This is a genomic window from Streptomyces beigongshangae (genome assembly GCF_019710745.1).
Classification (GTDB): Bacteria; Actinomycetota; Actinomycetes; order Streptomycetales; family Streptomycetaceae; genus Streptomyces; species Streptomyces beigongshangae.
In genome coordinates this window covers 1-56,987 of record NZ_JAHKJW010000043.1, presented here as the reverse complement: position 1 = coordinate 56,987, position 56,987 = coordinate 1, and the positions used below count along the sequence as shown (strand labels likewise).

Annotated in this window: 51 protein-coding genes (1 of these 51 running past the window's edge); 29 read left to right on the top strand and 22 right to left on the bottom strand. The window is 71.8% G+C overall.

What is annotated here, in order from left to right:
- The 4 genes from KM933_RS28165 to KM933_RS28145 form a co-directional block, all read left to right on the top strand.
- On the top strand, positions 1-1,803 hold the 3' portion of the coding sequence (locus KM933_RS28165) for a molybdopterin oxidoreductase family protein (RefSeq protein WP_221357303.1). The gene continues 342 nt to the left of window position 1, outside the view; the window shows 1,803 of its 2,145 coding nt (coding positions 343-2,145); the start codon falls outside the window, past its left edge; the stop codon is at positions 1,801-1,803.
- 1,129 nt (positions 1,804-2,932) lie between these two features.
- A complete protein-coding gene (locus tag KM933_RS28160) occupies positions 2,933-3,094 on the top strand; it encodes a hypothetical protein (protein WP_221357301.1) in 162 nt (53 codons plus the stop codon).
- Between the two features lie 300 nt (positions 3,095-3,394).
- The gene (locus KM933_RS28155; RefSeq protein WP_221357299.1) at positions 3,395-4,294 is read left to right on the top strand and encodes a GNAT family N-acetyltransferase; all 900 of its coding nucleotides are present in this window, start codon (positions 3,395-3,397) and stop codon (positions 4,292-4,294) included.
- A gap of 530 nt (positions 4,295-4,824) precedes the next feature.
- Positions 4,825-5,976: an aminoglycoside phosphotransferase family protein gene (locus KM933_RS28145; RefSeq protein ID WP_430727378.1), complete on the top strand. Its 1,152-nt coding sequence runs from the start codon at positions 4,825-4,827 to the stop codon at positions 5,974-5,976.
- A gap of 11 nt (positions 5,977-5,987) precedes the next feature.
- Here the strand turns inward: KM933_RS28145 and KM933_RS28140 are convergent, their stop codons facing one another.
- Positions 5,988-6,608 carry an NADPH-dependent FMN reductase gene (locus tag KM933_RS28140; RefSeq protein ID WP_221357297.1) on the bottom strand — a complete coding sequence of 207 codons (621 nt, stop codon included), beginning with the start codon at positions 6,606-6,608 and terminating at the stop codon, positions 5,988-5,990.
- Positions 6,609-6,830: 222 nt separating this feature from the next.
- On the opposite strand from KM933_RS28140, the gene KM933_RS28135 reads away from it, so the two are divergent.
- The 3 genes from KM933_RS28135 to KM933_RS28125 all read left to right on the top strand — a co-directional run bounded on the left by KM933_RS28135 (position 6,831) and on the right by KM933_RS28125 (position 9,223).
- Positions 6,831-7,481: a CatB-related O-acetyltransferase gene (locus KM933_RS28135; RefSeq protein WP_221357295.1), complete on the top strand. Its 651-nt coding sequence runs from the start codon at positions 6,831-6,833 to the stop codon at positions 7,479-7,481.
- A 405-nt stretch (positions 7,482-7,886) separates the two neighbouring features.
- Complete coding sequence (locus KM933_RS28130) at positions 7,887-8,423, top strand: GVDTG sorting domain-containing protein (protein WP_221357293.1); 537 nt, start codon at positions 7,887-7,889, stop codon at positions 8,421-8,423.
- A 137-nt stretch (positions 8,424-8,560) separates the two neighbouring features.
- Positions 8,561-9,223, top strand: a complete 663-nt coding sequence (locus tag KM933_RS28125) for a class F sortase (protein WP_308013568.1) — start codon at positions 8,561-8,563, stop codon at positions 9,221-9,223.
- Positions 9,224-9,231: 8 nt separating this feature from the next.
- Here KM933_RS28125 and KM933_RS28120 read toward each other — a convergent pair whose 3' ends face one another.
- From KM933_RS28120 to KM933_RS28105, 4 genes are all read right to left on the bottom strand, one after another.
- Positions 9,232-10,014 carry a sulfite exporter TauE/SafE family protein gene (locus KM933_RS28120; protein ID WP_221357292.1) on the bottom strand — a complete coding sequence of 261 codons (783 nt, stop codon included), beginning with the start codon at positions 10,012-10,014 and terminating at the stop codon, positions 9,232-9,234.
- Positions 10,015-10,154: 140 nt separating this feature from the next.
- Entirely contained in the window at positions 10,155-10,805 is a 651-nt protein-coding gene (locus KM933_RS28115; RefSeq protein WP_221357289.1) for a response regulator transcription factor, read from the bottom strand.
- A gap of 94 nt (positions 10,806-10,899) precedes the next feature.
- Positions 10,900-12,201, bottom strand: coding sequence for a sensor histidine kinase (locus tag KM933_RS28110; protein ID WP_221357287.1), 1,302 nt, complete (start codon positions 12,199-12,201; stop codon positions 10,900-10,902).
- Entirely contained in the window at positions 12,198-12,365 is a 168-nt protein-coding gene (locus tag KM933_RS28105) for a hypothetical protein (protein WP_221357284.1), read from the bottom strand. The genes KM933_RS28110 and KM933_RS28105 overlap by 4 nt, the downstream gene beginning before the upstream one ends.
- A 236-nt stretch (positions 12,366-12,601) precedes the next feature.
- Here KM933_RS28105 and KM933_RS28100 point away from each other — a divergent pair, with 236 nt between their 5' ends.
- The 6 genes from KM933_RS28100 (at position 12,602) to KM933_RS28075 (ending at position 21,189) form a co-directional block, all read left to right on the top strand.
- Positions 12,602-13,948 carry an NAD(P)/FAD-dependent oxidoreductase gene (locus KM933_RS28100; protein WP_221357282.1) on the top strand — a complete coding sequence of 449 codons (1,347 nt, stop codon included), beginning with the start codon at positions 12,602-12,604 and terminating at the stop codon, positions 13,946-13,948.
- Entirely contained in the window at positions 13,948-16,647 is a 2,700-nt protein-coding gene (gene nirB, locus KM933_RS28095; protein WP_221357280.1) for a nitrite reductase large subunit NirB, read from the top strand. Before KM933_RS28100 ends, nirB begins: the two co-directional genes overlap by 1 nt.
- The gene (nirD, locus tag KM933_RS28090) at positions 16,644-17,084 is read left to right on the top strand and encodes a nitrite reductase small subunit NirD (protein WP_260334258.1); all 441 of its coding nucleotides are present in this window, start codon (positions 16,644-16,646) and stop codon (positions 17,082-17,084) included. Before nirB ends, nirD begins: the two co-directional genes overlap by 4 nt.
- Positions 17,085-17,210: 126 nt before the next feature.
- Positions 17,211-18,143, top strand: coding sequence for an oxidoreductase (locus tag KM933_RS28085; protein ID WP_221357277.1), 933 nt, complete (start codon positions 17,211-17,213; stop codon positions 18,141-18,143).
- Positions 18,144-18,366: 223 nt separating this feature from the next.
- A complete protein-coding gene (locus KM933_RS28080; RefSeq protein WP_221357275.1) occupies positions 18,367-19,527 on the top strand; it encodes an alkaline phosphatase PhoX in 1,161 nt (386 codons plus the stop codon).
- Positions 19,528-19,935: 408 nt separating this feature from the next.
- Complete coding sequence (locus KM933_RS28075; RefSeq protein WP_221357274.1) at positions 19,936-21,189, top strand: YncE family protein; 1,254 nt, start codon at positions 19,936-19,938, stop codon at positions 21,187-21,189.
- A gap of 286 nt (positions 21,190-21,475) precedes the next feature.
- Here the strand turns inward: KM933_RS28075 and ppdK are convergent, their stop codons facing one another.
- Together ppdK and dusB are read right to left on the bottom strand one after the other, a co-directional pair.
- Entirely contained in the window at positions 21,476-24,169 is a 2,694-nt protein-coding gene (gene ppdK / locus KM933_RS28070; RefSeq protein ID WP_221357320.1) for a pyruvate, phosphate dikinase, read from the bottom strand.
- Positions 24,170-24,682: 513 nt separating this feature from the next.
- Positions 24,683-25,873, bottom strand: a complete 1,191-nt coding sequence (gene dusB, locus KM933_RS28065; protein ID WP_221357273.1) for a tRNA dihydrouridine synthase DusB — start codon at positions 25,871-25,873, stop codon at positions 24,683-24,685.
- A 78-nt stretch (positions 25,874-25,951) separates the two neighbouring features.
- On the opposite strand from dusB, the gene KM933_RS28060 reads away from it, so the two are divergent.
- Together KM933_RS28060 and KM933_RS28055 are read left to right on the top strand one after the other, a co-directional pair.
- Complete coding sequence (locus KM933_RS28060; RefSeq protein WP_221357263.1) at positions 25,952-27,394, top strand: MFS transporter; 1,443 nt, start codon at positions 25,952-25,954, stop codon at positions 27,392-27,394.
- Between the two features lie 435 nt (positions 27,395-27,829).
- Positions 27,830-28,804 carry a bacteriocin fulvocin C-related protein gene (locus tag KM933_RS28055; RefSeq protein ID WP_221357262.1) on the top strand — a complete coding sequence of 325 codons (975 nt, stop codon included), beginning with the start codon at positions 27,830-27,832 and terminating at the stop codon, positions 28,802-28,804.
- 59 nt (positions 28,805-28,863) lie between these two features.
- Here KM933_RS28055 and KM933_RS28050 read toward each other — a convergent pair whose 3' ends face one another.
- The 3 genes from KM933_RS28050 to KM933_RS28040 all read right to left on the bottom strand — a co-directional run bounded on the left by KM933_RS28050 (position 28,864) and on the right by KM933_RS28040 (position 32,090).
- Positions 28,864-29,451, bottom strand: a complete 588-nt coding sequence (locus KM933_RS28050) for a TetR/AcrR family transcriptional regulator (RefSeq protein ID WP_221357261.1) — start codon at positions 29,449-29,451, stop codon at positions 28,864-28,866.
- Positions 29,452-29,476: 25 nt separating this feature from the next.
- Entirely contained in the window at positions 29,477-30,481 is a 1,005-nt protein-coding gene (locus KM933_RS28045; protein WP_221357259.1) for an aldo/keto reductase, read from the bottom strand.
- Positions 30,482-30,707: 226 nt separating this feature from the next.
- Positions 30,708-32,090, bottom strand: coding sequence for a glycine--tRNA ligase (locus KM933_RS28040; protein WP_221357257.1), 1,383 nt, complete (start codon positions 32,088-32,090; stop codon positions 30,708-30,710).
- A 271-nt stretch (positions 32,091-32,361) separates the two neighbouring features.
- On the opposite strand from KM933_RS28040, the gene KM933_RS28035 reads away from it, so the two are divergent.
- The 4 genes from KM933_RS28035 to KM933_RS28020 all read left to right on the top strand — a co-directional run bounded on the left by KM933_RS28035 (position 32,362) and on the right by KM933_RS28020 (position 35,597).
- Positions 32,362-33,354, top strand: a complete 993-nt coding sequence (locus KM933_RS28035; protein WP_221357255.1) for a zinc ABC transporter substrate-binding protein — start codon at positions 32,362-32,364, stop codon at positions 33,352-33,354.
- 49 nt (positions 33,355-33,403) lie between these two features.
- Positions 33,404-34,186, top strand: coding sequence for a metal ABC transporter ATP-binding protein (locus tag KM933_RS28030; protein ID WP_221357254.1), 783 nt, complete (start codon positions 33,404-33,406; stop codon positions 34,184-34,186).
- A 5-nt stretch (positions 34,187-34,191) separates the two neighbouring features.
- Complete coding sequence (locus KM933_RS28025) at positions 34,192-35,106, top strand: metal ABC transporter permease (RefSeq protein ID WP_221357252.1); 915 nt, start codon at positions 34,192-34,194, stop codon at positions 35,104-35,106.
- Between the two features lie 71 nt (positions 35,107-35,177).
- Positions 35,178-35,597, top strand: coding sequence for a Fur family transcriptional regulator (locus KM933_RS28020; protein WP_221357251.1), 420 nt, complete (start codon positions 35,178-35,180; stop codon positions 35,595-35,597).
- Positions 35,598-35,691: 94 nt separating this feature from the next.
- Here the strand turns inward: KM933_RS28020 and KM933_RS28015 are convergent, their stop codons facing one another.
- From KM933_RS28015 to KM933_RS27995, 5 genes are all read right to left on the bottom strand, one after another.
- Positions 35,692-36,534, bottom strand: coding sequence for an isoprenyl transferase (locus tag KM933_RS28015; RefSeq protein WP_221357248.1), 843 nt, complete (start codon positions 36,532-36,534; stop codon positions 35,692-35,694).
- Positions 36,535-36,630: 96 nt separating this feature from the next.
- Entirely contained in the window at positions 36,631-37,383 is a 753-nt protein-coding gene (gene recO / locus KM933_RS28010; RefSeq protein ID WP_221357246.1) for a DNA repair protein RecO, read from the bottom strand.
- A gap of 299 nt (positions 37,384-37,682) precedes the next feature.
- On the bottom strand, positions 37,683-38,609 hold the full coding sequence (locus tag KM933_RS28005) for a DUF2637 domain-containing protein (protein WP_221357244.1): 927 nt from the start codon (positions 38,607-38,609) through the stop codon (positions 37,683-37,685).
- A 16-nt stretch (positions 38,610-38,625) separates the two neighbouring features.
- Complete coding sequence (locus KM933_RS28000; RefSeq protein ID WP_308013567.1) at positions 38,626-38,868, bottom strand: hypothetical protein; 243 nt, start codon at positions 38,866-38,868, stop codon at positions 38,626-38,628.
- 408 nt (positions 38,869-39,276) lie between these two features.
- On the bottom strand, positions 39,277-39,717 hold the full coding sequence (locus KM933_RS27995) for a protein-tyrosine phosphatase family protein (protein ID WP_221357243.1): 441 nt from the start codon (positions 39,715-39,717) through the stop codon (positions 39,277-39,279).
- 159 nt (positions 39,718-39,876) lie between these two features.
- Here KM933_RS27995 and KM933_RS27990 point away from each other — a divergent pair, with 159 nt between their 5' ends.
- Genes KM933_RS27990 through KM933_RS27970 form a run of 5 tightly spaced genes read left to right on the top strand, consistent with a single transcriptional unit; the run spans position 39,877 to position 46,520 of the window.
- Positions 39,877-41,505: an ABC transporter substrate-binding protein gene (locus tag KM933_RS27990; protein WP_221357241.1), complete on the top strand. Its 1,629-nt coding sequence runs from the start codon at positions 39,877-39,879 to the stop codon at positions 41,503-41,505.
- Between the two features lie 24 nt (positions 41,506-41,529).
- Entirely contained in the window at positions 41,530-42,492 is a 963-nt protein-coding gene (locus KM933_RS27985; protein WP_221357239.1) for an ABC transporter permease, read from the top strand.
- Entirely contained in the window at positions 42,489-44,519 is a 2,031-nt protein-coding gene (locus KM933_RS27980) for a dipeptide/oligopeptide/nickel ABC transporter permease/ATP-binding protein (RefSeq protein ID WP_221357237.1), read from the top strand. The genes KM933_RS27985 and KM933_RS27980 overlap by 4 nt, the downstream gene beginning before the upstream one ends.
- Position 44,520: 1 nt before the next feature.
- Entirely contained in the window at positions 44,521-45,588 is a 1,068-nt protein-coding gene (locus KM933_RS27975; RefSeq protein WP_221357235.1) for an oligopeptide/dipeptide ABC transporter ATP-binding protein, read from the top strand.
- Positions 45,585-46,520, top strand: coding sequence for a dihydrodipicolinate synthase family protein (locus KM933_RS27970; protein WP_221357233.1), 936 nt, complete (start codon positions 45,585-45,587; stop codon positions 46,518-46,520). Before KM933_RS27975 ends, KM933_RS27970 begins: the two co-directional genes overlap by 4 nt.
- Positions 46,521-46,668: 148 nt before the next feature.
- Here KM933_RS27970 and KM933_RS27965 read toward each other — a convergent pair whose 3' ends face one another.
- From KM933_RS27965 to leuA, 4 genes are all read right to left on the bottom strand, one after another.
- On the bottom strand, positions 46,669-47,085 hold the full coding sequence (locus tag KM933_RS27965; RefSeq protein WP_221357231.1) for a nuclear transport factor 2 family protein: 417 nt from the start codon (positions 47,083-47,085) through the stop codon (positions 46,669-46,671).
- A 187-nt stretch (positions 47,086-47,272) separates the two neighbouring features.
- Positions 47,273-47,704 (bottom strand): Rrf2 family transcriptional regulator, encoded by a 432-nt coding sequence (locus KM933_RS27960; RefSeq protein ID WP_221357220.1) that lies wholly within the window; start codon positions 47,702-47,704, stop codon positions 47,273-47,275.
- A 244-nt stretch (positions 47,705-47,948) separates the two neighbouring features.
- The gene (locus KM933_RS27955; RefSeq protein ID WP_221357218.1) at positions 47,949-48,659 is read right to left on the bottom strand and encodes a TerB family tellurite resistance protein; all 711 of its coding nucleotides are present in this window, start codon (positions 48,657-48,659) and stop codon (positions 47,949-47,951) included.
- A 172-nt stretch (positions 48,660-48,831) separates the two neighbouring features.
- Entirely contained in the window at positions 48,832-50,553 is a 1,722-nt protein-coding gene (gene leuA, locus KM933_RS27950; protein ID WP_221357216.1) for a 2-isopropylmalate synthase, read from the bottom strand.
- Positions 50,554-50,929: 376 nt separating this feature from the next.
- Here leuA and KM933_RS27945 point away from each other — a divergent pair, with 376 nt between their 5' ends.
- The 3 genes from KM933_RS27945 to KM933_RS27935 are packed head-to-tail and all read left to right on the top strand — an operon-like array spanning position 50,930 to position 53,745.
- On the top strand, positions 50,930-52,000 hold the full coding sequence (locus tag KM933_RS27945) for a M4 family metallopeptidase (RefSeq protein WP_221357215.1): 1,071 nt from the start codon (positions 50,930-50,932) through the stop codon (positions 51,998-52,000).
- 47 nt (positions 52,001-52,047) lie between these two features.
- Complete coding sequence (locus KM933_RS27940; RefSeq protein WP_221357214.1) at positions 52,048-52,314, top strand: protealysin inhibitor emfourin; 267 nt, start codon at positions 52,048-52,050, stop codon at positions 52,312-52,314.
- Positions 52,315-52,374: 60 nt separating this feature from the next.
- Positions 52,375-53,745 carry a GH1 family beta-glucosidase gene (locus tag KM933_RS27935; protein ID WP_260334256.1) on the top strand — a complete coding sequence of 457 codons (1,371 nt, stop codon included), beginning with the start codon at positions 52,375-52,377 and terminating at the stop codon, positions 53,743-53,745.
- A 66-nt stretch (positions 53,746-53,811) separates the two neighbouring features.
- Here the strand turns inward: KM933_RS27935 and era are convergent, their stop codons facing one another.
- The 3 genes from era to KM933_RS27920 form a co-directional block, all read right to left on the bottom strand.
- Positions 53,812-54,789, bottom strand: coding sequence for a GTPase Era (gene era / locus KM933_RS27930; protein WP_221357212.1), 978 nt, complete (start codon positions 54,787-54,789; stop codon positions 53,812-53,814).
- A 218-nt stretch (positions 54,790-55,007) separates the two neighbouring features.
- Positions 55,008-55,478, bottom strand: coding sequence for a hypothetical protein (locus KM933_RS27925; protein ID WP_221357211.1), 471 nt, complete (start codon positions 55,476-55,478; stop codon positions 55,008-55,010).
- A gap of 190 nt (positions 55,479-55,668) precedes the next feature.
- Positions 55,669-56,022 carry a cytidine deaminase gene (locus tag KM933_RS27920; protein WP_221357209.1) on the bottom strand — a complete coding sequence of 118 codons (354 nt, stop codon included), beginning with the start codon at positions 56,020-56,022 and terminating at the stop codon, positions 55,669-55,671.
- Positions 56,023-56,221: 199 nt separating this feature from the next.
- Between KM933_RS27920 and KM933_RS27915 the strand changes: the two genes are divergently transcribed.
- Together KM933_RS27915 and KM933_RS27910 are read left to right on the top strand one after the other, a co-directional pair.
- Positions 56,222-56,404 carry a hypothetical protein gene (locus KM933_RS27915; protein ID WP_221357208.1) on the top strand — a complete coding sequence of 61 codons (183 nt, stop codon included), beginning with the start codon at positions 56,222-56,224 and terminating at the stop codon, positions 56,402-56,404.
- A gap of 276 nt (positions 56,405-56,680) precedes the next feature.
- The coding region (locus KM933_RS27910) for a cbb3-type cytochrome c oxidase subunit I (RefSeq protein ID WP_221357207.1) at positions 56,681-56,987 on the top strand (307 nt) is incomplete at its 3' end.

Sequence of the window (56,987 nt, the reverse complement as noted above, 5' to 3'; positions counted from 1 at the left end):
AACGAGAAGGCGTACACGCTCGGCAAGTTCGCCCGGGTCGTGCTCGGCACCTCGCAGATCGACTACAACGGCCGCTTCTGCATGTCGTCCGCGGCGGCCGGCGGGATCAGGGCCTTCGGCCTGGACCGGGGGCTGCCCTTCCCGCTGGAGGACATCCCGCGGACGGGGTGCGTGATCCTGGTCGGCTCCAACCTCGCCGAGACCATGCCGCCGGCCCTGCGCTACCTCACGGAGCTGAGGGAGAACGGCGGCACGCTGATCGTCGTCGATCCGCGCCGCACCCGCACCGCCGAACAGGCCGACCTGCATCTGGCGCCCCGCCCGGGTACGGACCTCGCCCTGGCGCTCGGCCTGCTGCACCTGGTGGTGGCGCAGGGGCGTACGGACGAGGCGTACATCCGGGAGCGCACGAGCGGCTGGGCGGAGGCGCGGGCCGCCGCGATGGCGCACTGGCCGGAGTACGTGGAGCGGATCACGGGAGTGTCCGTCCCCCGACTCCGGGAGGCGGTACGGCTGTTCTGCGAACCGGAGTCCGCGATGGTGCTCACCGCGCGGGGGCCCGAGCAGCACTCCAAGGGGACGGACACCGTCGGCGCGTGGATCAACCTCTGTCTGGCGACCGGGCGGCCCGGGCGGCCCTTCTCCGGGTACGGCTGCCTCACCGGGCAGGGCAACGGGCAGGGCGGGCGGGAGCACGGACAGAAGGCCGACCAGCTGCCCGGTTACCGCAAGCTCGACGACCCGGCGGCACGGCGGCACGTGGCCGAGGTGTGGGACGTCGACCCCGACTCGCTGCCGGGGCCGGGCCGCAGCGCGTACGAGCTGCTCGACGCCCTGAGTACGGACATCCGCGCGCTGCTGCTGATGGGCTCGAACCCGGTGGTGTCCGCGCCCCGGGCCGCCCACGTCGAGGAGCGGCTGCGCTCCCTCGACTTCCTGGCCGTAGCCGACGTGGTGCTGTCCGAGACCGCGGAACTCGCGGACGTCGTCCTGCCCGTCGCCCAGTGGGCCGAGGAGACGGGCACGACGACGAACCTGGAGGGCCGCGTCCTGCTGCGCCGGCAGGCGATCACGCCTCCGGACGGGGTGCGCAGCGATCTGCACGTGATGCATGAGCTGGCCGCCCGGCTCGGCGTGGAGAAGGGCTTCCCCACGGACCCGGAGGAGGTCTTCGAGGAGCTGCGCCGGGCCAGCGAGGGCGGGCCGGCCGACTACTCGGGCCTCACGTACCGCCGCTTGGCGGAGGAGAACGGGGTGTTCTGGCCGTGCCCGGGGCCGGTCGACTCCGGGTCCGGGTCCGGGTCCGGGTCCGGTCCCGCCGACCCGCACCCCGCCGACCCGCACCCCGGTACGCCGCGGCTCTTCCTCGACCGGTTCGCCACGCCCGACGGGCGGGCCCGCTTCGTCGCCGTGGGGCATCGGCCGTCGGCCGAGGAGCCCGACGCCGAGTACCCCGTGCTGCTGACCACGGGCCGGGTGGTCTCCCAGTACCAGTCGGGCGCCCAGACCCGCCGCGTCGACGAGCTGAACGCCGCCGCGCCCGGGGCCTTCGTGGAGCTGCACCCCCGGCTCGCCGAGCGGCTGGGGGCGGTGGACGGGGAACCCCTCGCGGTGGTGTCCCGGCGCGGCCGGGCCGTGGCGCCCGCCCGGATCACCACCGCGATCCGGCCCGACACGGTGTTCATGCCGTTCCACTGGCCGGGCGAGGGCCGGGCCAACACGCTGACCAATCCGGCCCTCGACCCGATCTCACGCATGCCGGAGTTCAAGACCTGCGCGGTCCGGGTGGAACGGGTGAGCTGAGCGGGGCCGTCCCCTGGTGCACGACGTCCAGCTCGCACCGGACGGACTTGCCGCCGGTCAGCCGGTCCACGCCCCACCGGTCGGCCACCTGTCCGACGATCAGCAGCCCTCGCCCGGACATGTCGTCCGCGGTCGCCTCGCGGAGGTTCGGCCGTAACTCCCCTCCGTCGTCCTCGGTGAGCGTCAGGCTGGGCCAGGGCCCGGCGAGGGCTGCGTCGTCCAGGACGATGCCGAGGCGGGCGAGCCATCGGCGGACTGCTGCTCACGCACAGACCGGAGAAGAGGTCCGCCTCGTCCTGTACGAATCCCGCCACACTCAGCCGACGCTTCCTGGGGCTCGTTCCCCGGCGCGTCACCTGCATCAGTACTGCGTCAACGCCCGTTCCCCATGCCCTTCCCGGCATCAGGGACGCTCACCAGGGGCTCCGGATCAGGCGCCAGGGTTCTGTCCATGATCGGGACGGGGCCCACCCCGTCACACCAGGATCGTCTCACTCGCGGTCGGCGGTTACGGGAAAATTCCCGGGCAGCCCTCAGCAGTGGTATCCGTCCGGGCATTCCGTGTACAGCACTCCGAAGACCAGGAAGAAGAGAATCGGCACACCGGACACCGTGGCCATGATCAGAAATCGTGCACGGTCTCCTCGCCTGTCTCTGACCTGGGCCACCACGAATCCCGCCGCCGGAGCGCATACGGCAGCGCCCAGCGCCATCAGGACGAAAGCCCGGCCGGTCTCTTGTTCCGTGTCCGGTAACCCCATCCAATGAGCGATCGCCGGGGCGAACAGGAGAAGGGGTGCGGATGCCCACCAGCACGACAGTGCTCTGACGATCCGATCCGTTCGTGCGGACACCGGATCGGCCGGCCCCGTCCCCCCACGGCGGTTTTCCGGAGCGATCCCTGATGACGGCATGCCCCGCATCGTAGGCGGCCGGGAAGAACCTGAGGCCGTCCGAGGTCTTGGCTCCACCGGATACGGAGGCCACCCAGGCCGTCCGGTCCGGCTGAGGAAGGCCGTGACGAGCGTCACCGCCTGGGCGACACCTGCTTCCGCCCCGGCCCCTGCCGGTGGGCAGAATCTGAGCTGTGGCCTGCGGCCACCGACTGATCTTCTGTCTTCACACACCGATGATCACCGGTGGCCTCATTGTCACCGGCCCGCACCGGGGCTCGACGTGGTTCGACGCCCGGGCCACCTGCGACCAGGTCCCGCCACCGAACCTGGACGGCCGAGCTATGTCGTTCGCGGGCCGGCTCGGCCGGAGGTCCGTGAATCTGCTGGGCTGGTGAACGCCGGCGAAGTCCCGCTGGGCCGTGCGTGGTCAGGGGAATCCGGTGCATGGCACGGCGCCCGAACCCAACTGCCACGGGAAACGCTAGACCACATCAATCGCGGGTCAGGGCGTAGGAAATCCGTGGACGGGCCCGCGGTAGATCACTTAATGTGTGGCTCCACGCCCTGAGATGGACGGAAGGAGGCGAGTGCCGTGCGGTTCACACCTTTCCAGCGCTCCCTCTTTCCGCTGTCCCGGCGTGGTTCGTGAGTTCTGACCGGGAGCGCTCCAAGCAGCCTGTATTCCGGAGGAATCCATGACCGATCCGGTCATCCGCGCGCTCTCCGCGAGCGACGCTCATCTCTTCGACGCACTCCCCGACCCCCTGGGCGCCCGTGAAGGCCATCGGCGTACCCGGTTCCGCCCCGACTGGAAGCGCGTCGCCCTGCGCGACGGCGAGGTCGTCGCACGCGGCGCGTGGTGGGGCGGCCCCGACGACTCGGAGCCCGTCAACATCAACTGGTTCGACGTGGCCGAGGGCGAGGAGGAGGCCGGGGCCCAACTCCTGCGCTCCGCTCCCTGGCAGGTCGAACTCGAGATCAACCTGCCCGGCGGCTGGCGGAAAAAGACCGACCTGCGTGCCGCCGGCGAGGCGCGCTTCGCCGCCGCACGAGCCGCCGGGTACGAACTCCTGGTGGAACGCTTCCTGTACCGCTGGACCCCGGAGCGAGGTCTGCCCGAGCGGCCCGGACGCCTGCGCTTCAGCGCCGAACCCGACGACACGGTGCTCTTCGACGCGTTGCGCCGCATCCACTCCGTCACCCTGGACGCCCACGCGCTCAGGGCCATCGAAGAGGGCGGCCTCGACCAGGCCGCCCAGGAGGAACTCGACTTCTTCCACTGGTGCCCCTCCCCGCGGGAGTGGTGGCAGACCGCGCACACGCCGGAGGGCGACCTGGCCGGCATCCACATCCCCGCCCACAACCCCTCCGGCCCGACCATCGGCTTCATCGGAGTCGTCCCGGAACAGCGCGGTCGCGGCTACGCCTACGACCTCCTCGCGGAGTGCACCCACCTCCTCGTCGAGCAGGGCGCGGAGTTCGTCAGCGGAGCGACGGATCAGGGCAACTTCCCCATGGCCGCGAACTTTGCCAAGGCCGGCTTCCCCGTCATCAGCGAACGCATCAACTTCCACCCGGCGGGCCAGGCGGCCTAGCGAGGAGCAGCACACGCTGAGGGGTCCGGTCCGAGCGCAGATCCGGACCCCTTGTCGGCGACATTCGGAATCTGCGCTCGGACCAGCCCCACCAGCAAGATCACGATCTACAGCTGGAGCATCAGCCTCCCCGAGGAATCAAATTGCAGAACAGCGACCCGATTCAGAACACGGAATGATCGTGGTGGCGCTCGGGTCATGGCCTGTGTTCGAGGAGGAGGCCAGGTTCGCGATGACGCCGCCCACCACCCTCACCTGGTCTCGACGGGGCCCCACCCCAGTCATCCGGGCCTGGGGCCGCTCCCGGCGCCGGCCGTCCGTCGCCGCGCCGGCTCCCCCGGAGGGACTACCGTGACTTGAGCCAGGTTTCCCACCAGCGGCTCGGCGGGTCGATCGTGCCGCTCCGGGACGATCTCGACACCCACCTGACAGCCGGGCTACGCCGCTACATCGCTGGCCGCGACTGACTCACCGTGGTGCAATCGCCCTCCTGCGCACCCGATCTCAACCCGGTCGGGAGCATCTGGCCCGTGCTGCGGCGCACCACGCCGGTCAGCCGGGCCTTCGCCGACCCCAACCAGCTGATCACCGCGGTCCGGCGTGCTCTACGCCCGCTCCCGTACCACCCGGACGTCCTCGACGACTGCCTCACCAGCGGCCTCCAGCACGAACCACCATGGAGACACCGTGCTTTGAAGCCAGTAGATTCTTCAGCCCGGCCGTGGGCCGAGCGCTGTCACCCCGCCCTCCGTCCCCACCCCTTACGGAGTCCCGTGCCGCCCGCCCCCAAGATGCGCCCCGGCGAACTCGACATCGACGTGGCGCTGGTGGAGCGGTTGGTGCGTGAGCAGTTCCCCCGGTGGGCCGGACTGCCGGTGAAGCAGGTGGTGTCCGCCGGGACCGACAACGCCATGTACCGGCTCGGCGACGACATGGTCGTACGGCTGCCGCGGCTGCCCGGCGGGGCGGGGCAGGTGGCGAAGGAGCAGCGGTGGCTGCCCCGGCTCGCGCCGCACCTCCCGCTGGCCGTGCCCGAGCCGCTCGCCGAGGGGGCGCCCGGCCGGGGGTACGCGCTGCCGTGGGGCGTGTTCCGCTGGCTGGACGGCGACGACCTCCACACCGCGCCCCTCGACCCGGCCGGTCTCGCGCACGCGGCAGTGGAGCTGGGCCGTTTCGTCGCGGCCCTGCGGAAGGCGGACGCCACCGGCGGGCCGCCGTCCTGGCGGGGCGGTCCCCTCGCCGACGACGAACACGTCCGCGCGGCGATCCGCGACCTGGACGCGGACGCGGACGGCGCACTGGACGGGGACGGCGCGACCACCGCCTGGGAGGACGCCCTGCGGGTCCCCCGGTGGGACGGCGTCCCCGTCTGGCTGCACGGCGACCTGCTGCCGGGCAACCTGCTGGCCCGGGGAGGCCGGCTCGGCGCGGTCATCGACTTCGGCGGCCTCGGCACCGGGGACCCGGCGGCCGACGTGCTCGCCGCCTGGGCCGTGTTCGACGCCGGTACCCGCCCGCTGTTCCGTGAGGCCGCCCGCGTCGACGACGCGACCTGGGCGCGCGGGCGGGGCTGGGCCCTGTACTTCGGGCTGACGGCGTGGCACCACTACCGGGTCACCAACCCCGTGCTCGCGTCGGTGGGCCGCCGGGCGGTGACCGAGGCGCTCGCCGACCGCGGGTAACGAGTCCGGCGTCAGCTTCCGTACGGGCGCACCGCCTTGGCGTCCCGCAGCGCCGCCGCCCACCACGCCAGCTGGTCCAGCATCGCCTTCGCGGCGGCGTCCGGGGCCGCGGAGTCCTTGTGGCGGCCCGCGTCGTCGAAGGACGCGCCCGCGTTGTGGAAGGACACCGTGTCGCGGACGGTGACGGCGTGCAGTTCGGCGAAGACCTGGCGGAGCTGTTCGACGGCGCGCAGGCCGCCCGAGACGCCGCCGTACGAGACGAAGCCGACGGGCTTGGCGCGCCACTCCTCGTAGTGCCAGTCGATGAGGGCCTTGAGCGAGGCGGGGAAGGAGTGGTTGTACTCGGGGGTCAGGACGACGAAGGCGTCCGCGCCGGCGAGCTTGGGCGTGACCTTCGCCAGTTCGGCGGCCACCTCGGCGGACGGGGAGTACGACAGGGCCGTGGGCAGCCCCGCGTCGGCCGTGTCGACGACCTCGGCCGTGAGGTCGGTACGCCCTTGGAACCGGTCGAGCAGCCAGTCGGCGACGACAGGACCGAAGCGGCCCTCCCGGTTGCTGCCGACGATGACGGCGACCTTGAGGGGTGCGGTGGACGAGGGGCGGGTGACGGGAACGTCCGTGACGGGATTCATGTGACCGAGCCTCACACCTCGACCAAACTTGAGGTCAAGCAGCGCCAGGGAAAGAGCGGGAAGCGGGAAGGGAGTGGGCATGCGTTCGCGCGGGCGGTAAATGGGTGTCCTGGAGCGGGAAGGTGCAGCGATCATGGGCCGGGCGCCGAACCGCGACCACGACCACCGGCCACCGGCCACCGGCCACCGGCCACCGGCCACGATTGACGAGGAACCGCTTCCATGCCTGTACCCGCCGACCCGACGGTCCTCCACCCGATGCCCGAGCAGCCGAGGGTGGTGCTGCTCAGACCGCTGGTGAAGTCCCCGCTGATCGAGGTCGGGGAGTACTCCTATTACGACGACCCGGACGACCCGACCGGGTTCGAGACGCGCAACGTGCTCCACCACTACGGGCCGGAGAAGCTGGTCATCGGCAAGTTCTGCGCGCTGGGTACGGGGGTGCGGTTCATCATGAACGGTGCCAACCACCGGATGGACGGTCCTTCGACCTTCCCCTTCCCCACCATGGGCGGCTCGTGGTCGGAACACTTCGACCTGCTCACCGGCCTGCCCCAGCGGGGGGACACCGTCGTCGGCAACGACGTCTGGTTCGGCCACGGCACGACGGTGATGCCCGGTGTGCGGATCGGGCACGGCGCGATCATCGGCTCCGGCGCCGTGGTCACCGCGGACGTACCCGACTACGGGATCGTCGGCGGCAACCCCGCACGGCTCATCCGTACCAGGTACAGCGAGGAGGACGTCGCCCGGCTGCTCGCGGTGGCCTGGTGGGACTGGCCCGCGGAGCACATCACCGACCACGTGCGGACCATCATGTCCGGCGGCATCGCCGATCTGGAGGCCGCCGCCCCGGGCACCCCGCACGCGTGACGCCTCCGCGGCAAGCCTCCACGGGAGCGGGTCGGGGCAGGAACGCGGGCACGTTCCTCTTCTTCCTTCCCCGGCCCCGGCCCGCTCCCGGCCCGGTGGAGACCCCCTGACCGGGCGGAGTCATCCTGAAACAGGCCGAGTAGGTCACCCGTTCATCCGTGTCGCCCACCGCCTTCGGGTTCTCGCCGGTCGCGCGTCGCCGACACGCCTGTGACCTGGCACAACGGTGCCGGGAACCGGACCGGCGTCCCCCGCCCGACACCCCTTCACCGCCTTTCCCGCGTTCTGCCGGGAGGCGTGCGTTCCCGACTGCCACTTACCTCGGTAGGGCAGGGGCACGACCGACGCAGCGGCACACGGGAGTCGCGGGCCGTGCCCTCTGGAACCCTCGGAGGAGCAAGCACGATGCGTACAGCCCGTCTGCTGACCGGTACCGCGCTCGCCGTCGCCGCGGCGGGCCTCTGCGGGGCGCCCGCGTACGGGGCCGGGGCGGAGCCCGTCGAGCTGTACCCGGCCACCGTCGCGCCCGGCGCCGAGGTCACGGTGAACACGGCGGCGTGCGGGGCGGACGACGCGGTGTCCGGTGACGCCGGTGCCGTCGGCGCGGGCCGGTTCACCCTGGTCCCCAGCGCGCACGAGGGGGACGCGGTCGGCCGGTTCGAGGTGCCGCCGTCCGCGCAGCCGGGCACGTACGAGATCGTCGCGCGCTGTTCCAGCGGTCGGCGGATGACCAGCGACCTGGTGGTCACCCTCACCTCCACCCAGGAGGCCGGGCCACGGGTCGGGCCACGGGTCGAGCCCCGGGGAAGCGTGAAGACGGGGGTCGGCGGCGCACTCGGCCCCGACCCCGTGCAGACCGCGGCGGGAGTGGCGGCGCTCGCCGTCGCCGCCGCGGGCGGTACCTGGCTCCTGCATCGCCGGGCGAGAGGCGACGGGATCTGACGGACACCCTCCGCTGTCCGCCGGTACCGCGGTCCCCTCCCCCTCCCGGCCCGACACCCCTCGTGGCCCGGAGGGGGCACGGGATCCGGCAACCGCACGGAACCGCACCGCCGCGACAGAACCGAGAGGAGGCTCATGTGCGCCCGTTCAGCCGCCCGTTCAGCAATGTCTCCATAGCCGCCGCCACCCTCGTCGCCCTCCTCTGCGGGGCCTGGCTGCTGCACCGGGGCACGGAGACGCACGCGCCGCCCCAGCCGTCGGCCGCGCAGGCCCGTACGGACCGGCCCGCCACCGGCCGGCCCGCCACCGACCGGTCCGCCGCCGCGCTGCCGTACGTGCCGCCCGACCGCGTCCGCATCCCCTCGATCCGGGTGGACGCCCCCCTCATGGGCCTCGGCCTCACCCCGCGGGGCGGCCTCGACGTGCCGCCCGCGGCCAGGAAGAACCTCGCCGGCTGGTACGAGGCCGGTACCGCGCCCGGTGGGACGGGCACGGCGATCGTCGCCGGACACGTCGACAACGCCGAAGGACCCGCCGTCTTCTACCGCCTCGGCGCCCTGAAGAAGGGCAGCACGGTCGAGATCGGCCGCCGGGACGGCAGCACCGCGCTCTTCTCCGTCGACGCGGTCGAGGTGTACGACTCCCGCGGCTTCCCGGACGAGAAGGTGTACGGGGCCGCCGGGCGCCCGGAGCTGCGTGTGATCACCTGCGGGGGCGGCTGGTCGGCGGTCACCGGCTACCGGGGCAACGTGGTCGTCTTCGCCCACCTCACGGGCAGCCGCCCGGGGACGCGGCGGTAGCGCGCCCCTCAGAGCCAGAAGTCGTACGCCATCTTCGCCACCAGCGTGAACACCACCGTCAGCAGCACGATCCGGACGAAACCGCTGCCCCTCTTGAGCGCGGTGTGCGCCCCTACCATCCCGCCGACGAGGTTGAACACCGCCATCAGCGCGGCCAGCTGCCAGAACACCGTGCCCTTCCAGGCGAACGTCGCGAGCGCGCCGGCGTTGGTGCAGCAGTTCACGATCTTCGCGGTGGCGGAGGCCCGTACGAGGTCGAGGTGGAGCAGCGCGGTCAGGGCGAGCACGAGGAACGTCCCCGTGCCGGGGCCGACGAGGCCGTCGTAGAAGCCGACGCCCAGACCCGCGAGCCCGATCGCGGCGAGGACGCGGCGCGGTGCGACGGGCTCGGTCGACGGTGCGTTGCCGAAGGCGGGCTTCATGATCACGAAGGCGCCCACCCCCAGCAGGACGACCATGACCACCGGCTTCAGCACCTCGGTGCTCATTCCGGTGGCGACGAACGCCCCGGCGGTGGACCCGGCGAGCGCCGCGAGACCGATCCGTACCGCCGTGCGGACGTCGACGGGCGCCTTGCGCGCGTACGTCACCGCCGCGCCCGTCGTCCCGACGATCGCCACGGCCTTGTTGGTGCCGAGCGCGTACTGGGCCGCCGAGCCGGAGTTCGGCAGCCCGAGGAGCAGCGCGGGCAGGAGCAGCAGTCCGCCGCCGCCCACGACCGCGTCGACCCATCCGGCCGCGAGCGCGGCGAGACACAGGACGATGATCACGGTCAGCGAGATGTCTGGCATGGTCACGACCCTATGGACGGGTAGATGTGCGGTCCATGGAACTTGTGAAGCTTGAGGGACTTCTGAGCTTCGCGGGTCGTCCGGGGTTGGAGGGTTGGAAGGGTCGTCCGGGGTTCGCGGGTCGTCGTGGTGCGGAAGGGTCAGCCCGTCGTCTCCAGGTAGCGCAGGACCGCCAGCACCCGCCGGTTCTCCGTGTCCGAGGGCGGCAGGCCCAGCTTGGTGAAGATGTTGGCGATGTGCTTCTCCACGGCCCGTTCCGAGACGGTGAAGGACACGGCGATCGCGTGGTTCGTCCGGCCCTCCGCCATCAGCGCGAGCACCTCGCGCTCGCGGGGCGTGAGCGCGTCGAGCACTCCGGCGCGGCGGCTCGCGCCGAAGAGCTGGGCGACCACCTCCGGGTCCAGGGCGGTCCCGCCGGCGGCGATCCGCTCCAGCGCGTCCACGAACTCGCCGATGTCGACGACCCGCTCCTTGAGGAGGTAGCCGACGCCGCCCGGACGGGTGCCGAGCAGTTGGGCGGCGTACTTCGTCTCGACGTACTGGGAGAAGATCAGCACCCCCGTGCCGGGGTGGTCGGCGCGCAGCCGTACGGCGGCCCGGAGCCCCTCGTCCGTCTGCGTGGGCGGCAGCCGGATGTCGACGACGGCGGCGTCCGGGCGGTGCTCGGCCACGGCGGTCAGCAGGGTCTCGGCGTCCCCGACGGCCGCGGCGACCTCCACGCCCCGCAGGCCCAGGAGCTGGACCAGGCCGTCGCGCAGGAGGGCGGAGTCCTCGGCGATGACAACGCGCATGTGCCCCTCGTGATGATCGATGCAACGGTCCGGTACCACGGTCCGGTGCGGTGGCCCGGTACCGCGGTCCGGTGCGGCATACCGGTACCGCGGTTCAGTACGGCAGTTCGACGGTGACCACCGTAGGCCCTCCCGGCGGGCTGTCGCAGGTGAGCGTGCCGTCGACGGTCCGTACCCGGGTCAGCAGGCCGGTGAGGCCCGAGCCCGCTCCGATCGCCGCGCCGCCGCGGCCGGTGTCCCGGACGACGAGCCGGAGCAGCCCGTCCCGTGCGGTCGCCTCCACCGCGGCGCCCGGTGCGCCGCTGTGTTTGGCCGCGTTGGCGAGGAGCTCCGCCGCGCAGAAGTAGGCGATGGACTCGACGGCGGGCGCCGGGCGCGGGGACCCGATGCCGGCGACGACCTCGACGGGCAGCGCCACGTCTGCCGCGAGGGTGGCGAGGGCGGTGTCCAGGCCCTGGTCCAGTACGGGCGGATGGATGCCCTTGACGAGGTGGCGCAGGTCGGCGATGGCCTGCTTGGCGTTGCCCTGGGCGGTGTCGACGACGGCGAGCAGCCGTGCGCGGTCCGCGTCCGCGCCGATCAGTTCCCGGATCATCGTCAGGTGCATCGCGAGCCCGACGAGCCGGGCCTGGGTCCCGTCGTGCAGGTCGCGCTCGATCCGGCGCAGGGTGGCCGCCGCGTCGTCCACGGCCTGGGCGCGCGTCTCCTCCAGGGTGCGGATGCGGCGGTCCGCGCCGCTCGGGCCGAGCGTGGCGGTGAGCAGCAGGCGGTGCGGGACGAGGGCGTGGCGCGTCAGCCAGGGCGCCGCCGACAGGAGCAGGAGTCCCGCGGCCACCGGGACCAGCCAGCGCGGCCAGGTGTCGAGCTGGACGCCGAGGACCTCCAGGGACACCTGCCGTACGGAGTCGCCGTCGCGCACGGTGTGGTGGTTCCAGTGCTTGAGCAGGGGGTGGAGGGCCGACTGCGTCCCGTAGCCGTACGCGCCCACGGCGCTCGCGTACGCGAGCGCCGCCGTGAGGGGCACGGCGAGCGCGCAGCCGACGGCCCGCCAGCCGGTCCGGCCCAGGAGCAGGGCCCGCCGCCGGCCGAGCACCCCGTCCGCCGCGGGGGTCGGCGGCTCCTCGATGCGCAGGCGCAGCAGCCGGCGCGCCAGGAACCGTTGCAGCGCCCCGAGGGCGAGCGCGCCCCGCACGGTCAGGGCGAGGACCCACAGCCCCAGCGTGGTCACCGACAGGACCCCGCCGACGAGCAGCCCCGCGAGGGTCAGCAGGCAGCCGGCGAGGGCGAGCGGGAACGCGATCACCGCGTAGAGCAGCGTGGCGAGGGCCCGCGGGGTGAAGGCGGCGAGCGGACGGCCCGCGGCCCGGACCGCGAGGGCGGCGACCGGGGACCTCATGGCCGGACCCGTACGGCGGCGCCGTACCGGACGCCGACGTGGCCGTGGCCGTGGATGTGGACGTGGACGTGGACGTGGCCGTGGACGTACGGCTTGCGGACGCCGTCCGTGGTCACCGTGGGCGCCACGGTCGCTGTGGTCGCCACGGTCGCCGTGGGCGTCATGGTCGCTCCTCCATGTGGACGGGTACGTCCGGGCCCCCTGTGCCGACGGGCCCGGTACCCCAAGACTTCCGTGTCCCGGCCCCGCCGACGATGGTGCCCGCACGGCCCCCGGGGGTTCGGTCAACCCCACCGCCGGGAACCCTCACACCCGGACCGGAGTGCCGCTGAGGGCAGCGTTCCCCGTGGGAAACAGTCGTGATGCGGCCGGGTAACACCGGCACCGCACGCTGCCGTGCATGACCTCGAATACGCGTGTGGTGGTGATCGGCGCCGGTCTCGCGGGCGTACGTCTCGCCCGCAGGCTCGCGGAGCTCGGCATGTCCGCCGTACTGGTCGGGGAGGAGGAGCACGGCCCGTACAACCGGGTCCTGCTCGCGGAGGTCCTGGCCGGGCGGTACGCCCCCGAGGTCATCGCCCTCCCGGCGCCCGAGCGGCTGACCCGCGGCCGGGCGGTGCGCGTCGACCGCGCGGAGCGGCGGGTGCACCTCGACGACGGCACGGCACTCGCGTACGACACCCTGGTCCTGGCCACCGGCTCCAACCCGGTGCTCCCTCCCCTGCGCGGCCTGTTCGGACCCGGCCGGCCCGAACTGCCCGAGGGGGTCCACGCGTTCCGCACGATGGACGACTGCCTGGGCCTCTCCGCGGCCGTGCGGCACGGCACCCGGGCCGTCGTCGTCGGCGGCGGTCTGCTCGGCGTCTCGGCCGCCCGCGCCCTCGCCGAACGCGGCGCCCAGGTGGTGCTGGCCCAGCAGGGCGAGCGCCTGATGGAACGCCAGCTCGACCCGCCCGCCTCCCGGCTGGTGCTCCGGCACCTCACGGACCTCGGGATCGAGGTGCACACCGAGAGCCGGGTGCGCGGCGTGCGCTGCGTGGAGGGCGCGGTCCGCTCGGTCGAGATGGCCGACGGGTACGCCCTCGACGCCGACCTGGTGGTGCTGGCCTGCGGGGTGCACCCGCGGGTGGGCCTGGCCCGGGACGCGGGGCTCGCCGTGCACAAGGGCGTCCTCGTCGACGACGAACTGCGCACCTCCGACCCGCGCATCCGGGCGATCGGCGACTGCGCGCAGCACGACGGCGAGGTCTACGGCCTGGCCGCCCCCGCGCTCGAACAGGCCGAGGTGCTGGCCGGACTGCTGGCCGGGGCACCGGCGGGGGCGCCGACGGGGGGCCCGGCGGGGACCGCGTCCACGGAAGGCGCCACCGGCCACCGCGGCTACCGCGGCACCCGCGCCCTCACCCGGTTGACCCTCACCCCCGGCGGCCCTCTCGGCCCCCTCGGCCCTCTCGGCCCCGGCGGCCCCGGCGGCCCCGACAGTTCTTCCGGCTCCGGCGCCCCCTTCGACCTCGCCGCCTTCGGGGAGCACACCGCCCTCCCCGGCGACGACGTCGTCCAGCTCACCGACGCGACCCGCGGCACCTACCGCAAGGTCGTCGTCCGCGACGACCGCCTGGTGGGCGGGGTCCTCGTCGGCGAGCTCGGCACCGTCGGCGCCCTCGCCCGCGCCTGGGAGGGAGCGGAGCCGCTCCCCGCGGACGGCGCCCCGCTGCTCCACCTGCTCACCAACGATGGAGGCTCCTGATGTCCACGACCGCACACGCGGGGACCGGCCCCCGCCCCACGGCCACGGGCCGCCCCACGATCGTGCTCGTCGGCCACGGCATGGTCGGCCAGCGCTTCCTCGAAGCGCTCGCCGAGCGCGGCCTGACCGCCACGCACCGCGTAGTCGTGCTGTGCGAGGAGCCGCGTCCCGCGTACGACCGCGTACAGCTCACCTCGTACTTCTCGGGCCGTACGCCCGAGGAACTGTCCATGACCGACATGGCGTTCGTCGCGGAGCACGGGATCGAGCTGCACGTCGGGGACCCGGCCGAGAGCGTCGACCGGGCCGCCCGGCGGGTCACCGCCCGCTCCGGCCTGGTCGTCGGCTACGACACGCTGGTTCTCGCCACCGGCTCGTTCCCCTTCGTGCCGCCCGTACCGGGCAAGGACGCCGAGGGCTGCTTCGTCTACCGCACGATCGAGGACCTGCTCGCCATCGAGGAGTACGCGAAGGCACGGGCCACGACCGGTGCCGTGGTGGGCGGCGGGCTGCTCGGCCTGGAGGCCGCCGGGGCGCTGCAGGGGCTCGGGCTCGCCACGCACATCGTGGAGTTCGCGCCGCGGCTGATGCCCGTCCAGGTGGACGAGGGCGGCGGCGCCGCGCTGCTGCGCACCATCGAGAACATGGGCCTGACCGTCCACACGGGCACGGGCACGCAGGAGGTCGTCACCGGCGACGACGGCGCCGTGACCGGCATGAGGCTCTCCGACGGCTCCACGGTCGCCACCGACCTGGTGGTGTTCTCGGCCGGGGTGCGCCCCCGTGACCAGCTCGCCCGCGCCTGCGGGCTCACCGTGGGCGAGCGCGGCGGCATCAGCGTCGACGAGCAGTGCCGTACGGTCTCCGACCCGCGCGTCTTCGCGATCGGCGAGTGCGCGCTGGCCTCCGACGGCCGGGTGTACGGCCTGGTGGCGCCCGGTTACGAGATGGCGCAGACCGCCGCGGCCACGATCGCCGCCGAGGGGACCGCCCTCACCGGCACCACCGGCACCACCGATACCGCCGATACCGCCGACATCACCGGCACCACCACCGCGGCCTCCTTCACCGGCGCCGACCTCTCCACCAAGCTGAAGCTCCTCGGGGTCGACGTCGCCTCCTTCGGCGACGCGCACGGCACCACCGCCGACTGCCTCGACGTCGTCTACGCGGACTCCCGCTCGGGCACGTACAAGAAGCTGGTCATCGGGCCCGGTGGCGAGCTGCTGGGCGGCATCCTGGTCGGCGACGCGGAGGCGTACGGCACCCTGCGCGCCTTCACCGGCTCGGTGCCGCCGGTCGCCCCGGAACAGCTCGTCCTGCCCGCCGGCGCCGGCGCGCCCGTCCAGCTCGGCCCGTCCGCCCTGCCGGACGAGGCGATCGTCTGCTCCTGCCACAACGTCACCAAGGGCGCGATCCGCGGCGCGGTCACCGAGCACTCCTGCACGACGGTCCCCGAGGTCAAGAAGTGCACCAAGGCCGGTACCGGCTGCGGCAGTTGCGTCAAGGTGCTCGGGCAGTTGGTCACCTCCGAACTGGAGGCGGCCGGCGTCGAGGTCGACAAGGGCCTGTGCGGCTGCTTCCCGCAGACCCGCGAGGAGCTGTACGAGATCGTCCTCGCCCTGCGCGTCTCCTCGTACCGGCAACTGCTGGACCGCTACGGCCGTGAGGGCGCGCGGGGCGGCGACGGCTGCGAGGTCTGCAAGCCCACGGTCGGCTCGATCATCGCCTCGCTCGCGCCCGCGATCGGCGCCGAGAACCACGTCCTGGCCGGTGAGCAGGCCGCCCTCCAGGACACCAACGACCACTTCCTCGCGAACCTGCAGCGGAACGGCTCGTACTCGGTCGTACCACGCATCCCCGGCGGGGAGATCACCCCGGAGAAGCTCATCGTGATCGGCGAGGTGGCCCGCGACTTCGGCCTCTACACGAAGATCACGGGCGGTCAGCGGATCGACATGTTCGGCGCCCGCGTCGAGCAGCTGCCGCTGATCTGGACCCGGCTGGTGGACGCCGGTTTCGAGTCCGGGCACGCGTACGGGAAGTCGCTGCGGACGGTGAAGTCGTGCGTCGGGCGGACCTGGTGCCGCTACGGCGTCCAGGACTCGGTGCGCATGGCCATCGACCTGGAGCTGCGCTACCGGGGTCTGCGCTCCCCGCACAAGCTCAAGTCGGCGGTCTCGGGGTGCGCCCGCGAGTGCGCGGAGGCCCAGTCGAAGGACTTCGGCGTCATCGCCACGGCCAACGGCTGGAACCTGTACGTCGGCGGCAACGGCGGCGCGACCCCGCGCCACGCGGACCTGCTCGCCCAGGACCTCTCGGACGCCGAACTGGTCCGGCTGATCGACCGGTTCCTGATGTTCTACATCCGCACGGCCGACCGCCTGGAGCGCACCTCGACCTGGCTGGAGCGGCTCCCCGGCGGCCTGGACCACGTCCGCGACGTCGTCGTCGACGACTCGCTGGGCATCTGCGGGGAGCTGGAGTCGCTGATGGCCGCGCACGTCGCCGCCTACCGCGACGAGTGGGCCGCGACCATCGACGACCCGGAGAAGCTGTCCCGCTTCGTGTCCTTCGTCAACGCGCCGGACACCCCCGACCCGGTCGTCGGGTTCGTCCCCGAGCGCGACCAGATCAAGCCCGACCTGCCGCTGCTGACCATCGGCACCCGCCCCCTGGAAGGAAGTGGCCTGCGATGACGCTCGCACCCGAGACGACCACGACGCTCACGCTCATGGTCCGGCTCCGGCCGGCCGGACCGGACGGCACGACCGGCACGACCGGCACGGACGGTTCGGACGGTTCGGACGGTTCGGACGGCACGACCGGCACGGACGGCGAGTGGTTCGCCGTCTGCGACCCGTCCGTGCTGGTTCCCGGCCGGGGGGTGGCCGCGCTGCTGCCGGACGGGCGGCAGGTGGCGGTGTTCATGGACCGTGCGGGGCGGCTGTACGCGATCGACAACCGCGATCCGTTCTCCGGTGCGGCCGTCCTGTCGCGCGGCCTCACCGGCTCCCACCGGGGGCGGCCGTTCGTGGCCTCGCCGCTCCTGAAGCAGCGGTTCGACCTGGCGTCGGGGCGGTGCCTGGACGACGAGTCGGTACGCGTGACGACGTACGAGGTACGGGTGGGGTAGGGCTCCGCCCGGAGCGCTGCCGGGTGGGGGTCCGGATGTGGCCGGTCGCGCAGTTCCCCGCGCCCCTGTCGGGGCGCCTAGGCTGGCGGCCCGCGCAGGACGGAGCGCATCCGGAGGGAGCGGGTCATGAGCCGCTGGAGCACGCTCGACATCCCCGACCAGCGCGGGCGTACCGCCGTCGTCACCGGGGCCAACAGCGGGATCGGGTACGTCACCGCCCGGGAGCTGGCGCGGCGGGGCGCGCGGGTCGTCCTCGCCTGCCGCAGTGGGCGCCGGGGCGGGGCGGCCGTCGAGCGGCTCGTCGGCGAGGTGCCGGACGCCGACGTACGGCTCGGGCGGCTCGACCTCGCGCACCTGGCCTCCGTACGGGAGTTCGCGGCGGCGTACGTACACGAGCACGACCGGCTCGACCTGCTCATCAACAACGCGGGTGTGATGGCGCTGCCGCGGGGGCGTACCGCGGACGGCTTCGAGACGCAGTTCGGGATCAACCACCTCGGCCACTTCGCGCTCACCGGACTGCTGATGCCGGCGCTGCTCGCCACGCCCGGCGCACGCGTGGTGAGCGTGTCCAGCATGCTGCACATGCTGGCCGACATCGACATCGGCGACCTCCACACCGAGCGCCCGTACCGGCGCTGGATCGCGTACGGACGCTCGAAGACGGCCAATCTGCTGTTCGTCCACGAGCTGGCCCGCCGCGTCGCCGCCACCGGCTCCGGCCTCGTGGTGGCGGCCGCGCACCCCGGCTACGCCGCGACGAACCTCATGTCCGCGGGTCCGAGGATGGAGGGCCGCAGGGCCGCGGAGCTCTTCATGGCGACGGGCAGCCGCTTCTTCGCCCTGTCCCCGGAAGCGGGCGCCCTGCCCACGCTGTACGCGGCGACGGCCCCCGGTGTGCGGCCGGACTCCTTCACCGGCCCGTCGCCCCTGAGCCGCCGCGGCTCCCCCGTCCGCGCGCCGCGCACCCGGCGGACCCTCGACGACAGGGCCGGACACCGGCTGTGGGAGGAGTCCGAGCGACTGACGGGCGTCACGTACGACACGCTGAAGGCATGAGATTCGGGCGTGGAGTGCGGGCGTGAGGTGCGGGCGTGAGGTGCGGGCACGGCGCCCGGGTGCGGTGCTCGGCGTGCTACGTACCGCCTGCCACGCACTACGTGACGCGTGCACGTCATCACGCGGTCACGGTGCGTCCACCCCGCGCTCCTAGGCTGCGGCGTTGCGCGACCCCGCCCTCCGACCGGCGGACGGGCAGCCTCGCTAACCCCTTGGAGCGACAGTGGAACGTCGTACCCTCCTGCGCGCGGCCGTGCTCGGCGGTTCGTCGGCCGTCTTCGGCGGGACCCTGTGGCGCGGTGCCGCGTACGCCGCGCCCGCCCAGCCCGGCACGGGCCCGTACGGGGCACCCGGCGCGGCGGACGCGAACGGCGTCCGGCTGCCGGGCGGCTTCACCAGCCGGGTGATAGCCCGGTCGGGCCGGACGGTCACCGGCACCTCGTACACCTGGCACGGCGCCCCCGACGGCGGAGCCTGTTACGCGGACGGCACGGGCTGGATCTACGTCTCGAACTCGGAGGTCAACCCGTCCGGCGGGGCGAGCGCGGTGAAGTTCTCCTCGACGGGCGCGATAACCGGCGCGTACCGCATCCTGTCCGGCACCCGGCAGAACTGCGCGGGCGGCAGGACGCCGTGGAACACCTGGCTGTCCTGCGAGGAGGTCTCCCTCGGGTACGTCTACGAGACCGACCCGTGGGGGCTGAACGCGGCGGTTCGCCGGGACGCCATGGGCCGCTTCAAGCACGAGGCGGCCGCCGCCGATCCGGTGCGCAGGGCGGTCTACCTCACCGAGGACGAGACGAACGGCTGCCTCTACCGCTTCGTGCCGAGGACCTGGGGCGACCTCTCCGCCGGCACGCTCCAGGTGCTGGTCGCCGGGAGCGCCACCTCCGGCTCCTTCACCTGGGCGGACGTGCCGGACCCGGACGGCTCGCCGACCACGACCCGTACGCAGGTCTCCGGCGCGAAGAAGTTCAACGGCGGCGAGGGCTGCCACTACGCCGACGACACGGTCTGGTTCACCACCAAGGGCGACAACCGCGTCTGGCAGCTGAACCTCGCGGACAGCACCTACGAGCTGGCGTACGACGACTCGCTCGTCGCCTCCGGCACCGCCCCGCTGACCGGCGTCGACAACATCACGGGCACGCCCTCGGGCGACCTGTTCGTCGCCGAGGACGGCGGGAACATGGAGATCTGCGTCATCACACCGGACGACGTGATCGCCCCGTTCCTGCGCCTCGACGGCCAGTCCGGCTCGGAGATCACCGGCCCCGCCTTCTCCCCCGACGGCACCCGCCTCTACTTCTCCAGCCAGCGCGGCACCAGCGGCAGTTCGTCGGGCGGCATCACGTACGAGGTGACGGGCCCGTTCCGCAAGTAGCCGGTCCGGCCGGACGGGTGATGGAGGGCGGAGCGGGGCGGGACGAGGACGGGGCAGCGAGTACGAGGCAGTGAGTGCAGTGAGTGCAGTGAGTACGGGGCAGTGAGTACGGGGTCGCCGCCACCACTCCCGATTCTTCCGTATCGGGGGTTGTGGTCGTCGCCGCGCGTCCTTACCATCCGGTAACCGAACCTGGGAACGATGGTTCTCACGTGCGGTCGGTCGCCGTACGCGGGGAGCCCGCGAAGTCCGCCCCCGCGCCGACCGGGCGCGCCCACGCGCCGCGTTCCGCCGGGGGCGGCCGCACCTGCCGCCCCTCCGTTCCGAAGTGTGAATCCCGCACGCCTTCGAGATGCGCATCCCGCACGCCACCGTGTTCCGTCCCTGCCGAATCCAGGAGTCACGAACATGAGAGCTTTCCTGTCCGCCCGTCGGCGCAGACACCTGACCGGCGCCGCCCTGGCCGTGGCGGCCGTCGCCGGGACGCTCACCGCCACCGGCCCCGCGAACGCCGCCCAGCTGCAGGAGGTGATGCTGGTCGGCAACAACTGGGAGGGCACCGCCGACGTCATCCGCTCCACCGGCGACTTCACCAGGATCGGCCGGATCGACCTCATCCCCGACAAGGACGAGCGGCTGCGCGAGATCTACCTCAATCCCGTCCGGCTCGCCGCCTTCCTCGTCATCCGCGAGACCGCCGGCGAGGGCCACGACCAGTACACGGATGACATGTACACGACACCCGACGGTTCGGCCGTGGTGGTCTCCCGCCCCAGCTTCGCCGATGTCGTCTCCATCGACACCGCCACCGGCCGTCTGAAGTGGCGGTTCCCCGTCTCCGGTTTCCGCTCCGACCACATGGCCGTCTCGCCCGACGGCTCCCGCGTGGCGGTCTCGGCCTCCACCGGCAACACCGTCCACGTGCTCGACATCGGGACCGGCCGGCAGGTCGGTTCCTTCAAGACCGGCGACAAACCCCACGAGAACGTCTTCACCCGCGACGGCAAGATCTGGAACATGTCGATCGGCGAGGTCAACAACGACCTCGACGCCCCCTGGCTGGACGGTCTGAAGGGCGACCGGAAGATCACCGTCGCCGACGCCACCACCTTCCAGGTCGTCAGGACCATCGACATGCGCCAGCGCCTGGACGCCTACGGCCGGTCCGACATGTCCGACGCGGTCCGCCCGGTCGCCTTCACCCCCGACGAGTCCAAGCTGTACTTCCAGGTGTCGTTCTTCAACGGCTTCTTCGAGTACGACGTCGCCACCGACAGGATCACCCGGACAAAGACCCTGCCGGAGAACCCCGACACCTCCGACGACCGCACCACCTACGTCAACGACTCCCGCCACCACGGCATGTCCATGAATCCCGCCGGGACCAAGCTCTGCGTCGCCGGCACCATGGACGAGTACGCCACGGTCGTCGACCGCGCCACCCTCCAGGAAGGCCCCCTGATCCCGGCCGCCAAGCCGTACTGGGCGACCGTCAGCGGTGACGGGAAGGCGTGCGTGATCTCCGAGAGCGCGGCGGACCAGGTCACCGCCATCGACTTCGCCACGGGACGCAAGATCACCTCCATTCCCGTGGGAGACCACCCGCAGCGCGTCCGGCTGGCCCGCCTTCCCGCCGGCTGGACCGGTCCCACCGCCGACTGAGCCGGCCGACCGGAGTCCGGACGGGGCGCCGGAGGGGCGGCACCTCCGCACAGGTGCCGCCCCTCCGTCTTTCGCGCACCGGGTTCGCGGTCCACCGGTGAGGGTGGGACGGCGGACCGCGACTCCGGAGCCCTCCGGGCGGTCAGGACCGGCCAAGCCCTCCGGCAGGGCGGGGAACAGAACCCGGGCCGGGACCTGGACCCGGACCCGGACCTGGGCCTGGGCCTGGGCCGGGACCTGGACCCGGGCCGGAACCTGGACCTGGACCTGGGCCGGGACCCCGAACCTACCGGTGGTCGCTGCCGGTCGAGGACGAGGCCGCGCGGCCCGCCTCCAGCCGTGCCACCGGGATGCGGAACGGCGAGCAGGAGACGTAGTCGAGCCCCACCTCGTGGAAGAAGTGGACCGACTCCGGGTCGCCGCCGTGCTCGCCGCAGACGCCGAGCTTCAGGTCGGGCCGGGTCTCGCGTCCGGCCGTCACGGCGTCGCGCACGAGCTTTCCGACGCCGTCCCGGTCGATCGTCTCGAACGGGGAGACCCCGAAGATGCCCTTCTCCAGGTAGGCCGTGAAGAAGCTGGCCTCCACGTCGTCGCGGCTGAAGCCCCACACCGTCTGGGTCAGGTCGTTGGTGCCGAAGGAGAAGAACTCGGCCGCCTCCGCGATCTGCCCCGCGGTCAGCGCGGCCCGCGGCAGCTCGATCATCGTGCCGAGCGACAGCTTCAGCTCCACACCGGTGTGCTCGCGGACCTCGGCGATGACCTGCCCGGCCTCCTCGCGGACGATCTCCAGCTCCTGGACCGTACCGACGAGCGGGATCATGATCTCGGCGCGCGGGTCGCCCTTGGCGTCCCTGCGCTCGGCCGCGGCCTCGGCGATCGCCCGTACCTGCATGGTGAACAGGCCCGGGACGACCAGCCCGAGGCGGACGCCGCGCAGCCCCAGCATCGGGTTCTGCTCGTGCAGCCGGTGGACGGCCTGGAGCAGCCGCAGCTCGTTCTCGTGCGGGTCCTTGCGGGCCTCCGCGAGCGCCACGCGCACCGACAGCTCGGTGATGTCCGGCAGGAACTCGTGCAGTGGCGGGTCCAGGAGGCGGATGGTGACCGGCAGGCCGTCCATCGCCTCGAACAGCTCCACGAAGTCCTGCCTCTGGAGCGGCAGCAGCTCCTTCAGCGACTCCTCGCGCTCGGCGTCGGTGTCCGCGAGGATCAGCCGCTCCACCAGCCCGCGGCGGTCGCCGAGGAACATGTGCTCGGTGCGGCACAGGCCGATGCCCTGGGCGCCGAAGCGGCGGGCGCGCAGCGCGTCCTCGGCGTTGTCCGCGTTGGCGCGCACCCGCAGCCGGCGCTTGCGGTCGGCGAAGGCCATCATCCGGTGGACCGCCTCGACCAGTTCGTCGGCGTCGTCGGCGCCCGCGTGCATCCGGCCCTCGAAGTACTCCACGACGGGGGACGGCACGACCGGGACCGCGCCCAGGTACACCTCGCCGCTGGAGCCGTCGATGGAGAGCACGTCGCCCTCCTCGACGACGCGCCCGTCCGGCAGCGTCATCCGGCGCCGTTTGGTGTCGACCTCCAGCTCCTCCGCGCCGCACACACAGGTCTTGCCCATGCCGCGCGCGACGACGGCCGCGTGGGAGGTCTTGCCGCCGCGGGAGGTGAGGATGCCCTCGGCCGCGATCATGCCGTCGAGGTCGTCGGGGTTGGTCTCCCGGCGGACCAGGATGACCTGCTCGCCGGACCGGGACCACTTCACGGCCGTGTACGAGTCGAAGACCGCTTTGCCGACCGCGGCGCCCGGCGAGGCGGCGATGCCCCGGCCGATCCGCTCGGTCTTCGCCTCCTCGTCGAACCGGGGGAACATGAGCTGTGCGAGCTGGGCCCCCGTGACGCGCTGCAGCGCCTCCGCCTCGTCGATGAGCCCCTGGTCGACGAGTTGCGTGGCGATCCGGAAGGCGGCGCCGGCCGTCCGCTTGCCCACCCGGGTCTGGAGCATCCACAGCTGTCCGCGCTCGATGGTGAACTCGATGTCGCAGAGGTCCCTGTAGTGGTTCTCCAGCGTCGCCATGATCTCCATGAGCCGGTCGTACGACTTCTTGTCGATCCGCTCCAGCTCGGCGAGCGAGACGGTGTTGCGGATGCCCGCGACGACGTCCTCGCCCTGCGCGTTCTGCAGGTAGTCGCCGTACACGCCCTGGTGGCCCGAGGCCGGGTCGCGGGTGAAGGCGACGCCCGTGCCCGAGTCGGGTCCCAGGTTGCCGAAGACCATGGAGCAGACGTTGACGGCCGTGCCCAGGTCGTGCGGGATGCGCTCCTGCCTGCGGTAGAGCTTGGCCCGCTCGGTGTTCCAGGAGTCGAAGACCGCGTGGATGGCGAGGTCCATCTGCTCGCGAGGGTCCTGCGGGAAGTCCCGGCCGGCCTCGGCCCTGACGATCTTCTTGAACCCGGCGACGAGCTTCTTCAGGTCGGCCGCCTCCAGGTCGGTGTCGACCTGCACCTTCTTGGCGCGCTTGGCGGCCTCCAGCGCCTCCTCGAAGAGGTGGCCGTCGACCCCGAGGACCGTCTTGCCGAACATCTGGATGAGCCTGCGGTACGAGTCCCACGCGAAGCGCTCGTCCCCGGACTGCTTCGCCAGGCCCCGCACGGACCGGTCGGAGAGGCCGATGTTCAGGACGGTGTCCATCATGCCGGGCATGGAGAACTTGGCGCCGGAGCGGACCGAGACGAGGAGGGGGTCGTCGGCCTGGCCGAGCTTCTTGCCGGCCTTCGCTTCGAGGGCGTCGAGGTGCGCACTCACCTCGTCACGCAGTGCCGCGGGCTCCTCGCCGCTGTCGAGGTAGGTCCGGCACGCCTCGGTGGTGATGGTGAAGCCCGGCGGGACGGGAAGGCCCAGGTTGGTCATCTCGGCGAGGTTGGCGCCCTTGCCGCCGAGGAGGTCCTTGAGGTCCTTGTTGCCCTCCGTGAAGTCGTAGACGAACTTCACGGGCTCGGTCTTCACGGGTTCGGCCTTCACGGGTTCGGCCTTCACCGGCTCGGCGCCGTCGTCGCCGCTCCCGGCTGCACGAGGATCTTTGTTTTCCGACACGGGTCTCGACTCCTCGGGACGCGGTGGCTGCCCTGACGACGGGGAACATACCCAGATCGAAGGCATCTGGGTACGTCCACTTGTGTGTCATACGGCCTTAACCGGTCGTCCGCCAGCGGATCGAAAGTCAAGGGCGGGTAAGGCACTGAGCCCTGCAGCGTTCACCCCTTGAAGGAGTCGCCGCACGCGGGCCGACATTACCGCTCAAACGAGCAACGCCAAACACGCTTGAGTTCGAGTCGTAAATGATCAAAGGGTGGCACTGAGTGCCACCCTTTGAGAAGTGCAGCCCGTCAAGATCCGCTCATCTGAGCGAAACACCTATCAGGCGTGGCGAGAATCACGTCACTCCCGGCGCCGGGATTCCACCATGCGGACCCGTCGCCCCCCGTCCCCTCATCCCCCGTCCCCTCATCCCCCGGACGTGTCCAGCTCCGCGTCCTCGCTCACGCCCGCGCAGTCGTACGGGTCCTTCAGCCAGCCGTCCGGCAGCACGACCCTGTTGTTGCCGGACGTGCGCCCCCGCGGACCGTCGGCGCCGGCCGGCCAGGGCTGGTCCAGGTCCAGCTCCTCCAGCCCCTCCGACAGCGCCGCCAGCGAGGACGTGACCGCCAGCTGCCTGCGCATCTGCGAGCCGACCGCGAACCCCTTCAGGTACCAGGCCACGTGCTTGCGGAAGTCGACGACCCCGCGGGCCTCGTCCCCGAGCCACTCCCCCAGCAGGGTCGCGTGCCGCACCATCACCGCGGCCACCTCCCGGAGCGCCGGACGCGCGTACTCCCCGGAGCGCCCCTCGAACGCGGCCACCAGATCGGCGAACAGCCACGGCCGCCCGAGGCACCCCCGCCCGACGACCACCCCGTCGCACCCGGTCTCGCGCACCATCCGCAGCGCGTCGTCCGCCGACCAGATGTCCCCGTTGCCGAGCACGGGGATCTCCGGGACGTGCTCCTTCAGCCGCGCGATGGCGTCCCAGTCCGCCGTCCCGCCGTAGTGCTGCGCGGCGGTCCGCCCGTGCAGCGCGATCGCCGTCACGCCCTCCTCGACCGCGATCCGCCCGGCGTCGAGGAACGTGATGTGGTCGTCGTCGATGCCCTTGCGCATCTTCATGGTGACCGGCAGGTCGCCCGCCCCGGACACCGCCTCGCGCAGGATCGCCCGCAGCAGGTGCCGCTTGTACGGCAGCGCCGAGCCGCCGCCCTTGCGGGTCACCTTGGGGACCGGGCAGCCGAAGTTCAGGTCGATGTGATCGGCGAGCCCCTCCTCCGCGATCATGCGGACGGCCTTGCCGACGGTCGCGGGGTCGACCCCGTACAGCTGGATCGAACGCGGGGTCTCCGACGCGTCGAACCGGATCAGCTGCATCGTCTTCTCGTTGCGCTCGACCAGCGCCCGAGTGGTGATCATCTCGCTGACGAACAGCCCCTTGCCCCCGCTGAACTCCCTGCACAGCGTGCGGAACGGCGCGTTCGTGATGCCCGCCATGGGGGCGAGCACGACGGGCGGCCGGACGGCGTGCGGACCGATCCGCAGCACGGAGTTCACCGAGGACGCGGGCTCGGGCGCGAGTACGGGGGCAGGGGCGGACGTGAGCGTGGACATCCCCCCATTGTCACGTACGCCGGCCCACGACGGTAGTCGTTAGTTAGGCACACTACTGAAGGGCGTACCCTGGTGCGCATGCCCGAGCTCAGTCCCCGCCGGCGCCGGCTGGTGCTCGCGATCTGCTGCATGAGTCTGCTGATCGTGAGTCTCGACAACACCGTCCTCAACGTCGCGCTGCCCTCCATGCAGAAGGACCTGCACGCGAGCCTGTCGGGCATGCAGTGGACGATCGACGCGTACACGCTGGTGCTCGCCGCGCTGCTGATGCTCGCGGGCTCGACCGCCGACCGGATCGGCCGCCGGAAGGTCTTCACGGCGGGCCTGGTCGTCTTCACCGCCGGCTCGGTCCTCTGCTCCCTCGCGCCCAGCCTGGAGGCGCTCGTCGCCTTCCGCACGATCCAGGCGGTCGGCGGCTCGATGCTGAACCCGGTCGCCATGTCGATCATCACCAACACGTTCACGGACCCGCGCGAGCGTGCCCGCGCGATCGGCGTCTGGGGCGCCGTGGTCGGCATATCCATGGCCGCGGGCCCGCTGGTCGGCGGCCTCCTGGTGGACTCGGTCGGCTGGCGCTCGATCTTCTGGATCAACCTGCCGGTGGGCCTGGCCGCACTCCTGCTCACGCTCCGGTACGTGCCCGAGTCCCGGGCGCCGAAGGCCCGCCGCCCCGACCCGGCCGGCCAGCTCCTGGTGATCGTGCTGCTCGGCTCCCTGACGTACGCGATCATCGAGGCGCCCCACTCCGGCACCGGCCGCACCCTCGCCCTCGGCGGGATCGCGCTCGTCGCGCTGGCCGCCCTCCTGTGGTACGAGCCGCGCCGCGACGAACCCCTCATCGACCTGCGCTTCTTCCGGTCCGCGCCGTTCAGCGGCGCGACGGTGGTGGCGGTGAGCGCGTTCGCGGCGCTGGGCGGGTTCCTCTTCCTGTCGACGCTGTACCTGCAGAACGTACGGGGGCTGAGCGCGCTGCACGCGGGCCTGTGGATGCTCCCGATGGCGGCGATGACGTTCGTCTGCGCGCCGCTGTCGGGCCGTCTGGTCGGCAGCCGCGGCCCCCGGCTCCCGCTGCTGGTCGCCGGTACGGCGATGACGGCGAGCGGCGTGCTGTTCGCCGCGTTCGAGGCCGAGACGGCGGACGTGTCGCTCGTCATCGGGTACGTGCTGTTCGGGCTGGGCTTCGGCTTCGTGAACGCGCCCGTCACGAACACGGCGGTGTCCGGCATGCCGCGCGCCCAGGCCGGTGTGGCGGCCGCGGTGGCGTCCACGAGCCGGCAGATCGGGCAGACGCTCGGCGTCGCGGTGATCGGCGCGGTGCTCGCCGCCGGTGTGGGGACCTCCTCCTACCGGGACACGTTCGTCCAGGCGGCGCGCCCGGCCTGGTGGATCATCGCGGCGTGCGGCCTCACGGTACTGGTCGTGGGCACCCTGACGAGCGGCCCGTGGGCCCGCCGCTCCGCCGAACGCACGGCCCGCCGGCTGGACTCCCCGGAGATCAGGGAATCAACGGCCACCTCCTGAGACCGCGCACTCAGCCCTCACCCGCCCGCACCCAACCACCCCGGCCCTCGGCTTTCAGAGGCCCCAACAGAAGCTGCGGATCATGTGACTGTCGGCTTGATCGCTCATTGGTTCCGTCAGGGCGAAGCGTGAGTCGCGGCCGTGGATCGTGCCGGATGAACTGTGGTCGCTGTTCGAACCGTTGCTGCCCGAGCGGTGCCGAAGCCGGCCGAGGGCACTTCCCCTCCTTGCCCGCTCCCGCCGCGACCCCGGCGTTCCCCCGTCCAATTGTTCGGGGGTTGTTTGTTCTGTACCGGCGCTCCGAACGCGAACAACGTCGAGCCGCTACATCTGGGGCCGGCGGTCCGGCCGCGACGGCCCCCTGGCCGGACCCGCGGAGACCGCCGGCCCTGTCGAGGCGACACGGTCCGCGCACCTTGGAACGGAGACATCCGGATGACAGCCATGCCTGAGACGGAACGCTACGTACTCGCCTTCGACGCGTCCTGCGGGACCTGTCGCGACATCTCCTCGGCGGTGTCCGCCGCGTGCGACGGCAGACTCGAAATACTTCCACTCGCTCACCCCGGCGTAGAGCGTTGGCGGACGGCGGTGCTGGGCGCCGAGCCGCCCTGGGCGCCCACCCTGCTGGCCGTGCGCGGAGACGACGTGCGCGCCTGGGTCGGCCGCAGGATGGCCCCCGCCCTGCTGCGCAGGCTGGGCCCGCGCGCGACCGTACGGGTCCTGCAGAGCCTGGGCCAGCTGCGCGTGCAGGCCGCGGGGCGCCCTCTGAGCCCCGTGGGGCGGCCCGCCGTGGGAAGGGCGGCCTTCCTGCGGGCCGGCGGAGGTCTGCTGGTGGCCGGCGGCGTGGTCCTGCTCGGCCGTACACCGGCCTTCGCGGAGCAGGCGCGGACCTGGGCCGAGAACAACCCCCGGAACCTGCCCAGGAGGTACGCCGAGTACATCAAGTACCCGACCGCGTACCGGCGTGCGGTGTTCGAGCGGTTGACTCCGTCCGAGAAGGCCGCGCTGTGGACCGAGCACGTCAAGGCGTGGCGCGTCGCGCACCCGCACCTCACCGCCCGGCAGACCAAGGCGCTCGAGGAGATAGCCGCCTCCGCGGCGAAGCCCGCCAGTCACGACCCCGCGCTGCGGTCGCCGCGCGAGCTCAACCACATCAAGGATGTCGCGGTAGAGGCATTCGGACGCGAGGAGGCGAAAGCGCTCGGCGTCACCCTCGGTCCTGCCCCCTCTTCCCTCCCGGCCGGCACTGATCCCCGGCTCCTTTCCGGTTGTACCTGCAACCGGGAGGACGACTGGTGCGGACTGGCATATCACTGCCGTCTCGAGAACGGCGCCACCTGCGACGAGACGTCGTCGGGGTGTGGATGGTGGGGCGGCCAGCGCTGCAACGGGCTCTGCTACGACTGATCACCCCCATCGCCCCCCACCGACCCGTACGGCCGTGGGCGCGCCGACGGGTGCACCGCTCAGGCGGCGCGCAGCCCGCGCAGCACCAGGTCCACGACCGCCTCGAACTCGTCCTCGATCCCGGGCCGTTCCCACTCACGGGCGTGGCACGGGTCGTGGAAGCGGTCCGTGGCGTGGAAGAGGGCGAGGGCGGTGGCGGCCGGGTCGGCGGCGGCGAAGACGCCGGAGTCGACGCCGGACCGGACGATCTCCGTGAGCTGCCCGGTCAGCGTGGCGATGTGCTCGCCGACCGCCTCGCCGCTCTCCCCGGCCAGCACCGTGTACGTGGCGAACAGTTCGGGGTCGCCGCCCGCCTTGCGGCGCTTGGCGGTGAAGAGGGCGGCCAGCCACTCGCGCAGCCGGGCCTGCGGATCGTGGTCCTGTGCGACGACGGCGGAGAGGGTCTGCGTCGTACGGTCCAGCCAGCGCTTGGTGACCGCCTCCCGCAGCGCCGCCTTCGTACGGAAGTGCCGGTAGACGCTGCCGTGGCTGACGCCGAGCGCGCGGGCCACGTCCACCACGGTCGCCTTCGCGGGACCGTGGCGGCGCAGCACCTCCTCGGTCGCCACGAGGATGCGCTCGGCGGTCAGGATCTCGGTGGTCGCCATGGTGATGACCGTACCGGCGGCACGGTCAGCGCTCGCTGTCGAGGTGTGCCATCTGAGCGGTCGGGTAGCGGTCGCCCGCCGCCGCGCCGGCCGGCACGGCGTCCTCGATCGCGGCGAGGTCGGCGGCGTCGAGGGTGACGTCGAGCGCGCCGAGCGCCTCCGTCAGCCGCTCCCGGGTCCGGGCGCCGACCAGCGGCACGATGTCCTCCCCGCGCGACAGCGCCCAGGCGATGGCGATCTGCGCGACGGACACGCCCTTCTGCTCGGCGGTCTTCCGCAGCGCCTCGACGAGGTCCAGGTTGCGCCGGAGGTTCTCGCCCTGGAAGCGGGGGCTGTGCGCCCGGAAGTCGTCGGCCGCGAGCTGCCGGTCCCGGCTGAAGTGGCCGGAGATCAGACCGCGCGACAGCACGCCGTACGCGGTGATGCCGATGCCCAGTTCGCGGGTGGCCGGCAGGATCTCGTCCTCGATGCCGCGCGAGACGAGGGAGTACTCGATCTGCAGGTCCGCGATCGGCGCGGTGGCCGCCGCCCGGCGCACGGTCCGCGCCCCGACTTCGCTCAGCCCGATGTGCCGTACGTACCCCTTCTCGACGAGTTCGGCGATGGCGCCGACGGTCTCTTCGATGGGGACGTCCGGGTCGACGCGCGCGATCCGGTAGACGTCGATGTGGTCGACGCCGAGCCGCTGGAGCGAGTACGCCGCGAAGTTGCGCACCGCCGCGGGCCGTCCGTCGTAACCGGACCAGGCGCCCCCGGGGTCGCGCAGGGCACCGAACTTCACACTGACGAGAGCCTGCTCGCGCCGGGCGGCGGGGGCGCCGCGCAGCGCCTCGCCGATCAGCATCTCGTTGTGCCCCATGCCGTAGAAGTCGCCGGTGTCCAGCAGCGTGACACCGGCCTCCAGGGCGGCGTGGATCGTGGCGACGGCCTCGCCGCGGTCGGCGTCCCCGTACAGCGCGGACATCCCCATGCAGCCGAGTCCGAGGGCGGAGACCCGGGGCCCGGTGGTTCCGAGGGATCGAGTGAACATCCGTAACTCCTTGCACACGATGACGGGCTGACACCTCAACCCTGACATGACAGCTGACAGATTTCAACATCTGTCAGCTGTCACCCCTCATGTCTACGGCAACCAAAAAAGCCTTGGCCCCCTCACCTGCGTGAGGGGGCCAAGGCTCATCCACCAAGGGGCGCGGGGAACCGCGCGACCAGCCACCGACGCCCGTCGGCCGACAACCGGCCGCCCCGCGGAGCGCCTAGCAACCGACGAGCCGGCTCGCCAGATACCCCTCGATCTGGTCGAGGGACACCCGCTCCTGCTTCATCGAGTCCCGCTCGCGGACCGTCACCGCGTTGTCCTCCAGCGTGTCGAAGTCGACCGTCACGCAGAACGGCGTACCGATCTCGTCCTGACGCCGGTAACGGCGGCCGATCGCGCCCGCGTCGTCGAAGTCGATGTTCCAGTTCTGCCGCAGAGCGGTCGCGAGGCCCTTGGCCTTGGGCGACAGCTCCGGGTTGCGGGAGAGCGGGAGCACCGCGACCTTCACCGGCGCCAGGCGCGGGTCGAGGCGCAGCACCGTGCGCTTCTCCATCTTGCCCTTGGCGTTGGGCGCCTCGTCCTCGACGTACGCGTCCAGCAGGAACGCCAGCATCGCGCGGCCGACACCGGCCGCGGGCTCGATGACGTACGGCGTCCAGCGCTCGCCGGCCTCCTGGTCGAAGTAGGACAGGTCCTGGCCGGACGCCTTGGCGTGCGCGGAGAGGTCGTAGTCCGTGCGGTTGGCGACGCCCTCCAGCTCACCCCACTCGTTGCCGCCGAACTGGAAGCGGTACTCGATGTCGGCGGTGCGCTTGGAGTAGTGCGAGAGCTTCTCGGCCGGGTGGTCGTACCAGCGCATGTTCTCCTCGCGCAGACCCAGGCCGGTGTACCAGTTCCAGCGCTCCTGCATCCAGAACTCCTGCCACTTCTCGTCCTCGCCCGGCTTGACGAAGAACTCCATCTCCATCTGCTCGAACTCGCGGGTGCGGAAGATGAAGTTGCCGGGCGTGATCTCGTTGCGGAAGGACTTGCCCATCTGCGCGATGCCGAACGGCGGCTTGCGGCGCGAGGTCTGCTGGACCTGGGCGAAGTTGGTGAAGATGCCCTGCGCGGTCTCGGGGCGCAGGTAGGCGACGGAGCCGCTGTCCTGCGTGGGGCCGAGGTGCGTGGAGAGCAGGCCGGAGAACTGCTTGGGCTCGGTGAAGGTGCCCTTGTTGCCGCAGTTGGGGCAGTTGAGGTCGGCGAGGCCGTTCTCGGGGGTGCGGCCGTGCTTGGCCTCGTACGCCTCCTCCAGGTGGTCGGCGCGGTACCTCTTGTGGCACGAGGTGCACTCGGTGAGCGGGTCGGAGAACGTGGCCACGTGGCCGGAGGCCACCCAGACCTCGGTCGCCAGGATCACGGACGAGTCGATACCGACGACGTCCTCGCGCGACGTCACCATGTAGCGCCACCACTGACGCTTGATGTTCTCCTTGAGTTCGACACCCAGCGGCCCGTAGTCCCAGGCGGCCCGCTGGCCGCCGTAGATCTCGCTGCACGGGTAGACGAAGCCACGGCGCTTGCTCAGGCTGACGATGGTGTCGATCTTGTCGGCGGCCACGGTGCTCTCTTCATTACGACGACGGGCGACGAAGCAGTTGCTTCACAGCGGTTGCTCACAGCGGTTGCTCGGAGCGATTGTCCACAGCGGTCGCTCGGAGCGATTGCTTCAGTGCGAATGCTTCAGATTACCGGCGGTCCCGCCCTCCGGATCAAATCGGTTGACGGTCCTGGTCGCTCACTTCCGCCCCACCCGTCCCATACCGGGATGAAGCCCAGATCACAAGACCAGTTATTGACAATCGTTTCCAGAATGATTGAAAATGACTGTCATGAACGTACGACGACGTCACATATCCGTCACCGCGATCGCGGCGGCCACCGCTCTCGGCCTCGGCACCCTCTCCGCCTGCTCGTCCGACTCGGACTCGGACACGGCCGACACCGGCAGCGGCGGCGGCGGGAAGCTCGACGTCGTGGCGTCGTTCTACCCGATGCAGTTCCTCGCCGAGCAGATAGGCGGGGACCACGTCGACGTGAGCACCCTGACCGAGCCCGGCCAGGAGCCGCACGACCTGGAGATCAGCGCCCAGCAGACCGCGCGGCTCCAGGAGTCGGACGTGGTCCTCTACCTGAAGAACCTCCAGCCCTCCGTCGACGAGGCGGTCGCCCAGTCCGGGATGAAGACGAAGGTCGACGCGGCCACCCTGACCGAGCTGGAGGACCACGGCGGCACGGGCCACTCCCACGAGGGCGAGGAACACGCCGAGGACGAGCACGCCGGCGAGGAGGGCGAGGAGTCCGGCCCCGACCCGCACATCTGGCTCGACCCGGTGAAGTACGCCCAGGTCGCCGAGGGTGTGGGCAAGGCGTTCGAGAAGGCCGACCCGGACAACGCGGCGGACTACGCGAAGAACACCGAAGCGCTGACGAAGAAGCTCGGCGACCTCGACACGAAGTTCGAGGAGGGGCTGAAGAACACCGATTCCAAGGTCTTCTTCACCAACCACTCCGCCTTCTCCTACCTCGCCGAGCGCTACGGCCTCACCCAGGAGTCCATCTCCGGGCTGGACCCGGAGAGCGAGCCGAGCGCCGCGCGGATGAAGGAACTCCAGCAGGAGGCCGAGGCCGACGGCGTGACCACCGTCTTCTACGAGACACTGGTATCGGACAAGACCGCGAAGACCCTGGCCGACGACGCCGGGCTGAAGACTGATGTACTCGACCCCCTCGAAGGCATCACCGGCAAGTCGAAGGGCGACGACTACATCGCGGTCATGGAGTCGAACCTGGCGGCGCTGGAGAAGGCCCTCGGCGCGAAGTGACGCCAGGCGGCGCGGACGACGCGGGACGCAACCACGGAAGGCATGAGTCATGACGGCTGACCAGCATCGGGACCCGGTCATATCGCTGCGCTCAGTGACCGCCGAACTCGGCTCCCGCCCCGTCCTGCGCGGCATCGACCTCACCGTGCGCCGCGGTGAGGTCGTCGCGCTGCTCGGCGCCAACGGCTCCGGCAAGTCGACGGCCGTCCGCACGGTCATCGGCCAGGTCCCGGTCACCGGCGGCGAGGTCGAGCTGTTCGGCACCCCCCGGCGCCGCTTCCGCGACTGGGCGCGCGTGGGCTACGTACCGCAGCGCACGACCGCCGCCGGCGGGGTCCCCGCCACGGTGACCGAGGTGGTGTCCTCCGGGCGGCTGTCCCGCGCCCGCTTCGGCGTCCTGCGCAGGGCCGACCGCGAGGCCGTGCGGCACGCCCTGGAGCTGGTGGGTCTCGCCGACCGCGCCAAGGACTCCGTGGACGCGCTCTCCGGCGGCCAGCACCAGCGCGTCCTCATCGCCCGCGCCCTCGCCTCCGCACCCGAGCTGCTGATCATGGACGAGCCGATGGCCGGCGTGGACCTGGCGAGCCAGGAAGTGCTCGCGGCGACCCTGCGGGAGCAGGTGGCGGCGGGCACCTCCGTCCTCCTCGTACTGCACGAGCTGGGCCCGCTGGAACCGCTGATCGACCGGGCGGTCGTCCTGCGCGACGGCTGCGTCCTGCACGACGGCCCGCCCCCGCGCGCGGTCGGCCAGCACGCGCTGCCCGGCCACGACCACGTACACCCCCACGCGGCCCACGACGCCGAACCGATCCGGACGGGACTGCTGAGCTGACCGCCATGAACCTCGACATCCTCGACTACGCCTTCATGCAGCGGGCCCTGCTCGCCGCGGTGCTCGTCGGCATCACCGCCCCCGCCGTCGGCATCTACCTGGTACAGCGCCGCCAGGCCCTGCTGGGCGACGGCATCGGCCACGTCGCGATGACGGGTGTCGGACTCGGCTTCCTCCTCTCCTGGTCCCCGGTGTGGATGGCCACCGCCGTCTCCGTGCTCGGCGCGGTCCTGATGGAGCTGATCCGCTGGTACGGCAGGACGCGCGGCGACCTCGCGCTGGCGATGCTGTTCTACGGGGGCATGGCGGGCGGTGTGATGTTCATCAACCTCGCGCCGGGCGGCTCCAACGCCAATCTGACCTCGTACCTCTTCGGCTCCCTCTCGACGGTGTCGGAGGAGGACGTGACGGCGATCTGCCTGCTCGCGGCCTTCGTCGTCCTGGTGACGGTCGGGCTGCGCAGGCAGCTGTTCGCGGTCAGCCAGGACGAGGAGTTCGCCCGGGTGACCGGGCTGCCCGTGCGCGTCCTGAACCTGCTCACGGCCGTCACCGCGGCCGTCACGGTCACGGTCGCCATGCGGGTCGTCGGTCTGCTGCTGGTCTCCGCCCTGATGGTGGTCCCGGTGGCCGCCGCACAGCAGCTCAGCCGTAGTTTCGCGGCCACCTTCGCGATCTCGGTGGCCATCGGGGTGAGCGTGGCCGTCGGCGGCACGGTGACCTCGTACTACCAGGACGTGCCGCCCGGCGCGACGATCGTGCTGCTGACCATCGGTGCGTTCGTCCTGCTGACGGTGGCGGCGGCACCGCTGGCCCGGCGGCGGACGCGGGCCGCCTCGCGGGCCGCGGCGCAGGAGGCCGCCGACCCGGCCGAGTGCGTCATTCCGGACGGCCGCCCGCCCGCCGGGAAGGCCGGCGTCTGACTGCGCCCGGTTCGGACCCGCCCGGGCTGGCACAATGGCCCGGCACAAGCCGCAGACGTTTGGAGGCAACGGTGACGACCGCTGGACCGTCCGTTCGGGGCCGCTCCACCCGCCAGCGTGCCGCCGTGGCGGCGGCGCTGGACGAGGTCGACGAGTTCCGGAGTGCGCAGGACCTGCACGACATGCTCAAGCACAAGGGTGACTCCGTCGGTCTGACCACGGTGTACCGCACGCTGCAGTCGCTCGCGGACGCGGGCGAGGTCGACGTGCTGCGCACGTCGGACGGCGAGTCGGTGTACCGGCGCTGCGCGAGCGGCGACCACCACCACCACCTGGTGTGCCGTGTGTGCGGCAAGGCCGTGGAGGTGGAGGGGCCCGCGGTGGAGAAGTGGGCGGAGGCGATCGCGGCGGAGCACGGCTATGTGAACGTGGCCCACACGGTGGAGATCTTCGGCACCTGCGCGGAGTGCGCTGCGCGCAGCCAGGGGTAGTCGGGCCGGCCTTTCCCCCGCGGCCCGATGAGGGCTTGTCGCGCGGTTCCCCGCGCTCCCGGGTACCCGGGGGCGCGGGGAACCGCGCGGGCTTTCAGGGGCGCCCCCGCATGTCCGCCTCCATCGCCAGCAGGTCCTCGTTGGGCACGGCCCCCCCGAAGCGCCGGTCCCGCGACGCGTACTCCACGCACGCCCGCCACAGGTCGCGCCGGTCGAAGTCGGGCCACAGCACGTCCTGGAACACCATCTCGGCGTAGCTCGACTGCCAGATCAGGTAGTTGGACGTGCGCTGCTCACCGCTCGGCCGCAGGAAGAGGTCCACGTCCGGCATGTCCGGGTAGTACAGGTACTTCTGGATGGTCTTCTCGTTGACCTTGTCGGGGTCCAGCTTCCCGGCGGCGACGTCCGCGGCCAGCGCCCTCGCCGCGTCGGCCAGCTCCGCCCGCCCCCCGTAGTTCACGCAGAAGTACAGGGTCATCAGGTCGTTGTCCCGCGTCTGCTCCTGTGCGACCTGCAGCTCCTGCACGACGGACTTCCACAGCTTCGGCATCCGCCCGACCCAGCGGATCCGGATGCCCAGATCGTTCATCTCGTCGCGCCGGCGCCGGATGACGTCCTTGTTGAAGTTCATCAGGAAGCGGACCTCCTCGGGCGACCGCTTCCAGTTCTCCGTCGAGAACGCGTACAGGGACAGGTTCTTGACGCCCAGCTCCAGGCAGCCCTTGAGGACGTCCATCACGACGCCCTCGCCGACCCGGTGCCCCTCGGTGCGCGGCAGGCCCCGCTCCTTGGCCCAGCGGCCGTTCCCGTCCATCACGCACGCCACGTGGTTCGGGATCAGCTCGCCGGGGAGTCTGGGCGCGCGGGCACCGGACGGGTGCGGCTCCGGCGTCTTGTACTCGCGGCGCTGGCGCCCCAGGATCCCGCGTACCACCATTTGCTTCTCTTCTCCCTCGTGCCGGACCAGGTCAGGTCGGGTCGGTCAGGTACAGCTGTCGATCAGGTACAGCTGCCGCTCGGGGGCAGCTGCCGCTCAGGTGCTTTTCTCGACGTACCGCAGGGAGCGCAGTCCGCGCTCCAGGTGCCAGTGCAGGTAGGCCGACACCAGGCCGCTGCCCTCCCTGACGTACCGCGGCTCGCACGCGTCCGCGACCGCCCAGTCCCCCGTCAGCAGCGCGCCGAGCAGTTCCAGGGCCCCCGCCGAGGGTACGACGCTGCCGGGCACCCGGCAGTCGGCGCAGACGGAACCTCCCGCGGCGACCGAGAAGAACCGGTTCGGCCCGGGCATCCCGCAGCGCGCGCAGTCGTTGAAGCTCGGCGCGTAGCCGTTCACGGCGAGGGAGCGCAGCAGGAACGCGTCGAGGATGAGGTGCGGCTCGTGCTCGCCCTGGGCGAGGGTGCGCAGTCCGCCCACCAGCAGCAGGTACTGCTGGACGGCGGGCTCGCCCTCGTGGTCGGTGAACCGCTCGGCCGTCTCCAGCATGGCCGTGCCGGCGGTGTAGCGGGCGTAGTCGGTGACGATCCCGCCGCCGTACGGGGCGATCGTCTCGCTCTGCGTGCACAGCGGGAGCCCGCGGCCGACCAGCTCGCTGCCGCGTGCGAAGAACTGCACGTCGACGTGGGAGAACGGTTCGAGGCGCGCCCCGAACTTCGACTTGGTCCGGCGCACGCCCCGGGCCACGGCCCGTACGCGTCCGTGCCCGCGGGTGAGCAGGGTGATGATCCGGTCCGCCTCGCCCAGTTTCTGGGTGCGCAGCACGATGCCGTCGTCCCGGAAGAGACTCATCGCGCGCCCCCGCGGGTCTCCGGCCGGGGGCACGGGGGGCGCCCCCCGGGAGACCGCAGCGTGATCCGGTCCGCCTCGCCCGGTTCCCGGGTGCGCAGCACGATGCCGTCGTCGCGGAACAGACTCATGGCCCCATTCTCGCGTACGCCGTCAGCGGACGTGGCCGGGGTGGCCGTCCGGCTCCCCGGCGGGGGCTCGCCGTCCGCCGCCGGGCGGCGCGCCGGGTGGCTCGGGCAGGCGGTCCCGGGACGCGCCGGCCGGGCCCGGCCGTCCGGCGGTGTCCACCGGCACCGCCGCGGTCACTTCGCCGCGGCGGGCCCGCCCGGGGTCTCCGGGGCGGCCGTCGTGGACGGGACGACCCGCGGCACCTTGCTCGTGAGCAGCCGGTGCCGCGGCACGCTCTGCCGCGGCGGCCGGGTCATCGTGATCTGGCGCACGAGCTGCTGGAAGCAGGAGAGCGCCGCGAGGGCCGGCAGGACGGCCGCGGCGATCCCCGTGAAGGTCCGGTCGGCCTGGGCGGCGCAGAGCGCCATCGCGACCGAGGAGAACACCAGGACCACGAACCACGAGTGCGCGGCCCGGCGCTGGTGGAGCGCGGCCCGCAGGATGGACAGCGAGGCCATCATCCAGGGGCCGTAGACCAGCAGGGGCCACCACACGGCCGCGGCGCTCTGCGTGTGGGACGCGACATGGCGCAGGGGGACGTAGGAGACGATCCCGCCGAACACGCTCACCATCGACACGATGACGGCGGCGAGCGCGGCGATCAGGAAGCTGACGGTCTGCAGCCAGGTGAAGCGGACCTTGCGGACCCGCACCTTCCGGTGCCCCGCGGGGTGGGACCGGATGGGCGGCAGCTCGGCGGTGATCGTGGCCAGGTTGTCCATCGGGTCGCCCGTGAGGCCGAGATCGACCGGCTCCTCGTGGCGCTGTCGCGGCACGGCGGCGCCCTGGTGCACGGCGGTGTCCTGCGGTGCGGCGACGTCCTGCTGGGCGACGCCGGGGTCCGCGGACACGGCGTCCTGCAGCAGGTAGGTGAGCTCCTCGACCGGGTCCCAGGCCGAGTCGAGGGGGTCCGTGGAAGGATTCACGTAATACGTCTCGACGGGGCCGCGGTGCCGCCCGCTTCCGGACCCGTCGTAGTACGCGCCGTTGTGGTGTGCGCCGTTGTGGTGCGCACCGGGGGGATCGCCCGGAACGAAGAGATGGGCATAGTCGTCGTTCATGGAGAACCGCCCCCCTTCAGACACAGGCCACGTTGCTGCCTGGTCGCGTCTGGGCACTCCACCGCTGGTTGAGATCGTTCTGCGCCCGGTTCAGAAAAGCCAGGAATTCACCCAGCAGAGGCTCGGTGACCTGCAGTTCCACCGGCTTTCCGTCCCCGTGCAGGGTGCCGCGGGCATCCGGTGCCGAGTAGGCCGAGGCGGGCGTATAAATGTATCGGCCCATTACCACCGCGGGGGTGGCGATCATGTTCTTCTGCACCAAACGGGCGTGTACCGGAGTGCCGGGAGTCCGCGCTTTCGTCATGTGTCGCTAACGGCGCCGTCCTTAACTCAGGTGCGCGGCAAATGAGTGAGCGTAACTCCACCAAAAGCATTGACGACGGCGTTTGTCAGCCAAGACCAGACATTTCCCGAAGAGCAGGTTTTGCTACTGGAAGCCTTTTGCGCACACCTTCGTTCGCACCGGTGAGCCAGTGCGCGGAAGGCCCGCTCCGGCCTCCGGTGCCGACCTGGGATCGAGCGGGCCGAAGGGGTCGGGAAGGCCGGGGGGATCGGAGGAGACCGGGAGGATCGAGGAGATCAGTGGGATGAACGGCCTGTACGCATTCCCCACCATCGGTGGGCCATATGCGCTCTCCGACCCGCCACTTGTCCTACCGGCGTCCGTTCAGTCCCCGAATCCGCGTACGTACCTCCGCTGCCACGGTGTCTCCACGGCGTGGCGATCGTAGTTCCGTCGTACGAAATCCACGGCCGCCTCGGGCGGCACACCGTCCAGGACGGCGAGACAGGCCAGGGCCGTGCCCGTCCGGCCGCGTCCGCCGGCGCAGGCGATCTCGACGCGCTCGGCGGGGTCCGCGGCCCGGTGCCACGTCCGCGTCAGGACCTCCCGGGCCTCCGCGCGGTCCCGCGGCAGCCGGAAGTCGGGCCACCTCAGCCACCGCGTCTCCCAGGGAACAGCGGGCGGCTCCTTGCCCAGGAGGTGGACGCCGTACGTCGGGCGGACCGCCGCGGGACCGAGTCCTCCGCGCAGTCCCCGGCCCCGCACCAGTCGTCCGGACGGCAGCCTGAGGACCCCCGGCGCCGCCTCGTCCCATCCCGCACCCATCCGGCCTCCTCCGCCCCAGGGCGGCGAGTCTGCCACGGGGGACCGCGCACCGGAACGGGTTTCCTGCGCGCTCCCTTGACCGCCCTCCCGGCCGCTCCTAGGGTCACGCTGCACCTATGACGTAGGACGTCGTATCTCTTACTCCATGCTGGAGGAACCGTGCGCGACGCGACCCCCGCACCGGCGTTGCACCGCCGGTCGTTCCTGAAGCACTCCGGCGCGCTGGGCGCGGCCGCCACGATCGCCGCCACGCTCTCCGCCTGCTCGTCCGGCCCGGAGTCCACGAACGAGACGGACGGCGGGGGCGAGGGGGCCGACCGGACGCTCACCGCGGTGATCGGCTACGGCAACGACCAGAGCTGGGACCCCCTGATGACGGCCTCGGCGTTCTCGATGGCCGCCAACCACCACGTCTACGAGGGGCTGCTGGACACCGACCCGATCAGCCGTGAGCCGTACCCGGCCCTGGCGACCGCGATCCCGGCGGACCTGCGGGCGACCACGTGGAGGTTCACGCTGCGGGAGGGCGCGAAGTGGCACGACGGGCGGCCCGTCACCGCCGACGACGTGGTCTTCACCTACGGACGCGTACTGGACCGGAAGACGGCGACCCTCGTCGGGAACTTCTTCGCGTCCTGGCTGGAGGAGGTGCGGAAGGTCGACGAGAAGTCGGTGGAACTGGTGCTGAGATTCCCCTTCCCCGACGGGGCCCAGCGGCTCACCCTCGCGAAGATCATGCCGAAGCACGTGTTCTCGGAGGCGGGCGCGCTGGACGGGGCGACGACCGGAAGGGCGGTCGGCTCGGGCCCGTACCGGCAGACCGCCCACCATCCGAAGTCCAACACCACCTTCGAGGCGTTCGCGGACTACAACGGGCCGCGGAAGCCGGCGTTCAGGAAGATGAACTGGCTGACCATGGTGGACGCCGCGCCGCGGGTCGCCAAGATCTCCGGTGCCAGCGCCGGCGCGCAGATCTCCGACAACATCCCGTACGCCAACATCGCCCAGCTGGAGAAGAGCGGTCTGAAGGTCGAGGGCGGGGCGGGGATGAACCACCTCTTCCTCCTCTTCGACACCGCCCGCAAACCGTTCGACGACGTACGGGTGCGGCAGGCGCTGCATTACGCGATCGACACGGAGAAGATGATCCGGGCCGCCCTGCGCGGGCACGGGAAGCCCGCGTCGTCGTACCTGAACGAGGGCAATCCGACGTACCGGCGGGCGAGGACCGTCTACGCCCACGACCCGGACAGGGCGCGGGCGCTCCTGAGGGAGGCCGGGGTCAGCGGGCTGACGGTCCGCCTGATGGCGGTCAACGTGAGCTGGATCGTGGACTGCCTGCCGACGATCAAGGCGTCCTGGGACGCGATCGGCGTCCGGACGGACCTGGAGCCGCAGGAGACCGCCGCGCTCTTCACGAAGCTCGACCAGAAGAAGGACTTCCAGGTGGTCGCGGCCGCGTCGAACCCCAATCAGTTCGGGCTCGACGCCGATCTGATCATGCATTACAACTACGGGCCCGGGAACACCTGGATGCGGTACGCCCGCTGGGAGGGCAATTCCGTGGCCAAGGACCTCTTCCGGCGGATGGAAGCGGCCACGCGGGAGCCGGATCCCGAGAAGAAGAAGTCGATGACCCAGGACTACATCGACGTCGTCGCCGAGAACGCCGTGATCTATCCGGTCGTGCACAACGAGCTGATCACCGCGTGGGATCCCGAGGACCTCACGGGCGTACGGGCGCAGCCTTATCCGGGGATAAACCTGCTCCAGGCGAAGTGGGCCTGAGGGCCGTGAGGAGAGATCTCGACCGTGGTTGCTGTCCTGCGGATCCTCGGCCGGCGGATCCTCCTGCTCGTCCCCCTGATGCTCGGGATCATCCTGTTCGTGTTCCTCGTGATGCGCTTCTCGGACAGTGATCCGGCGTCCGCGTACTTCCAGGGCGCGAACCCGACCGAGCAGCAGCTGCACGACTTCAGGGAACGCAACGGGCTCCTCGACCCCCTCCCGGTGCGCTACGCCGACTTCGTCGGGGACCTGGCCCGGGGTGACATGGGGGTCAGCGCGCTGACCCGGGCGCCGGTCGTGGACCAGGTCACCACCGCGCTGCCGCTCACGATGCAGCTGACCTTCATGGGCCTCGGCATCGCGGTGGTGCTGGCGCTGCTGGGCGGGGTCACCGCCGCGATCCACCGGGACCGTCTCCCCGACCAGCTGATCCGGGTCGTCTCGCTGACGGGGGTGGCGGCGCCCGGTTTCTGGCTGGCGCTGCTGATGATCCAGTACCTCGCCGTGGACCTCGGCTGGTTCCCGACCAGCGGATACGTCAACCCGGCCGACTCGGTCACCGGCTGGCTGAGGACCATGACGCTGCCCGCGCTGGCCCTGTCGCTGCCGGTCGCCGCCCAGCTCACCCGGATCGTCCGCACGGCCGTGGTCGAGGAGCTGGACAAGGACTACGTACGGACCGCGATCGGCAGCGGGCTGCCGCCGGTGGTCGTGGTGGGCCGCAACGTGCTGCGCAACGCCCTGGTGAACCCGCTGACCGTACTGGGTCTGCGGGTCGGCTATCTGCTCGGCGGCGCGGTCGTCATCGAGACGATCTTCAATCTGCCGGGGATGGGGAAACTCATGATCGACGCCGTGAAGAACGGTGATCCGGCCGTCGTGCAGGGCGGCGTCCTCACGATCGCCTTCGGGTTCGTCGTCGTGAACCTCGTCATAGACGTCCTCTACCTGCTGGTCAACCCGCGACTGAGGGGTGCCGGGGCATGACGCCGACGCACCGGGGGCGGCTCGCCGACGCCCTGTCCCGGCCCGGCGTCCGCCTCCGGGGGTTCACCCGGCTCCCGCTGATCTCGCGGATCGCCGTCGTCGTCATCGGGACCGTCGCCCTCACGGCGCTGCTGGCCCCGCTGATCGCCCCGCACGACCCGCTCGAACAGGCGCCGCTGGCCGGCGGCGGCAACGGCGAGGGCGCCCCGTCGGGCGAGCACTGGATGGGGCAGGACAGCCTGGGCCGGGACGTCCTCAGCCGGCTGATGTACGGGGCCCGCTGGTCCCTGGCCATCGGGCTGGGGGCGACCGCGCTCGCCCTGGTCGTGGGCGCGGTCGTCGGGGCGGTCGCGGCGACCTCGCGCAAGGCGGTCGACGAGACGCTGATGCGCTGCCTCGACATCGTCATGGCCTTCCCCGGCATCGCGCTGGCGGCCGTGTTCGTCGCGGTGTTCGGCGGCGGCGTCCCCGTCCTCATCGGCGCGATCGCGTTCCTCTACATGCCGCCGATGGCCCGGGTCGTCCGGGCCAACGTGATGGACCAGTACGGCGAGGACTACGTGACCGCCGAGCGGGTCATCGGGGCGCGCACCCCGCACATCGTGCTGAAGCACGTGGCCGTCAACTGCGCCGCCCCCGTCCTGGTGTTCTGCACCGTGCAGGTCGCCGAGGCGATCGTCTTCGAGGCGTCGCTGTCGTTCATCGGCGCGGGCGTCCGCCCGCCGGACCCGTCCTGGGGCAGTGTCATCGCGGACGGCAAGAACATGGTGCTGACCGGCGGCTGGTGGGCGACCGTGTTCCCGGGCCTGCTGATGCTGGTCACCGTGCTGTCCCTGAACGTCCTCTCCGAGGGCGTCTCGGACGCGTGGGCGGCGCCCGCCGCCCGGGACGTGCCGGCCCGCGAGGAGGAGGACCGCCTGGAGGCGCCCGAGCCGGGCAGTGGGAAGGTCCTGGAGCTGCCGGGCCTCGCGGAGGCGGCGCGGCGGCTGCGCGGCCGGGCCCGTCCCCTGCCCGAGGACCGGCAGCCGGTGCTGAGGGTGGAGGACCTGGCGATCGGCTTCGACGCCCGCCACGGGGGCGTCGACATCGTCGACGGCATCAGTTTCGACGTACGGCCCGGTGAGGTCCTGGGCCTGGTGGGCGAGTCGGGCTGCGGCAAGTCGCTGACGGCCCTCACGGTGATGGGCCTGGAGCCGAAGGGCGCCCGGGTGCGCGGCCGGGTGTGGTTCGGGCGGCAGCAGCTGGTCGGCCGGCCGATGAGCGTACGGCGCCGGCTCCTCGGCCACGAGATGGCGATGGTCTACCAGGACGCCCTCTCGTCCCTGAACCCGGCGATGACGATCCGCGCCCAGCTGGGGCAGCTGCTCAGGAGGGGCGGCACCCGCACGGCCGCCGAGCTCCTCGGCCTGGTCGGCCTCGACCCGGACCGCACCCTGCGCAGCTATCCGCACGAGCTGTCCGGCGGCCAGCGCCAGCGCGTGCTGATCGCCATGGCGCTCTCCCGCGATCCCGCGCTGATCGTCGCCGACGAGCCGACGACCGCGCTCGACGTCACCGTGCAGGCGCAGATCATGGAGCTGCTGCTGAGGCTGCGCGCGGAGCTGGACTTCGCGCTCGTGCTGGTCTCGCACGACCTGGCGCTCGTCGCGGACGTCACCGACCGGGTGGCCGTGATGTACGGCGGCCGGATCGTGGAGTCGGGCGTGACGGCGGACCTGGTGGAGTCGCCGTCCCACCACTACACGCGCGGCCTCCTCGGCAGCGTCCTGTCGCTGGAGTCGGCGGCGGAGCGGATGACGCAGATCAAGGGAGTGGTGCCCGCCCCGGCCGACTTCCCGGCGGGCTGCCGCTTCGCCGACCGCTGCCCGATGGCGACGCGGGTGTGCCGCACCGACGTACCCCGGCTGACGGGCCCGCCCGGCCGCCACGAGGTCGCCTGCCACCACCCGGCGGTCCCCCTGGACCCGGCCGGGAACCCGACCGGCACCCCGGCCGGTCCGTCCGGTCCGACGGAAGCGAGGCCCTGACATGCCCGGACCGGCCGGCCCCCTCGTGGAACTGTCCGACGTGCACGTGGTCCACCGGGCGCGCACCGGCGGCCTGTTCGCACGGGACCGGGTGTACGCCCTCACCGGCGCCGACCTCGCCGTCGCGCCCGGCGAGACGGTGGGCGTCGTCGGCGAGTCCGGCTGCGGCAAGTCGACCCTCGCCAAGGTCCTGGTGGGGGTGCAGCGGCCGACGTCCGGGACGGTGTCCCTGAACGGCGGCGACCTGTGGGCGATGGCCGCGGCCGAGCGGCGCACGACGGTGGGCGCGGGCACCGGCATGATCTTCCAGGACCCGTCCACGGCCCTGAACCGGCGCCTGACGGTACGCCGGATCCTGCGCGACCCCCTCGACGTCCACCGGCGGGGCACGCCCCGCGAACGCGAGGACCGGGTGCGCGAGCTGATGTCCCTCGTGGGGCTGCCGGAGGCGCTGGCGGACGGCCTGCCCGGACAGCTCTCCGGCGGGCAGCGGCAGCGGGTCGCCATCGCGCGGGCGCTGGCCCTCGACCCGGACCTGGTGGTCGCCGACGAACCGACGAGCGCGCTGGACGTCTCGGTCCGCGCCCAGATCCTCAACCTCCTCCTCGACCTGAGGGAACGGCTCGGGCTGGCCCTGGTCTTCGTCTCCCACGACATCCAGACCGTACGGAGGATGAGCGACCGCGTCGTCACGATGTACCTCGGCCGGATCGTCGAGGAGTCCCCGGCCGACGAGGTGACGGACCGCTCCCGGCACCCGTACACCCGCGCGCTCTTCTCCGCGACGCCCGGCCTGCTGGACCCCATCGACCCGATCCCGCTGGTGGGACCCGTGCCGTCGGCCACCCGTCCGCCGAGCGGCTGCCCCTTCCGCACCCGCTGCTGGCGGGCGGACGCGGTGTGCGCGGAAACCATGCCGGACTTCGCGGCCGCGTCGGCCCCGGGGCACCTCTTCCGCTGCCACCATCCTGTGGAGGACGGCCTCTCGACCCGCGACCTGGTCGCACAGGCCGTCGCCGCCGTACCGGAGGCCACCGCCATGGCCGACATCCCCAGGGAGCCCCGATGACCCTTCCCGCCCCGCTGACCGGTGTCGTACCGCCCGTCTGCACCCCCCTGACACCGGACCGCGAGGTGGACGTCCCCTCCCTGACCGCGCTGGTCGACCACCTGCTGGAGGGCGGGGTGGACGGCCTGTTCGTCCTCGGCACCTCCTCGGAGGCCGCGTACCTCACGGACCGCCAGCGCAGGCTGGTCGTGGAGACGGTGATCGGCCACGTGGCGGGGGCGGTGCCCGTCCTCGCGGGCGCCATCGACATGACGACCCCGCGGGTCCTGGACCACGTCCGGTACGTCACCGGCGCGGGCGCCGACGCCGTGGTCGTGACGGCCCCGTTCTACGCGCGTACGCATCCGGCCGAGATCGCCCGTCACTACCGTCTGGCCGCCGCCCGCTCACCGGTGCCGGTCCTCGCGTACGACCTCCCGGTGGCCGTCCGCTCGAAGCTGACCGCCGACCTGGTGCTGGAGCTGGCGGCGGAGGGGGTGCTGGCCGGGCTGAAGGACTCCAGCGGGGACGAGGGCACCTTCCGGACGGTCGTGACCGGGGCGCGGGCGCACCCCGCCGTCACCGGTTTCAGCGTGCTGACCGGCTCCGAGCTGGTCGTCGACTCCGCGCTGGCCATGGGGGCGGACGGGGCGGTGCCGGGGCTCGCGAACGTGGATCCCGCCGGGTACGCCCACCTGTACCGCCTGTGCCGGGCGGGCGAGTGGGAGCTGGCACGGGCCGAGCAGGAGCGCCTGTGCGCACTGTTCGCGATGGTGCGGGTGGGGGACCCGGGACGGATGGGCAGCGGTTCGTCGGCCCTGGGCGCCTTCAAGGCGGCGCTGCACCTGAGGGGCGTCATCGCGTGCCCCGCCACGGCGGAACCGCAGATCCCGCTGTCCGCGGAGGAGACCGCGGCGGTGGGGAAGCACCTGGCGGCGGCGGGGCTGCTGTAGAGGTTCCCTCGCGCCCGCTCCCCGCACGCCGGAGGAAACCGCCGCGCGGACCCCGCAGCCCCAGGAGGGGGCGACCATGACGGGCTGCGGCTGCGGTGGACACCCCTGACAGCCGCCCTCCGACGCCGGCCTGACGAACCCTTTTGCCTCAGTCGGTGCCGAACGCCTGGGCGACGACCCGTGTGTCCTCGTAGAGGTGCATGCGGACGATCTCGCCGTCCTCCACCACCAGGTGCATGGCCGACGGCGTGGTGAACTCCTTGCCGCTGGACGCGACGGTGTGAGTGAAGATCCACAGCAGTATCACGTCACCGCCGTCGACGATGATCCGCTCCAGCGAGACATCGCTCCTGCCGGGGACGAAGTGGGGCCACATCGTGGTGAAGTACGGGGCGACCTCCTCCCTGCGGGTACGGTGGCCCGTCCAGGACAGTCCGTCGTTGGCGGGGACGTACCAGTCGATGTCCGCCGCGAACAGTTCCTGGATGCCGTCCTGGTCCTGCCTGCCGAGGCGCTCCATGAACCGCTCGGCCACGGCCCGTGAGGTCTGCGCGTCTGTTGCCACTGTGCTTGTCCTTGCCTCTTCGGTCTTTTCGGTCTTTTCGGTCTCTTTGGTCTCTTGGGTCTTTGCGCGTGCGTCGCGGGCGTGGGACTCCGGCCCCGGACGTGAAGGCTCTCCGCATCCGTGAAGTAACAGTTTTTGTTACATCGGAGGGTGCGGAAAGCGCCGCCCGCACGGCCGGAGGACCGGACTAGGCGGCTTTGAGCACGTCCCGCAGGACGTCCTCCAGGGTGGTTCGCGCCAACTGCTCGCGGAGGGTGGCCTCGACCTCGTCGTACACGGCGGTCATCGCCGGCCCTATGCCGTGGCCCACGACGCACCCGGGGTCGGGTGCCGAGCGGTGCAGGGCGAAGACCGGGCCCGACTCGACCGCCTCGTAGACATCGAGCAGGGTGATCGACTCCAGGTCCCGCGACAGCGTCCAGCCCGCTCCCGCACCTCGCCGCGAGTCGGCGAGTCCCGCCCTGCGCAGTTCACCCAGCAGGCGGCGGATCACCACCGGATTGGTGTTGACGCTCGTCGCGATCTGCTCGGAGGTGGCGACCTCATGACCGCGGCGCTGATACAGCCCTATCCACGTCAGGGCATGCGCCGCGATGGTCAGCCTGCTGTTGGCACCCACTCGGGACCTCACCTCCGCCGACCCTCGATCTTGTCGTAACAGTAGCTGTTACATCCGTATGCGGCAAATCCCGTACCGGACGCGACGGGCGGGCCGCGTGACAACTCTCCCCGCCTCCGCCCACGCCGCCGTCATCGAACCGCGGGCCACCGCGAACCGCGCGGTCTTCAAGGGGTGCGCGGAACCGCGCGCCCCGCCACGGCGACGCCGCGGACGTCCGCCCCGCCGGGGGGGGGCACCCCGCTCAGGACGGCGTACGCGCCGCCGTCAGCACCCGCGCCACCTCGTCCGCGCAGATCGTCAGCGCGCTCCCCACCGTGGTGAGCACCTCCCGCTCCGCGGGCGTGTACGGCCCGTCCGCGAGGGCGATCCGCGCCCCCTGGAGCAGCACCGCCTCCCGCCCCGCGGGCGCGAGGTGCGGCGCCAGCGGGTCCAGCGCCTCGTGCAGCTCTATCGACAGCCCCGGCCCGCACGGCTCGCCGAAGAGCCGCCCGGTGTCGGCGGCCAGCGCCTCGACGAGCGCGGCGAGCTGTTCCTCCGTGCAGTCGTCGAACCCCGCGGAGCGCACCGCGGCGGCCGCCGTCTCCAGCGCCGTGCGCGCGCACGTGCCCCCGGCGGCCAGCACCGCGAGGGCGACGGTGTGGACGGCGTCGCGCAGCATCGCCGAGAAGCGGGTGGTGGTCGGATGGTCGAGGACGTCCGCGCCGTAGTGGTGCCCGCAGGCCGCGCACTCCACGACGGGTCCGGTCTCGCCGCGCGGCATGACCGGCACACCGAGGCAGGTGAAGCGGCGGCGGCCGGTGAGGCGCTGGTAGTTGCGGTCGCCTCCGCAGCCCGGGCAGAAGAACTCTCCGTCACCGACGGTGGTCCACGCGGTCCTGGTTCCGAGGATGCGAGAGACGCCCGTGGTGCCGGCGCGGGCAGACCGGCCGTTTCGTCCCCATCCTGGCAGCACGTGCGCACCTCCGTAACCCAGCGGCAACATCGCCGCGTTGGGTGATGTTAGCCACATTGCCGACGCGGAGTCAGTACCCCGGGCGGAGCCACTCGGCGACATGGCCGGATAAACGCAGCGGTCCCGTCCGCCGGTGAGGCGGACGGGACCGGGGAAACGCAGGTGAACCGGGTTATCGGGTCGCGCGGTTGACGGCGGAGACGACGGCCTTCAGTGACGCGCGTGTCGTATTCGCGTCGATGCCGATGCCCCAGAGCACCTTGTCCTCGATCGCGACCTCGATGTACGAGGCGGCCACCGCGGAGGCGCCCTCGCTCATCGTGTGCTCCTGGTAGTCCAGCAGCCGGGCGTCGACCCCGATGCCCTGCAGGGCCTGGAAGAACGCCGAGATCGGGCCGTTGCCGGTGCCGACCAGGGTGGTCTCGACGCCGTCCACCTCGGCCTCGACGGTGAGCGTGTCCACGCCGTCCTTGTCCGTCGTGGACTGGCCGTTGCGGACCTGGACGCGGCCCCAGGGGTTGTCCGGGTTGGGCAGGTACTCGTCCTGGAAGGCCGCCCAGATGTCGTTCGGGGTGACCTCGCCGCCCTCGGCGTCCGTCTTCGCCTGGATGATCTTCGAGAACTCGATCTGCATACGGCGCGGCAGGTCCAGCTTGTGGTCGTTCTTCAGGACGTACGCGATACCGCCCTTGCCGGACTGCGAGTTGACCCGGATGACGGCCTCGTACGAGCGGCCGACGTCCTTGGGGTCGATCGGCAGGTACGGGACGGCCCACTCCAGCTCGCCGACGGTGACGCCCTTGGCGGCCGCGTCGGCCTCCATGGCGTCGAAGCCCTTCTTGATGGCGTCCTGGTGGGAGCCGGAGAAGGAGGTGTAGACGAGGTCGCCGACGTACGGGTGGCGGGCGTGGACCTCCATCTGGTTGCAGTACTCGGCGGTGCGGCGGACCTCGTCGATGTCCGAGAAGTCGATCTGCGGGTCGACGCCCTGCGAGAACAGGTTCATGCCCAGGGTGACCAGGTCGACGTTGCCGGTGCGCTCGCCCTGGCCGAACAGGCAGCCCTCGACGCGGTCGGCGCCGGCCATCAGTGCCAGCTCGGCGGCCGCGACCGCCGTACCGCGGTCGTTGTGCGGGTGGACGGACAGGCAGACGTACTCGCGGCGGGACAGGTTGCGCGACATCCACTCGAAGCGGTCCGCGTGCGTGGAGGGGGTGGAGCGCTCCACGGTGGCGGGCAGGTTGAGGATGATCTCGCGGTCCGGGCCGGGCTGCCAGACGTCCATGACGGCCTCGCAGACCTCCAGGGCGAAGTCCAGCTCGGTGTCCGTGAAGATCTCGGGGCTGTACTGGTAGCCGAAGACCGTCTCGGGGCCCAGCAGCTTGCCCGCGTACTCCATCACCAGCCGGGTGCCGTCGACGGCGATCTGTTTGATGTCGTCCTTGGAGCCGCGGAAGACGACCCGGCGGAAGACCGGCGCGGTGGCGTTGTAGAGGTGGACGTTGGCGCGCCCGGCGCCCTTCAGCGACTCGACGGTCCGCTCGATCAGGTCCTCGCGGGCCTGGGTCAGTACGGAGATCGTGACGTCGTCCGGGATCGCGCCCTCCTCCTCGATGATCGAGCGCACGAAATCGAAGTCGGTCTGGCCGGAGGCCGGGAAGCCGACCTCGATCTCCTTGTAGCCCATCTTCACCAGCAGGTCGAACATCTCGCGCTTGCGCGCGGGCGACATGGGGTCGATCAGCGCCTGGTTGCCGTCGCGCAGGTCCGTGGAGAGCCAGCGGGGGGCCGCGGTGATCCGCCGGCCCGGCCAGGTGCGGTCGGGGATGTCGACCTGGTCGTACGGGCGGTACCGGTGGATCGGCATGGAGGTGGGCTGCTGGCGGTTGGCCATGATGCGGGGGCTCCTCTTGGTCCGCTTGATCCCCGGATCGCTCCGGGGTACGGCCGACGGCGCAACGCCGAACTCCGCGGGGAGGGGGTCGGCCTCGACTACAGGCCCTCGCCGCGGCAGCTAAGGAGAAGCAGCCCGTAACGCATGATGCTCCGCATGCTAGCGGACCCCCGGACCGGTCGGCCCGCCGTATCACCATGCGGGACACGGCATCGCACACATGTCCCCCGGAGGGGTGCGGAGAACCGTGCGGCCGGCCGCGACAGGCCGGTGCCCGTACACGAAAGCGGACCGCAACACCCCCCTTATCCGCCCAATTCACCAATCATGGTGGCCCCTAGTGACAGGTGCGTCACGCAGTGCAATGGTGCGGGACATGACGACAAACGGGGGCCATGAGCCCGTCTTCTGCACCATCGTCCCGCCCCACGTCCTCGACACCCTCTCCCAGGCGGAGAACCGCGCGCTCGCCGCGAAGGCCCGCCGCACCCTCCAGCACGACGCCTACGAGCGCACCCGGCGCCGGCTGACCACCGTCCTGGGCGCCCCCGCCCTCGCCCCGCCCGAGGGCGCCGCCGAGGACAGGCCGAACCGCACCATTCACGACGCGAAGCACCAGCAGAACCTCCCCGGCAAGAAGGTTCGCGGCGAGGGCGACAAGCCCGGCAAGGACGCCACGGTCAACCGCGCGTACGCCGGCCTCGGCTCGACCTTCGAGCTGTTCCTGAAGGCGTACGGACGCAACTCGATCAACGGCGAGGGCCTGCCGCTGAACGCCACCGTCCACTTCGGCGAGGACTACAACAACGCCTTCTGGAACGGCGAGCAGATGGTGTTCGGCGACGGTGACGGCGAGATCTTCCTCGACTTCACCATCCCGGTAGACGTCATCGGCCACGAGCTCGCCCACGGCGTCACGCAGTACACGGCGAACCTCACGTACTTCGGCCAGCCGGGTGCCCTCAACGAGTCGATGTCGGACGTCTTCGGCTCGCTCATCAAGCAGTACACGCTCGGCCAGACCGCCACCGAGGCCGACTGGCTGATCGGCGCGGGCCTGCTGGCCCCGAACGTCACCGGCACGGCCCTGCGGTCGATGAAGGCACCGGGCACGGCGTACGACGACGACGTGCTCGGCAAGGACCCGCAGCCCGCCACGATGGACGACTACGTCCGCACCGGCCGCGACAACGGAGGTGTGCACATCAACTCCGGCATCCCCAACCACGCCTTCTACCTGGCCGCGACCGCGCTCGGCGGGCACGCCTGGGAGCGGGTCGGACAGATCTGGTACGACGTCCTGACCGGCGGCGAGCTGGACTCGAGGGCGAGCTTCACGGACTTCGCGGCCCTGACCCTGGCGAAGGCGCGTGCCTCGTACGGCGAGGGCGAGGAACTGCAGGCCGTCAGCAAGGCGTGGGAACAGGTCAAGGTCCCGACCGGCTGACCCGGTGGGCGTGGTCCGGTCCGGCGTTTCGTACTAGACAGGGACCCATGCGTATTCAGGTGAGCCGTACAGGCGGATTCGCGGGCATCGAGCGGCACGCCGAGGTGGACACCTCGGGCCGCCCCGACGCCCAGGACTGGCACGCCCTGGCCCAGCAGGCCCTCGCCGCGGGCCGGGGCACGCCGCCCATCGGCGTCCCGGACGGCTTCGGCTACCGCATCACGGTGGACGGCAGGACGGTCTACTGCGCGGACCCCCGCCTGACGGAGGAACAACGGAAACTGATCTCAAGGGTCCTCAAAGAGGGCGCCTGAGGCGATCGGGCCACTCCCGCCCGTTGACTCCTCCCGCTCCCGGTACGGATGATCGCGCGCATGGCGACCACGGTGAACGCGGCGGGTGCGGCGGGTGCGGCGGACACGGCGACGACCCCGATCCCCCGGTTCCCGGCCGGGTTCCTCTGGGGGGTCAGCACCTCGGCCCACCAGATCGAGGGGGCGGCGGCCCACCGCACCCCCTCCGTGTGGGACGCCTTCACCGCCGGGCCGGGCCGGGTGAAGGACGGCTCGACGGCCGAGGTGGCCTGTGACCACTACCACCGCTACCCCGAGGACGTGGCCCTCCTGCGCGGCCTCGGCGTGGACGCGTACCGCTTCTCCGTCTCCTGGCCGCGGGTGAACGCCCCCGGCGGTCTGGACTTCTACGACCGCCTGACCGACGAACTGTGCGCGGCGGGCATACGCCCCGTCCCGACCCTCTTCCACTGGGACCTGCCGCTGTCGGTGCAGGAGGCGGGCGGCTGGCTGCGGCGGGACACGGCGGAACGCTTCGCCGGGTACGCCGCCCGGGTGGCCGACCGGCTCGGCGACCGGATCACCAAGTGGATCACCCTCAACGAGCCCGCCGAGCACACCCTGCTGGGCCACGCCCTGGGGACGCACGCGCCCGGCACCCGCCTCCTCCTCGACGCCCTGCCCGCGGCCCACCACCAGCTGCTGGCGCACGGCCTCGCCGTACGGGCCCTGCGCGCGGCCGGGGTCACGGACCTCGGCATCGCCAACTCGCACGGCCCGACCTGGCCCGCCTCCCGGGACCCCGCGGACCTGGCGGCGGCCGGCTTCTACGACCTGCTGCTCAACCGGCTGTTCGCGGACCCGGTGCTGCTGGGGCGGTACCCGGAGGGCGTCGGCGCGCTGATGCCGGGCGACGAGGAGGCCGTGGCCGCCGACCTGGAGATCATCGGGCAGCCGGTCGACTGGTACGGGATCAACTACTACGCGCCGACCAGGGTGGGCGCGCCGCAGGGCTCGGAGACCGAGTTCGGCGGAGTGACCCTGCCCGCCGGGCTTCCCTTCTCCGTACGGGAGATCGAGGGCCACCCGGTCACGGACCTCGGCTGGCCGGTGGTGCCCGGGGCGCTCACGGAACTGCTCGTGGACTACCGCGGGCGGTACGGCGACCGGCTCCCGCCCGTCGTCATCACGGAGAACGGCTGCTCGTACGAGGGACTCGACGACCAGGAGCGGATCAGCTACCTGGACGGGCACCTGCGGGCCCTGCACCGGGCGTCGCAGCAGGGGGTGGACGTCCGCGGCTACTTCGTGTGGTCGCTCCTCGACAACTTCGAGTGGGCCGAGGGGTACACGCGCCGCTTCGGCCTGGTGCACGTCGACTTCGAGACGTTGGAACGGACCCCGAAGGCGTCGTACCACTGGCTGCGGGGGGTGCTGCGCGCGCAGCGGTGACCGTGCCGCCCCCGAACGCCGGACGGCCCGGGTTCTCCAGCCCGTCCGGCGTTCGGGGAACCGCTTTCAGAAGCCCAGCTTCCGCAGCTGGCGCGGGTCCCGCTGCCAGTCCTTCGCCACCTTCACATGGAGGTCGAGGAACACCGGTGTCCCCAGCAGCGCCTCGATCTGCTTGCGCGACTTGATCCCGACCTCCTTCAGCCGCTTCCCCTTGGGCCCGATGACGATGCCCTTCTGGCTGGGCCGCTCGATGTAGACGAACGCGTGGATGTCGAGCAGCGGCTTGTCCGCGGGCCGGTCCTCGCGCGGCAGCATCTCCTCGACGACGACGGCGATGGAGTGCGGCAGCTCGTCCCGCACCCCCTCCAGCGCGGCCTCCCGGATCAGCTCGGCCACCATGACCTGCTCGGGCTCGTCCGTGAGGTCGCCCTCGGGGTAGAGCGCGGGGCCCTCGGGCAGCAGCGGCACGAGCAGGTCCGCGAGCAGGTCCACCTGCTGGTCGCCGACCGCCGACACGGGCACGATCTCGGCCCACTCGAAACCGAGCTCCTTGCCGAGCTGGTCGATGGCGATGAGCTGCTCGGCGAGCGTCTTGCTGTCCACGAGGTCGGTCTTCGTGACGATCGCGATCTTCGGCGTCTTCCTGATGGACGCCAGTTCCTTCGCGATGAAGCGGTCGCCGGGACCGAGCTTCTCGTTCGCGGGGAGGCAGAACCCGATCACGTCGACCTCGGCCCAGGTCGTGCGGACGACGTCGTTCAGCCGCTCGCCGAGGAGTGTGCGCGGTTTGTGCAGGCCGGGGGTGTCCACCAGGATCAGCTGGGCGTCGGCCCGGTGCACGATGCCGCGGACGGTGTGCCGCGTGGTCTGCGGCTGGTTCGCGGTGATCGCCACCTTCTGGCCGACCAGAGCATTCGTGAGGGTGGACTTGCCCGCGTTGGGGCGGCCCACGAAGCAGGCGAAGCCGGCGCGGTGGGGTGCCCCCGCGGATTCCGCGGATTCCGGCGGCTCGGGTGACTGGGTACGAACGCTCATGGCGCCCATTGTCCCTGATCGCCGAGCACCCGCTGCACCAGGATTCCGGTCGGGCCGCGCGGCGCACCGCGCACGGGCCGGCGCCGCCGCGTGCGGACGGCACCGGCCCGGGCCGGCCGTGCCCGTGGGGGGATCGGACGTCCACGTTCCCGCTGTCACGTTCTTGCTGGCATGTTCCTGCTGTCACGTTCCTGCTGTCACGTTCGGATGCCCGGTCGGACTCGTGCCTACTCGAACACGAACGGGCCGGGCGACTGGGGACCCTCCGCCGTACAGGTCACGGTGATCCCGAAGACCACCATCTCCAGGGAGCCGCCGAATGCCTCCAGGCTGTCACCGGCCGCGACGGTGCCGTCGAGCGGGCCGACCGTGACGCTCTCCCCGGCGGCCGTCGCGGGGTTCTCGGTGCCCGTGAAGGTGGTCGTGCCGCCGCCCGCCTTGGCCAGGGTGAGGGTGGAGACGATCGAGTCCTCGGCGAGAGCGAGCGGGGCGGTGATCGAGGAGGTGACGGTGACGGTGGCCGCGGTGCCGTCCTGGGTGGCTTCGAGGGTGGCCCCGCCGCCGCCGTAGAGACCGCAGTCGGCGGTGATCGTGGCGGTCTGGGGGACGACGGCGGCGGCGCCCGGGGCGAACGCCAGGGTGGTGGCCAGGGTGCCGGCGGCCAACGCCGCGCCGATTCCGAGTCGCTTGCAGATCATTGGATTCCTTCCCTGGTGCGGGAATTGCCGTGGGGGGACGGCCGACGGGCCGCCTCGCTCACAACCCGGAATCTGACGGTCCGTCGGAAGAGCTGTCGTCCATTGATGCGCCGGCGCCTTGCGATTGCAAGAGAAACGGGGGTGATTCTTCCGGGGGGCCGGTTCTCGCCCCCGTCGGCCGTGACCGCGCTCAGCCCGCGGTCACCACGGAGCGGACCGCCCCGTCGGCCCCCGCGAGCAGCACCGGCGTCCCCTCGCCCCCGAGGTCCCGTACCGCCGCCAGGTCCTCGGCCGGCAGGGCCTCCGCCTCGCCCACCACCGCCGCCGCCTCCAGCGACCTCGCCCCGGAAGCCACCGCCATGGCCACCGCGGTCCGCAGCGCGCTGAGTCCCAGCGAGGGGAGGTCGACGGTGCCCGCCACGTAGGTGCGGCCGTTGTCGTCGCGTACGGCCGCGCCCTCGGGCACGCCGTTGCGGGCCCGGGCGGCCCGCGCCAGGGTGACGATCTTGCGGTCCTCGGGGTCGAGCGCGCTGCTGTCGGTCATGTCCAGAGCATACGAAGCCCGGCCGACCTCCCGGGCGGCGTCCCCCGGGCGGTGCCCCGCGGGCGGTGTCCCCCGGGCGGCGGCACACGGGCCGCCACCGGTGCGTGCACCGCGCGTGGCGGACGGATTCCGGCGTCCGGCGCAAGCGTGGAACACCGGCGCAGGGGGACTCGGCAGGCAGTCCGCGGAAGGAGCCGACATGTCCGGTTCGCACGACGACGAACTGTCCCACCCGCTGGAGCAGGTGACCGGCGAGAAGGACGTGACTCCGGAGGAAGAAAGGGCCGAGCGCCGGCAGGACGAGGCGGATGCCGGTGACGGGGACACCGGGACGGGAGACGCCGGGACGGCGGACGCGTCCGCGGGGGACGTACCCGAATAGCGGCATCGGCCACCGATCACCGAACGTCAACCACTGGCCATCGGCCTCCGGCCACCGATCAACCATCCCAGTCATCGGCGGTCATCAGCAGTCATCCGTCATCGATCGCCGGTCAATCGGTGATCCGGCGGGGTGTCGCCCTCTCCCGTGACGGGAGAGGGCGACACCCCTCCACCACCACACGCTCCACCCTTCACAGCGCGTCAGCATGCGATCTCAGAGCGTTTACGGAACCTTGATACCTGAATGCGGCACTTCGACTGATTAGGGAACTTGATGACTGCTGAGGCAACGACGGAGACCGTGGTCCCGGTCGAGGGGCGGCGCGGCAGGGGCCGGATGGTGATCTCCTGGCTGACGACGACCGACCACAAGAAGATCGGGCACCTCTACCTGCTCACGTCCTTCACGTTCTTCGTGGTCGGCGGGGCGATGGCGATGGCGATCCGGGTGGAGCTGGCCCGGCCCGGTCTGCAGCTGCTCTCCAGCGAGCAGTACAACCAGGCGTTCACCATGCACGGCACGGTCATGCTGCTGCTGTTCGCCACCCCCACCTTCGCCGGGTTCGCCAACGCGATCATGC

Bases quoted from the DNA above. Each gene is read 5' to 3' on its own strand.
- KM933_RS28160 (WP_221357301.1), top strand. From the start codon at position 2,933: ATGATCACCGGTGGCCTCATTGTCACCGGCCCGCACCGGGGCTCGACG.
- KM933_RS28155 (WP_221357299.1), top strand. From the start codon at position 3,395: ATGACCGATCCGGTCATCCGCGCGCTCTCCGCGAGCGACGCTCATCTC.
- KM933_RS28140 (WP_221357297.1), bottom strand. From the start codon at position 6,608: ATGAATCCCGTCACGGACGTTCCCGTCACCCGCCCCTCGTCCACCGCA.
- KM933_RS28135 (WP_221357295.1), top strand. From the start codon at position 6,831: ATGCCTGTACCCGCCGACCCGACGGTCCTCCACCCGATGCCCGAGCAG.
- KM933_RS28130 (WP_221357293.1), top strand. From the start codon at position 7,887: ATGCGTACAGCCCGTCTGCTGACCGGTACCGCGCTCGCCGTCGCCGCG.
- KM933_RS28120 (WP_221357292.1), bottom strand. From the start codon at position 10,014: ATGCCAGACATCTCGCTGACCGTGATCATCGTCCTGTGTCTCGCCGCG.
- KM933_RS28115 (WP_221357289.1), bottom strand. From the start codon at position 10,805: ATGCGCGTTGTCATCGCCGAGGACTCCGCCCTCCTGCGCGACGGCCTG.
- KM933_RS28110 (WP_221357287.1), bottom strand. From the start codon at position 12,201: ATGAGGTCCCCGGTCGCCGCCCTCGCGGTCCGGGCCGCGGGCCGTCCG.
- KM933_RS28105 (WP_221357284.1), bottom strand. From the start codon at position 12,365: ATGACGCCCACGGCGACCGTGGCGACCACAGCGACCGTGGCGCCCACG.
- KM933_RS28100 (WP_221357282.1), top strand. From the start codon at position 12,602: ATGACCTCGAATACGCGTGTGGTGGTGATCGGCGCCGGTCTCGCGGGC.
- nirB (WP_221357280.1), top strand. From the start codon at position 13,948: ATGTCCACGACCGCACACGCGGGGACCGGCCCCCGCCCCACGGCCACG.
- nirD (WP_260334258.1), top strand. From the start codon at position 16,644: ATGACGCTCGCACCCGAGACGACCACGACGCTCACGCTCATGGTCCGG.
- KM933_RS28085 (WP_221357277.1), top strand. From the start codon at position 17,211: ATGAGCCGCTGGAGCACGCTCGACATCCCCGACCAGCGCGGGCGTACC.
- KM933_RS28075 (WP_221357274.1), top strand. From the start codon at position 19,936: ATGAGAGCTTTCCTGTCCGCCCGTCGGCGCAGACACCTGACCGGCGCC.
- dusB (WP_221357273.1), bottom strand. From the start codon at position 25,873: ATGTCCACGCTCACGTCCGCCCCTGCCCCCGTACTCGCGCCCGAGCCC.
- KM933_RS28060 (WP_221357263.1), top strand. From the start codon at position 25,952: ATGCCCGAGCTCAGTCCCCGCCGGCGCCGGCTGGTGCTCGCGATCTGC.
- KM933_RS28055 (WP_221357262.1), top strand. From the start codon at position 27,830: ATGACAGCCATGCCTGAGACGGAACGCTACGTACTCGCCTTCGACGCG.
- KM933_RS28050 (WP_221357261.1), bottom strand. From the start codon at position 29,451: ATGGCGACCACCGAGATCCTGACCGCCGAGCGCATCCTCGTGGCGACC.
- KM933_RS28045 (WP_221357259.1), bottom strand. From the start codon at position 30,481: ATGTTCACTCGATCCCTCGGAACCACCGGGCCCCGGGTCTCCGCCCTC.
- KM933_RS28035 (WP_221357255.1), top strand. From the start codon at position 32,362: ATGAACGTACGACGACGTCACATATCCGTCACCGCGATCGCGGCGGCC.
- KM933_RS28030 (WP_221357254.1), top strand. From the start codon at position 33,404: ATGACGGCTGACCAGCATCGGGACCCGGTCATATCGCTGCGCTCAGTG.
- KM933_RS28025 (WP_221357252.1), top strand. From the start codon at position 34,192: ATGAACCTCGACATCCTCGACTACGCCTTCATGCAGCGGGCCCTGCTC.
- KM933_RS28015 (WP_221357248.1), bottom strand. From the start codon at position 36,534: ATGGTGGTACGCGGGATCCTGGGGCGCCAGCGCCGCGAGTACAAGACG.
- recO (WP_221357246.1), bottom strand. From the start codon at position 37,383: ATGAGTCTCTTCCGGGACGACGGCATCGTGCTGCGCACCCAGAAACTG.
- KM933_RS28005 (WP_221357244.1), bottom strand. From the start codon at position 38,609: ATGAACGACGACTATGCCCATCTCTTCGTTCCGGGCGATCCCCCCGGT.
- KM933_RS27995 (WP_221357243.1), bottom strand. From the start codon at position 39,717: ATGGGTGCGGGATGGGACGAGGCGGCGCCGGGGGTCCTCAGGCTGCCG.
- KM933_RS27980 (WP_221357237.1), top strand. From the start codon at position 42,489: ATGACGCCGACGCACCGGGGGCGGCTCGCCGACGCCCTGTCCCGGCCC.
- KM933_RS27975 (WP_221357235.1), top strand. From the start codon at position 44,521: ATGCCCGGACCGGCCGGCCCCCTCGTGGAACTGTCCGACGTGCACGTG.
- KM933_RS27970 (WP_221357233.1), top strand. From the start codon at position 45,585: ATGACCCTTCCCGCCCCGCTGACCGGTGTCGTACCGCCCGTCTGCACC.
- leuA (WP_221357216.1), bottom strand. From the start codon at position 50,553: ATGGCCAACCGCCAGCAGCCCACCTCCATGCCGATCCACCGGTACCGC.
- KM933_RS27945 (WP_221357215.1), top strand. From the start codon at position 50,930: ATGACGACAAACGGGGGCCATGAGCCCGTCTTCTGCACCATCGTCCCG.
- KM933_RS27940 (WP_221357214.1), top strand. From the start codon at position 52,048: ATGCGTATTCAGGTGAGCCGTACAGGCGGATTCGCGGGCATCGAGCGG.
- KM933_RS27935 (WP_260334256.1), top strand. From the start codon at position 52,375: ATGGCGACCACGGTGAACGCGGCGGGTGCGGCGGGTGCGGCGGACACG.
- era (WP_221357212.1), bottom strand. From the start codon at position 54,789: ATGGGCGCCATGAGCGTTCGTACCCAGTCACCCGAGCCGCCGGAATCC.
- KM933_RS27925 (WP_221357211.1), bottom strand. From the start codon at position 55,478: ATGATCTGCAAGCGACTCGGAATCGGCGCGGCGTTGGCCGCCGGCACC.
- KM933_RS27920 (WP_221357209.1), bottom strand. From the start codon at position 56,022: ATGACCGACAGCAGCGCGCTCGACCCCGAGGACCGCAAGATCGTCACC.
- KM933_RS27915 (WP_221357208.1), top strand. From the start codon at position 56,222: ATGTCCGGTTCGCACGACGACGAACTGTCCCACCCGCTGGAGCAGGTG.